Annotated in this window: 50 protein-coding genes; 25 read left to right on the forward strand and 25 right to left on the reverse strand. The window is 50.5% G+C overall.

Annotation, left to right across the window (positions count from 1 at the left end):
- The first annotated feature begins 486 nt into the window (after positions 1-486).
- Together NY07_RS08845 and NY07_RS08850 are read left to right on the forward strand one after the other, a co-directional pair.
- Positions 487-1,722: a M48 family metallopeptidase gene (locus NY07_RS08845; protein ID WP_081953801.1), complete on the forward strand. Its 1,236-nt coding sequence runs from the start codon at positions 487-489 to the stop codon at positions 1,720-1,722.
- Between the two features lie 9 nt (positions 1,723-1,731).
- On the forward strand, positions 1,732-2,571 hold the full coding sequence (locus NY07_RS08850) for a hypothetical protein (RefSeq protein WP_033538997.1): 840 nt from the start codon (positions 1,732-1,734) through the stop codon (positions 2,569-2,571).
- Between the two features lie 423 nt (positions 2,572-2,994).
- Here the strand turns inward: NY07_RS08850 and NY07_RS08855 are convergent, their stop codons facing one another.
- From NY07_RS08855 to NY07_RS08865, 3 genes are all read right to left on the reverse strand, one after another.
- Positions 2,995-4,173, reverse strand: coding sequence for an AAA family ATPase (locus NY07_RS08855; RefSeq protein WP_033538998.1), 1,179 nt, complete (start codon positions 4,171-4,173; stop codon positions 2,995-2,997).
- Positions 4,174-4,473: 300 nt separating this feature from the next.
- A complete protein-coding gene (locus NY07_RS08860) occupies positions 4,474-4,815 on the reverse strand; it encodes a hypothetical protein (protein WP_033538999.1) in 342 nt (113 codons plus the stop codon).
- A gap of 285 nt (positions 4,816-5,100) precedes the next feature.
- Positions 5,101-5,337 (reverse strand): helix-turn-helix domain-containing protein, encoded by a 237-nt coding sequence (locus tag NY07_RS08865; RefSeq protein ID WP_033539000.1) that lies wholly within the window; start codon positions 5,335-5,337, stop codon positions 5,101-5,103.
- Between the two features lie 1,257 nt (positions 5,338-6,594).
- Here NY07_RS08865 and NY07_RS08880 point away from each other — a divergent pair.
- The 3 genes from NY07_RS08880 (at position 6,595) to NY07_RS18885 (ending at position 10,178) form a co-directional block, all read left to right on the forward strand.
- Positions 6,595-7,392 carry an NYN domain-containing protein gene (locus tag NY07_RS08880; protein WP_033539003.1) on the forward strand — a complete coding sequence of 266 codons (798 nt, stop codon included), beginning with the start codon at positions 6,595-6,597 and terminating at the stop codon, positions 7,390-7,392.
- 161 nt (positions 7,393-7,553) lie between these two features.
- Positions 7,554-7,841 carry a hypothetical protein gene (locus NY07_RS19600; protein WP_200884299.1) on the forward strand — a complete coding sequence of 96 codons (288 nt, stop codon included), beginning with the start codon at positions 7,554-7,556 and terminating at the stop codon, positions 7,839-7,841.
- 12 nt (positions 7,842-7,853) lie between these two features.
- The gene (locus NY07_RS18885; RefSeq protein WP_200884300.1) at positions 7,854-10,178 is read left to right on the forward strand and encodes an AAA family ATPase; all 2,325 of its coding nucleotides are present in this window, start codon (positions 7,854-7,856) and stop codon (positions 10,176-10,178) included.
- Between the two features lie 293 nt (positions 10,179-10,471).
- On the opposite strand, the gene groL is transcribed toward NY07_RS18885, so the two are convergent.
- Positions 10,472-12,121 carry a chaperonin GroEL gene (gene groL, locus NY07_RS08890; protein ID WP_033539004.1) on the reverse strand — a complete coding sequence of 550 codons (1,650 nt, stop codon included), beginning with the start codon at positions 12,119-12,121 and terminating at the stop codon, positions 10,472-10,474.
- 57 nt (positions 12,122-12,178) lie between these two features.
- Entirely contained in the window at positions 12,179-12,469 is a 291-nt protein-coding gene (locus tag NY07_RS08895; RefSeq protein ID WP_033539005.1) for a co-chaperone GroES, read from the reverse strand.
- Positions 12,470-12,695: 226 nt separating this feature from the next.
- Between NY07_RS08895 and NY07_RS08900 the strand changes: the two genes are divergently transcribed.
- Positions 12,696-14,063 carry an MATE family efflux transporter gene (locus tag NY07_RS08900; protein ID WP_033539006.1) on the forward strand — a complete coding sequence of 456 codons (1,368 nt, stop codon included), beginning with the start codon at positions 12,696-12,698 and terminating at the stop codon, positions 14,061-14,063.
- Positions 14,064-14,088: 25 nt separating this feature from the next.
- Positions 14,089-14,739 carry a Qnr family pentapeptide repeat protein gene (locus tag NY07_RS08905; protein ID WP_033539120.1) on the forward strand — a complete coding sequence of 217 codons (651 nt, stop codon included), beginning with the start codon at positions 14,089-14,091 and terminating at the stop codon, positions 14,737-14,739.
- 2 nt (positions 14,740-14,741) lie between these two features.
- On the opposite strand, the gene NY07_RS08910 is transcribed toward NY07_RS08905, so the two are convergent.
- A complete protein-coding gene (locus NY07_RS08910) occupies positions 14,742-15,686 on the reverse strand; it encodes a LysR family transcriptional regulator (RefSeq protein WP_033539007.1) in 945 nt (314 codons plus the stop codon).
- Between the two features lie 200 nt (positions 15,687-15,886).
- Between NY07_RS08910 and NY07_RS08915 the strand changes: the two genes are divergently transcribed.
- From NY07_RS08915 to NY07_RS08935, 5 genes are all read left to right on the forward strand, one after another.
- A complete protein-coding gene (locus NY07_RS08915) occupies positions 15,887-16,969 on the forward strand; it encodes an efflux RND transporter periplasmic adaptor subunit (RefSeq protein WP_033539008.1) in 1,083 nt (360 codons plus the stop codon).
- 3 nt (positions 16,970-16,972) lie between these two features.
- Entirely contained in the window at positions 16,973-20,047 is a 3,075-nt protein-coding gene (locus NY07_RS08920) for an efflux RND transporter permease subunit (protein ID WP_033539009.1), read from the forward strand.
- Between the two features lie 449 nt (positions 20,048-20,496).
- Positions 20,497-20,907 carry a c-type cytochrome domain-containing protein gene (locus tag NY07_RS08925; RefSeq protein ID WP_033539010.1) on the forward strand — a complete coding sequence of 137 codons (411 nt, stop codon included), beginning with the start codon at positions 20,497-20,499 and terminating at the stop codon, positions 20,905-20,907.
- Positions 20,908-21,198: 291 nt separating this feature from the next.
- Entirely contained in the window at positions 21,199-21,585 is a 387-nt protein-coding gene (locus NY07_RS08930; RefSeq protein ID WP_033539011.1) for a hypothetical protein, read from the forward strand.
- 35 nt (positions 21,586-21,620) lie between these two features.
- Positions 21,621-21,989 (forward strand): DUF6677 family protein, encoded by a 369-nt coding sequence (locus NY07_RS08935; RefSeq protein ID WP_033539121.1) that lies wholly within the window; start codon positions 21,621-21,623, stop codon positions 21,987-21,989.
- A 74-nt stretch (positions 21,990-22,063) separates the two neighbouring features.
- On the opposite strand, the gene NY07_RS08940 is transcribed toward NY07_RS08935, so the two are convergent.
- The 4 genes from NY07_RS08940 to NY07_RS08955 all read right to left on the reverse strand — a co-directional run bounded on the left by NY07_RS08940 (position 22,064) and on the right by NY07_RS08955 (position 30,853).
- Positions 22,064-22,369, reverse strand: a complete 306-nt coding sequence (locus NY07_RS08940; protein WP_033539012.1) for a hypothetical protein — start codon at positions 22,367-22,369, stop codon at positions 22,064-22,066.
- A 542-nt stretch (positions 22,370-22,911) separates the two neighbouring features.
- Complete coding sequence (locus NY07_RS08945) at positions 22,912-25,311, reverse strand: zinc-dependent metalloprotease (RefSeq protein ID WP_033539013.1); 2,400 nt, start codon at positions 25,309-25,311, stop codon at positions 22,912-22,914.
- Positions 25,312-25,521: 210 nt separating this feature from the next.
- A complete protein-coding gene (locus NY07_RS08950; RefSeq protein ID WP_033539014.1) occupies positions 25,522-29,214 on the reverse strand; it encodes a response regulator in 3,693 nt (1,230 codons plus the stop codon).
- A gap of 244 nt (positions 29,215-29,458) precedes the next feature.
- The gene (locus NY07_RS08955; protein WP_033539015.1) at positions 29,459-30,853 is read right to left on the reverse strand and encodes a PhoH family protein; all 1,395 of its coding nucleotides are present in this window, start codon (positions 30,851-30,853) and stop codon (positions 29,459-29,461) included.
- Between the two features lie 353 nt (positions 30,854-31,206).
- On the opposite strand from NY07_RS08955, the gene rapA reads away from it, so the two are divergent.
- Together rapA and NY07_RS08965 are read left to right on the forward strand one after the other, a co-directional pair.
- Entirely contained in the window at positions 31,207-34,113 is a 2,907-nt protein-coding gene (gene rapA, locus NY07_RS08960; RefSeq protein ID WP_033539016.1) for an RNA polymerase-associated protein RapA, read from the forward strand.
- 150 nt (positions 34,114-34,263) lie between these two features.
- A complete protein-coding gene (locus NY07_RS08965) occupies positions 34,264-35,112 on the forward strand; it encodes a DUF3530 family protein (RefSeq protein ID WP_033539017.1) in 849 nt (282 codons plus the stop codon).
- A gap of 10 nt (positions 35,113-35,122) precedes the next feature.
- Here NY07_RS08965 and NY07_RS08970 read toward each other — a convergent pair whose 3' ends face one another.
- Both NY07_RS08970 and NY07_RS08975 read right to left on the reverse strand, forming a co-directional pair.
- A complete protein-coding gene (locus NY07_RS08970) occupies positions 35,123-35,620 on the reverse strand; it encodes a YqhA family protein (protein WP_033539018.1) in 498 nt (165 codons plus the stop codon).
- Between the two features lie 122 nt (positions 35,621-35,742).
- Positions 35,743-36,552: a crotonase/enoyl-CoA hydratase family protein gene (locus NY07_RS08975; protein ID WP_033539019.1), complete on the reverse strand. Its 810-nt coding sequence runs from the start codon at positions 36,550-36,552 to the stop codon at positions 35,743-35,745.
- Positions 36,553-36,931: 379 nt separating this feature from the next.
- Between NY07_RS08975 and NY07_RS08980 the strand changes: the two genes are divergently transcribed.
- Together NY07_RS08980 and NY07_RS08985 are read left to right on the forward strand one after the other, a co-directional pair.
- Positions 36,932-37,927, forward strand: coding sequence for a response regulator (locus NY07_RS08980; RefSeq protein ID WP_033539020.1), 996 nt, complete (start codon positions 36,932-36,934; stop codon positions 37,925-37,927).
- Positions 37,928-37,941: 14 nt separating this feature from the next.
- Positions 37,942-38,928 carry a GGDEF domain-containing protein gene (locus NY07_RS08985; RefSeq protein ID WP_033539021.1) on the forward strand — a complete coding sequence of 329 codons (987 nt, stop codon included), beginning with the start codon at positions 37,942-37,944 and terminating at the stop codon, positions 38,926-38,928.
- A gap of 57 nt (positions 38,929-38,985) precedes the next feature.
- Here NY07_RS08985 and rraB read toward each other — a convergent pair whose 3' ends face one another.
- The 6 genes from rraB to NY07_RS19195 all read right to left on the reverse strand — a co-directional run bounded on the left by rraB (position 38,986) and on the right by NY07_RS19195 (position 43,706).
- The gene (gene rraB, locus NY07_RS08990) at positions 38,986-39,396 is read right to left on the reverse strand and encodes a ribonuclease E inhibitor RraB (RefSeq protein ID WP_033539022.1); all 411 of its coding nucleotides are present in this window, start codon (positions 39,394-39,396) and stop codon (positions 38,986-38,988) included.
- 30 nt (positions 39,397-39,426) lie between these two features.
- Positions 39,427-40,158 (reverse strand): 1-acylglycerol-3-phosphate O-acyltransferase, encoded by a 732-nt coding sequence (locus NY07_RS08995; RefSeq protein WP_033539023.1) that lies wholly within the window; start codon positions 40,156-40,158, stop codon positions 39,427-39,429.
- A 247-nt stretch (positions 40,159-40,405) separates the two neighbouring features.
- On the reverse strand, positions 40,406-41,185 hold the full coding sequence (locus tag NY07_RS09000) for a metal ABC transporter permease (protein WP_033539024.1): 780 nt from the start codon (positions 41,183-41,185) through the stop codon (positions 40,406-40,408).
- A 61-nt stretch (positions 41,186-41,246) separates the two neighbouring features.
- Entirely contained in the window at positions 41,247-42,158 is a 912-nt protein-coding gene (locus tag NY07_RS09005; protein WP_033539025.1) for a metal ABC transporter solute-binding protein, Zn/Mn family, read from the reverse strand.
- On the reverse strand, positions 42,142-43,335 hold the full coding sequence (locus NY07_RS09010; protein ID WP_033539026.1) for a membrane protein: 1,194 nt from the start codon (positions 43,333-43,335) through the stop codon (positions 42,142-42,144). Before NY07_RS09010 ends, NY07_RS09005 begins: the two co-directional genes overlap by 17 nt.
- A 74-nt stretch (positions 43,336-43,409) precedes the next feature.
- Entirely contained in the window at positions 43,410-43,706 is a 297-nt protein-coding gene (locus tag NY07_RS19195) for an ABC-type zinc uptake system zinc chaperone (protein WP_140946856.1), read from the reverse strand.
- Positions 43,707-43,971: 265 nt separating this feature from the next.
- Here NY07_RS19195 and NY07_RS19810 point away from each other — a divergent pair, with 265 nt between their 5' ends.
- Positions 43,972-44,097, forward strand: coding sequence for a hypothetical protein (locus NY07_RS19810; protein ID WP_258311744.1), 126 nt, complete (start codon positions 43,972-43,974; stop codon positions 44,095-44,097).
- Positions 44,098-44,242: 145 nt separating this feature from the next.
- On the opposite strand, the gene NY07_RS09015 is transcribed toward NY07_RS19810, so the two are convergent.
- Positions 44,243-44,578 (reverse strand): hypothetical protein, encoded by a 336-nt coding sequence (locus NY07_RS09015; RefSeq protein WP_033539027.1) that lies wholly within the window; start codon positions 44,576-44,578, stop codon positions 44,243-44,245.
- 123 nt (positions 44,579-44,701) lie between these two features.
- On the opposite strand from NY07_RS09015, the gene NY07_RS09020 reads away from it, so the two are divergent.
- Positions 44,702-46,324, forward strand: coding sequence for a mechanosensitive ion channel family protein (locus NY07_RS09020; RefSeq protein WP_033539028.1), 1,623 nt, complete (start codon positions 44,702-44,704; stop codon positions 46,322-46,324).
- A gap of 50 nt (positions 46,325-46,374) precedes the next feature.
- Here NY07_RS09020 and NY07_RS09025 read toward each other — a convergent pair whose 3' ends face one another.
- The gene (locus NY07_RS09025; RefSeq protein ID WP_033539029.1) at positions 46,375-48,072 is read right to left on the reverse strand and encodes a formate--tetrahydrofolate ligase; all 1,698 of its coding nucleotides are present in this window, start codon (positions 48,070-48,072) and stop codon (positions 46,375-46,377) included.
- Positions 48,073-48,244: 172 nt separating this feature from the next.
- Here NY07_RS09025 and NY07_RS09030 point away from each other — a divergent pair, with 172 nt between their 5' ends.
- Positions 48,245-49,135 (forward strand): aldo/keto reductase, encoded by an 891-nt coding sequence (locus NY07_RS09030; protein WP_033539030.1) that lies wholly within the window; start codon positions 48,245-48,247, stop codon positions 49,133-49,135.
- Between the two features lie 53 nt (positions 49,136-49,188).
- Here the strand turns inward: NY07_RS09030 and NY07_RS09035 are convergent, their stop codons facing one another.
- Complete coding sequence (locus NY07_RS09035) at positions 49,189-50,028, reverse strand: MaoC/PaaZ C-terminal domain-containing protein (RefSeq protein ID WP_140946959.1); 840 nt, start codon at positions 50,026-50,028, stop codon at positions 49,189-49,191.
- A gap of 201 nt (positions 50,029-50,229) precedes the next feature.
- Here NY07_RS09035 and NY07_RS09040 point away from each other — a divergent pair, with 201 nt between their 5' ends.
- A complete protein-coding gene (locus NY07_RS09040) occupies positions 50,230-51,009 on the forward strand; it encodes a methyltransferase (RefSeq protein WP_033539123.1) in 780 nt (259 codons plus the stop codon).
- Here NY07_RS09040 and NY07_RS09045 read toward each other — a convergent pair.
- Together NY07_RS09045 and NY07_RS09050 are read right to left on the reverse strand one after the other, a co-directional pair.
- Positions 51,006-51,638: a chemotaxis protein CheD gene (locus tag NY07_RS09045; RefSeq protein ID WP_033539031.1), complete on the reverse strand. Its 633-nt coding sequence runs from the start codon at positions 51,636-51,638 to the stop codon at positions 51,006-51,008. The genes NY07_RS09040 and NY07_RS09045 overlap by 4 nt on opposite strands.
- Positions 51,639-51,756: 118 nt before the next feature.
- Positions 51,757-52,641, reverse strand: coding sequence for a TraB/GumN family protein (locus NY07_RS09050; protein WP_033539032.1), 885 nt, complete (start codon positions 52,639-52,641; stop codon positions 51,757-51,759).
- Between the two features lie 48 nt (positions 52,642-52,689).
- Here NY07_RS09050 and NY07_RS09055 point away from each other — a divergent pair, with 48 nt between their 5' ends.
- Both NY07_RS09055 and NY07_RS09060 read left to right on the forward strand, forming a co-directional pair.
- On the forward strand, positions 52,690-53,001 hold the full coding sequence (locus tag NY07_RS09055; RefSeq protein WP_033539033.1) for a hypothetical protein: 312 nt from the start codon (positions 52,690-52,692) through the stop codon (positions 52,999-53,001).
- Positions 53,002-53,077: 76 nt separating this feature from the next.
- Positions 53,078-54,850, forward strand: a complete 1,773-nt coding sequence (locus NY07_RS09060; protein WP_033539034.1) for a bifunctional diguanylate cyclase/phosphodiesterase — start codon at positions 53,078-53,080, stop codon at positions 54,848-54,850.
- Positions 54,851-54,866: 16 nt separating this feature from the next.
- Here the strand turns inward: NY07_RS09060 and NY07_RS09065 are convergent, their stop codons facing one another.
- Complete coding sequence (locus NY07_RS09065) at positions 54,867-55,388, reverse strand: DUF3016 domain-containing protein (RefSeq protein WP_033539035.1); 522 nt, start codon at positions 55,386-55,388, stop codon at positions 54,867-54,869.
- Positions 55,389-55,638: 250 nt separating this feature from the next.
- On the opposite strand from NY07_RS09065, the gene NY07_RS09070 reads away from it, so the two are divergent.
- Both NY07_RS09070 and NY07_RS09075 read left to right on the forward strand, forming a co-directional pair.
- Positions 55,639-55,944, forward strand: a complete 306-nt coding sequence (locus NY07_RS09070; RefSeq protein ID WP_033539036.1) for a periplasmic protein — start codon at positions 55,639-55,641, stop codon at positions 55,942-55,944.
- Positions 55,945-56,142: 198 nt separating this feature from the next.
- Positions 56,143-56,442 carry a hypothetical protein gene (locus tag NY07_RS09075; protein ID WP_033539037.1) on the forward strand — a complete coding sequence of 100 codons (300 nt, stop codon included), beginning with the start codon at positions 56,143-56,145 and terminating at the stop codon, positions 56,440-56,442.
- A gap of 21 nt (positions 56,443-56,463) precedes the next feature.
- Here the strand turns inward: NY07_RS09075 and NY07_RS09080 are convergent, their stop codons facing one another.
- The gene (locus NY07_RS09080; protein WP_033539124.1) at positions 56,464-56,973 is read right to left on the reverse strand and encodes a DUF4240 domain-containing protein; all 510 of its coding nucleotides are present in this window, start codon (positions 56,971-56,973) and stop codon (positions 56,464-56,466) included.
- A 166-nt stretch (positions 56,974-57,139) separates the two neighbouring features.
- Here NY07_RS09080 and NY07_RS09085 point away from each other — a divergent pair, with 166 nt between their 5' ends.
- Positions 57,140-57,568 (forward strand): hypothetical protein, encoded by a 429-nt coding sequence (locus tag NY07_RS09085; protein WP_235363910.1) that lies wholly within the window; start codon positions 57,140-57,142, stop codon positions 57,566-57,568.
- The last annotated feature ends 103 nt before the right edge of the window (positions 57,569-57,671 follow it).

The raw sequence follows: 57,671 nt of genomic DNA on the forward strand, positions 1-57,671 counted from the left end.
TTTTTAGTCCCCGCTTATCCGCGATGAACCAGAAATAAGCCCCCCAGAATGTATCAACCAGGCCCAGTTTTCCAGTAATCAACCTTTTTAGAATCCCGCCCTCTAGAGGCGTCTCTGAACTAAGCTCTTCCATGTTCTTATCCTTTAAAAAACGGTAAAAATTTTTACGCTATTACAAAACGATAACATAACACAAGGTTTGACTCAGAAAAGCAAGCTGAGTCAAAGATTACAATAGGTTCAATCATTAATGGAAGGCGTAGAGCGAGCGAAGGAGTTAGGGCTGACGTTGAGTCAGCATAACGGTGCTAACCTGTTCTATAACTTTGATTAATCGCGAAGAACCGAATAATAGATCAGACACCTCAAATATCGTCACTGCATGCGGTTAACCCTTGGACTCCAGGCACGCAACATGTTATAAAACACACCCACCTTTGTTAAAAGTTTGTGAAACACCCTTTCTACTCACAACAACTAGATTCTATGGATAGAAAACTCATAACAATAGCAAGCATCATAATGCTCGCAACGGCTTGCGCATCCACGACAAAATCCCGTGATGTAAAGCCTTTAACAGTAAATGCTGCCGTCTTACAGTCTCCCGAAGAAACTAAACTGTTGAAAAAGTCTCAGCAAGTTCATGATGAATTGGTTCGCAAGGGATTGATAGTAAGAGATAAGGAACTCAATCGTTATATTTCCGATCTGGCAGCTAAGGTCGCCCCTGAATTTAACCACCCGTCGATTAAGTTAAATTTTTATGTGCTGAAAGATGCCTCAGTCAACGCCACCGCCTTCCCTAACGGGAACATATACTTGAATGCGGGTTTAATCTCTAAACTCACTTCTGAAGAGCACTTGGCATTCGTCATTGCACACGAAATCGTGCACGTTATTAACAGACACAGCTTGCTAACGACCATCTCCAGCAAAAATACCATAGCCTCCTCACACATAGCTAACATGCTGCTGATGGGCACCAACCTAGTCTATTTTGCCACCTTGAGTGAATTGTCTTCCTTTAGCAGAGAAAAGGAGGACGAAGCAGACTATGGTGCCATGAAACTCCTGCATGCCTCCTCAATCAATTTATCTGAAGGCGCAAAAGCCATTGCGAATTTACGACTAGGCAAAAACAACAAAGAGAGTGCGTCGATTTGGAGCTCACATCCAGATATTGACGAAAGGCTTTCAAGGTTCGGCGACAGAGTAACAAGCAACCATTGGCAGAATGACATAGCTACCGTTGATGTTGCGCAATATCAAAGCATCAGAACAAAAGTGGCGGAGCAAGTCATTAAGATCAGATTGCTCAATAAACAATTTGAGCTGGCAGAAGAAGTGGTTACACAAGAGCTAACCATCACTCCGAATAACCCAAAGCTCCACTTTTACCTCGGCGAAATTCACAGGCTTAAAGTTCAACATCCCGATGCCACTGCAACTGAACACGCATGGCTTAACGGTATAAAAGATGACGAAAAACTCAGGGAACTTTTGAGCAAAAATCATGCTGACTATCTAGTGTCAGCAAAACAGAACTATGAAAAAGCACTGGCCATTGATGAGCATTTCACGCTCAGCTATCGAGGGCTAGCCATGCTCGCTTTACATAGAGGTGAAAAAGACCAAGCAAAAGCGCTTTTTGATAAGTACTTAGGCACGGAAAACATTAGCGATCGCCGCTACATTACATCGATTAGAGATAATATTCATTAAGGAATGAAAATGAGAAAATTGTCCATAAACCTGTTCTTTGCTTGTTTGGTCCTCTTTATCACTGGGTGTACAAACACCGCAGTAAGACACCACCAAGATTATCAAGAAGCAGCAAAAAATGTTGGTTCAGTCGTTATATTTCCAGCGGATGTTGAAGTAGAACTCATTGTGTTTGATGGAGACAACGAGAGGCTTACCGAAAAAGAAGACCTCATCAGGGCTGAACTTCACAGCATTGCCAAGACCAAGTTAGAACAAGAAAACCTAAAAGTCATTGAATTCAATTTCAAGCAAGAAGCTGAGAACGATGAAAACTTTGCCTATGCAGTCACTCAGGTAAAAGAAGCTTGGAATCTTGCTAAGCAAGAGATGTACAAAAAAGGTGTTGTCAGCGAAAAAAACAAGGCCGATTTTCAAACCAATCTAGGCAGCATTTTAAATTTCGTCGCAGAAAAAACCAATGCAGACTCAGCGCTATTGATACATTTCAACGCCTATGAAAAGTCTGATGGTGTTATCGCCAAGGATGTGACCACTAGTATTTTGGTGGGCCTGTTAACCGCAGGTGCCGTCGTACCAGTTCAGGCAACTCAGGGCTCTTTCATCGATGTTGCACTCATTGAAACAACCAGCGGCAAAATTCTCTGGGCCAACAGAAGAGTCGGCGCAGCTGCGAATTCAAGCGTAGCCGATGGGGTACTAAAAGAGCTACCTGACCTAGTTTGGAAAACTGAAGTCCCTATCACAGCAGAGGCGGCCCCTGAACAGATAGCTGTTGAACAGACGGCCCCTGAAAACGTTGCATCGGAACTGGCCACCAGTGAAGCCGGTGATACCTCAAAGCAATAGAGTAAACACGCTTTAAAGCCTATCGGGCAGTCAATAGCAGGTATAGACCCTAGCCATTGATTGCCCAATTTTATCCCTAGCATCCATCAACACAGCCAGCCGCCAAGTGCTCAGAGCCCCCACTCCTTTCATCATTTGTATAAGCAAGATGTTATGAGCAAACATAGTTAAAATAGCGGTGTTTACTTATGCCTGGTTATAGAGGGCATATTTACTGAAAATGGGTCGCCCCTGTAAGGCCACATAAAGTGTATTCTGACCCCGCTTACTCTGGCTCCGCTGATGATGACCCCGCTTATTATGAGCCCACTGATACAGCCGAAGGGTCTGAGGAGAACCTACTCAGACCCTAATAAGCGTTAATCGGTGAAGCGGTGGCCAGCTAAAGCTGACCACTCAATGAGTCTATTTAAGAGGAAGCGGTTACAAAGGCTTGCAACACACACTGTATCTTAAGTTTGCTCGACGATGCAGTTCATAAACCTCACACCCTAGCATTGGCTCAGTTCTGTTAAGTACTGCGCCATAACGCTCAAAGTAGTCTTCGTTGACTTGTTTTGCACTGATAAGCGGGACTTCAATGCTGACATCGACACGACCTTTACGTATCAGCGCTGGGTCGAGATTCTCAACATGGTTTGTGGTCATGACGACCAGGCAATCATCCAGTGGAATGACTCCATCTAAGGCGTTTAGCACGCCGCCTAAGGTTAATGGTGGATTATCGACATTACTTTCAGCAGCGCGTGATACCGTCGCTTTTACACAGTCACAGTCTTCTATCAACAGCATAGATCCTGGCGGTACCTTTCTGATGGCCTTATGAATCGTGGCATCATTGACAGTCGATAGGTTCAATATGTATAGATCGCGGCAATACTCAACCGCCAAGGCTCTGGCGATACCTGTCTTACCCGTCCCCGTTTTTCCGTGTAACAGTATGGTGAGCTTACTGGCAACCCCTTTACCGCTACTGGCGAAGTTATCAACTTCCCCCATAAACTCCTGCTTGAACCCAGCATCTAGCACTAATTCACTGAAACCCTCTGATTTCAATGTGCCATAGCGGCACCATTCGGTTTCCTCGAAAATACTCACTTTTGGCGCAGTCGATATGTCTCCACGCGTATCTTCTAAAAGACTATGTAGCTTATCTTTTGCCCACCATGGTGCGATAACAGTAATGGTGTCGTATGCCATAGTGCTAGCGACCTTAGATCGAGTCGCCAACATGTAGCAGCCTTGGTATTTAAACAGGTGCATACCATAGCCGATAGACTTAACACTGATACGGCCGTCGTAATTCACACTGTAGTCAAAGTAAACAGCCTCAGAGATAGAGCGCGAAAAAAGCGGAATGGTAGTATTACTGATCAAGAAGGACAGTTTATTGAATACTTCTGTGCGCGCATTATGGCTGTCATCGATTGTCAGCCGTATAAACAGCAGGCTACCGAGCCAACTAAACACCTTAGTGAAGATATCTTTTAGTATGTAGCCTGTGAGTCCAATTAACGCGAACGTTAATACTCCAACAATTACAGCCGTCAACAAAGGGTCGCCATTGGTTAGCGCCTTTATCTGTAGTAATACCTCGTTCATTTACGTACCTTTACTATAAATGCCTAACGGACATCGCCGAGCATACTACCGACAGAGTCGAGGATACCACCAAGGTGTCCTCAGTATGTGCGCTATAGCACGTGGATAAAGCGACTTGATTTAAGGAGCCTGACTAAGCCCCCACTTCTCATTCGTAAGGTAATAACTGCCCCATCTATTGGATAAACGCGCAAGAAAATGACGAGGGCAAATACTGCCGTATTTGCCCTCCCGAAAGTTACCTTATTAAAACTTACTGATTCAGCATGTTATGTGAGAAACAAGTTATCTTAGACTGATTCACATCTCTTTTTTGAGCGGTGTCAGGCCTTGTTCTCGACTCTTAATCGCGGTTTCTAAGTCGAAACCACCTGATTTCCAGTTACTTGCTTCTTCTGCATTAAAAGACTGCTTACTCCATGCAATTGCACTATTGAGATCGAATCCGGCTTTAGACCAAGTGTTAGACTGCTCGGGAGTGAATCCGTTTTGTCGCCAAGCTTGTGCCTGTTCAGCATTAAAGCCTATGTCTTTCCAAGCAACAATATCTCGTTCTGACATACCTTTCCAAGTTACAGGCTCTGGAGACGATGCGCAGGCGGCAAGTACCATGGTAATCAGGATAAAACTGAGCTTTTTCATTGTGTTATCCTTACTTTAAACAAGTATGCAATACACACCTTGATTGCATAAAATTTAACCAAGCAATATTTAAGATAGTTGCAAGTTTTTAAGATCACAAGTTGAATACGGGTGAGAAAAAGAACAGGCTACCTAGGCTAGGTTACGCTTGATATTGTCGTTCGAATGTAGCCATTGACGTGCTTAAAGAACTACCTGATAGAGTTTGATCTAGTGGAGTTCTCACCCCCAGAGTCTGCAACCAGAGAAGCATATCTAACACAAGGATTGGTGATTCAGCCATAGCTAGTACCACTCACTTGAGCCGGCATCCGACTTTGATTCAACAGAGAGCCGAATCCCCAGACCATCGAGTATCTTGAATAGGGTAGAGATGTAGACATCCTCCCCCTTCTCGACACGAATCAAGGTTTTCTTAGTGACACCGCACAACATTGCCGCCACCTCTTGAGTCAGCGCCGCTTCCTTCCTGCGGGTTTTAATCAGTAATCCCAACGAATCTTGGTTTAACGAGGAGCTCATAAGATCACCATAAAGTGTACTTTGCTACACTTTAGCCACGATAAAGGGATGATTCAACATAAAAGTGTAGCAACATACACTTTTTAAGTATTAACAAGACCAATGGAGCAAAAAGTGTAACATCATACACCTTCCATCTATTCAAGTTAGCAAATGGGCCAAAAGTGTCACTTGTTACACTATCAGAGTCTCTAACACCGCAAAACATCATCGACACTATTCTGACGGCTCCCGACCATTTCGAAGCAGTACCTTGCTAACTATTGCCTTACGCGGCGGCGATATTGTAGGATAAGTTAAGTTTTTGTTGATAAAACAAGATTTAAGCGTTCACTAAAGTACGCGAATGAATGTCAGGGATGGCGCCGCTCTTAAAAGAGCTGCATAAGGCAAGGACAGCTTTTCACACCTCACCTCAAACTCCCCTCTCTGGCTCATTGGCTCTGGCTCATTGCTCTGAATCTGACTCAGCCAACTTTAATGCAATAGCAAAGCACATTAAGCAAACTGCGCAGTTTGTGACCTTGGATAAGGTTTTGTCTACAGCAGCTTGATAGCTTTATGTTTTTATTAGATTAATCTGATTATTCTCGCTCTGGGATAGCTAGAATTCTCTGCGGTAGCTATCGCTGTCGAATATCGGATAGCCGCCAAGCTGCGCTTGGTTAAAGTCGTGGTGTTCCACACCACACCGGGGAAAGGGGCCGTTTCGACAGGAAATTGCGTCCATGCAAAAGAGCCTGCTCACCATCCATGGTTCGCGCTCATAAACGCTCTACGAGCAATCGCCCTTATCCAATCCCTCAACGCTCCAGCGCACCACTTGAAAGCATTTTCAAAGGAATGAGTTTGATGCAAGAAGTCAAAGTAAACCTGTATGACTGTCAACACTGCTCGGGTACAGGTACCTGCACTAACGGCAAAGATAATTGCTCATGTGAAGTTTGCGCCAAGAAGAATGAAATCCCATTCTGGCGTAGGCGAAACCAGTATGGACTAATTTGTGGATCATGTGGCGGCATAGGTAAAGCTGAGGCATTAACAGAGAGAATGAACAAACGAATCGCTCCTCTGCTAGCCATTTATTTGGTCGTATCCCTATTGGTCTTAATCAGTGTATTGGCGCTTATAGACAACAAATACTTCTCGGAAGTTCTAGCATTTTCAAGTGCGGTCATAGGCTCGGTATGCGGCTACTATTTCTCAGCAATTAAGAGTCAAAGCTAATTCTAATAAAGACTAATTCGGGGCTAACAGATGCAAGACGTAGCAAAAATAGCGGTGTTTATCGATGCCGATAATGCACCAGCAAGAAAGTTTGACGTGGTACTGGCTGAGCTAGCCAAGCATGGCGTGGTGAGTATTCGCAAGGCCTACGGCAACTGGAAAAGCCCAGGCCTGAAGCATTGGGAAGATATTCTGCACGAATATGCCATTCAACCTATTCAGCAGTTCGACCTGACCAAAGGAAAGAACGCCACAGATATCGCCCTGGTGATCGATGCGATGGACATCCTATACACCAAAGATATCGATATCATGTGCCTCATCTCCTCAGACTGCGACTTCACCCCCTTAGTCACAAGAGTGCTCTCAGACGGCAAAAAGGTATTCGGCTTTGGCGAACGTAAAGCCCCCACCGCATTCGTTAACAGCTGCTCCCGCTTCCTCTACCTAGACGCAGAACCCGAGGTCGAAACCGAAGTAGAACAGCAAGTCGAGAAAGCAATAGAGCCGACAACAGAGAAAGAAGCTAAAGCCGTCACGCCAACCACAAAAGCCAGTGCTCCCCGCAAACAAAACCTTAAAGGTGACACCAAATTAATTCACCTACTGCGACAGGCAATTGAGGCAACAGAAGAAGATGACGGCTGGTCACGCCTCGGCCCCATCGGCTCTCACATTTCGAACCACAGTTCATTCGACCAAAGAAACTATGGCTTCAAGAAACTCAGCGATCTCTTCGCCGCCATAGACCTATTCGAGATGCGAAAAACCAACGGTTCAGTTATGTGGATCAGAGAATGCAAACGAGCCAAGAAGAGTGGGAAATAAGCTCAGCACAAAGAAAGTGCGAGTGTAAAAAGACAAGAAAACTACACGTTACATTACCAAGAATTTGTTTTTGAAACTGAATTGGTTGACTAGCAGTAAAGGTGAATACGGACACAACTCTACTTATTACTATTAAAATGTAAATTAATATAAGGGAAGATATGATCCAATCTGAATTTCAGCGCTTTCTCCAAACTTTATTATTATCTCCATCCACTAAACCTGTTCATAAATTTGCAAATTTGGTGTTAAAACACCTAGATAAATTAGCTCCTCTAGGAACCCATCAAGGACAAAGAGTGAAGCATATCGCTAAGATTGCTTCACTAGAATGGGCTAGTTTAAGTGCAGATATCCCTACAGATCTAAAAGATGTCACATCTGATGTAGCATCTTTTACTCAACTAAAAGAATTGTCTGTCGATTCGTTTAGAGGTTTTAGTCGCTAAGAGGTATTCGATCTGAAGAGCCATTTAGTTCTAATCTTTGGGCCAAATGGAACTGGTAAATCAAGTTTCTGTGAAGCCCTAGAATATGGGCTATTAGGATCTGTAGCAGAAGCTGATAGTAAGCGCTTTAAAAATGTTGGAGCTTACCTGAGAAATGCACATACAAATAAATTTACACCCCCTAAATTATTAGGCACAGATTCCGATGGCAATGATATACACATCAAACCTAATGATGCGCTTTACCGGTTTTGCTTTGTTGAGAAAAATCGAATAGACAGCTTTTCGCGTATTGCGGCACAAGCTCCAGCTAAACAATCGGAGCTCATATCAACATTATTTGGTCTAGATGCATTTAATGAGTTTGTTAAAAATTTCTCACTTGAAATCGATGAAAGGTATATTGATATAGAAGGTGTAAAAGCTAAGCTACTTACTCAAAAACGGCAGCAACTTCAAGGAGCTATTCAGCAGATAAAGCTCAATCAAAGTATTGTTGAGCAAGCAATAAATGATGAAACAGCCTTAGCATCTCGCTATACAGAAGGTTTTAACTTACACAAAATGCAGTTCGAACTTGAAGGTACTGAAAATAAACCGGGAAGAGTACCTATACTCGAAGCTGAACTGCAAAAACCGATTCCACAGAAAAGTCACCTGACATCTGCACATCTAAAAACTGTAAAACAAACACTGATAAAAAGTATAAATGAATATAAGCAGAAAAGCAGTGAATTAGCAGAGGCTAGCCAACAAGTATCCTTCCAAAATTTATTTGAAGCAGTTAAACAAGTGCAGCCAATTAGTCCTGATAAATGCCCTGCTTGCTTAACACCATTAACAGAAGTAACCATTGACCCTTACAGCTATGCAAAAGATGAACTCGCTAAACTTCAGCATTTAGCTGAGTTGCAAAGGACTATAGCGCAGCTTGATAAAATGGTGCAGCAAAAGCTTCTTGAGCTTTATCAAATAGTATTAACTTGCTTAAATTTTTATCCAAGAGACAACAAGCTAACGCCATTTAAGTTATTGGATATGTCACGATTAAATCTGGCGTGGTGGGAAAGTTTACATGGTAATTTAGACGATAACACAACAGCCATACTGCATATTGACACACAAGTCAGTTGCCTAGAGAAGCAAGATGTTGAGATTGTTAATATTCAAAAAAATAAAGACTCTCTGCAAGAGGAGCTAAACCGATTAAAAGGTTTCCTTAAAGATGCACAGAAGATAGCAGCAACGAAAGGTGCAGCTATCAAAGCAATTGAAGGTGCTCAAAAGCTCATAAATGAATTTGATGAAGCTAACAAAGAGCTTATTTATGAAGTAAAAAAAGAAGAACCAATTGTTGCACAAAATATCGAAATTAAAAATTCTTACCAACAGTTTGTAACTCTGCTAAATGAGTATCGGAAAAAACTACCAGCACAATTAGTTGAAAATTTGGGTGATATGGTAGTACAGCTTTATAACGCATTTAACCGAAACGATGCACCGACAGAGCTAATGGCATCTATTCAATTACCATTAGAGCAAAATCAAAAACTGAAGATGTCTTATCAAAACGAGCCTAATAAATATTTCGATGCGCTTCACGTATTAAGTGAAGGTCACATTCGCTGTGTTGGCTTGGCGATACTATTGGCAAAAAACATCAAGGAAGGCTGTCCTCTTCTTATTTTTGACGATCCTGTTAATGCAATTGATGATGATCATCGCGAGTCTATCCGGCGTACACTTTTTGAAGATAATTACTTTGATGGTAAACAAATTATCCTCACCTGCCACGGAGAAGAGTTCTTTAAGGATATTCAAAACTTATTGTCGGCAGAGCAAGCTAAAAGTAGCCAGCGACTGGCGTTTTTGCCTCGTACTGATGAACCCCATATTCAAGTTGATTTCAACTGTGCTCCGAGAAATTATGTTGAAGGCGCACTAGAGCATTTTCGCAAAAATGAATTACGATTTGCACTAGGTAAATCACGTCAAGCGTTAGAGTCGTTAACTAAGAATAAAGTCTGGCGATATGTGAGCAGGTACGGTGACGGAAATTTAAGTATCAAACTTCGCGCAGCTAACGCACCTATTGAGTTACGTCAATTAACCGAGCAACTTAAAACCAAAATCAATAAAGGTGACTTTGCTGACCCAAACAAACAAAATATCCTATTACCTCTAACACAATTATTAGGTGTTAATGGCGACTCTCGAGAATGGCGATATTTGAATAAAGGTACTCACGAAGAAATAGACAGAGCGGAATTTGATAGAAATTCAGTTAATACTATTCTATTAGCGATAGAATCATTAGATCTAGCACTAATAGCTTAAGCCGAAGTTTACTCAATACTTATAGATTCAGGGGCTTTATTCGTAGTGTGATACCAATTCAAATAACTCGCTTTCCTACAACAAAATCTTTTTAGCAGATCCAAATAATAAAGCCCCGATGTCGTCAGACATCGGGGCTTTTTACTAACTTGGTTTCAGGCTGTTAAGCTTTAGACCAGCAGAGTATTTTACGTGGTATAAATCTTGTTAGAGCAAGGCGCTTTACCGCGACGTTTAGTACACTAAACGAGTGGTGAAGCAACGCAGCTATCACAGATTTAGGCCCGTAAAATTTACATCATGCCGCCCATACCGCCCATACCACCCATTCCACCCATGCCGCCCATATCGCCAGCACCAGCTTCTTGTGGAACTTCACCTACCATAGCTTCGGTAGTGATCATCAGACCTGCGATAGATGACGCGAACTGTAGAGCGCTACGAGTCACTTTAGTTGGGTCAAGGATACCCATCTCTAGCATGTCACCGTATACGTCGCTACCAGCGTTGTAACCATAGTTACCAGAGCCGTTCTTCACGTTGTTCGCTACCACTGAGGCTTCTTCACCCGCGTTGGTTGCGATTTGACGTAGAGGCGCTTCCATGGCGCGCAGTGCGATAGTCACACCGTGCTTCTGGTCTTCGTTAGCCACTTCAACTTCGCCGATCTTAGAGGCAACGCGGATCAGGGCAACACCACCACCAGCAACCACACCTTCTTCAACGGCGGCGCGAGTCGCGTGTAGCGCATCTTCGACGCGAGCCTTCTTCTCTTTCATTTCAACTTCGGTAGCCGCACCAACTTTGATCACTGCAACACCGCCGGCTAGCTTAGCCATACGCTCTTGTAGCTTCTCTCTGTCGTAGTCAGAAGTAGATTCTTCTGCCTGGATCTTGATCTGGGCAACACGGGCAGAGATCTGCTCTTGCTCACCATTACCGTCGATGATGGTAGTGTCATCTTTGGTGATCACAACGCGCTTAGCTGTACCTAGGTCTTCCAGAGTGGCTTTTTCAAGCTCTAGACCGATCTCTTCGGCAATCACAGTACCGCCAGTCAGGATAGCGATATCTTGTAGCATCGCCTTACGACGGTCACCGAAACCAGGTGCCTTAACCGCAGCAACCTTAACGATACCGCGCATGTTGTTCACAACCAGAGTCGCTAAGGCTTCGCCTTCAACGTCTTCGGCGATGATCATCAGTGGCTTACCAGTTTTCGCCAGACCTTCAAGGATTGGCAGTAGCTCACGGATGTTAGAAATTTTCTTGTCAACCAATAGGATGTATGGGTTTTCAAGTTCAACGCTGCCAGTTTCTGGCTTGTTGATGAAGTATGGAGACAGGTAACCACGGTCGAACTGCATACCTTCAACCACGTCCAGCTCGTTCTCTAGCGCCTGACCTTCTTCAACGGTGATCACGCCTTCTTTGCCCACGCGCTCCATCGCAGTTGCGATGATTTCACCGATTGACTCGTCAGAGTTAGCAGAGATAGTACCTACCTGAGCAATCGCCTTAGTGTCGCTACACTCTTGAGACAGGGTCTTCAGCTCGGCAACAGCAGCAACAACCGCCTTGTCGATACCACGCTTAAGATCCATTGGGTTCATGCCAGCGGCAACGGCTTTCAGACCTTCGGTCACGATAGCTTGCGCCAGTACGGTAGCGGTAGTAGTACCGTCACCAGCAGCGTCGTTGGCTTTAGAAGCAACTTCTTTCACCATTTGGGCGCCCATGTTTTCGAACTTGTCTTCTAGTTCGATCTCTTTAGCAACCGATACACCATCTTTGGTGATCAGTGGTGCGCCGAAGCTCTTGTCTAGCACTACGTTACGGCCTTTAGGGCCCAAGGTGACTTTAACTGCGTTAGCCAGTACGTTTACGCCCGCAAGCATTTTTACGCGAGCATCATTACCAAATAAAACTTCTTTAGCTGCCATGTTCTGTATCCTTTAATAAAATTCTGGTTTAAACGGGATAGTAAGTAACTTAGTGGTTTATTCCACTACAGCCATTAAATCTGATTCAGAAAGGATCAAGACCTCTTCACCGTCGATCTTCTCTTTCTTGACGCCATAACCTTCGTTGAAGATCACTATGTCACCCACTTTTACGTCGAGTGGCTGCACAGTGCCATTTTCAAGAATTCGGCCATTGCCTACAGCAAGAACTTCACCGCGAGTTGACTGCTCGGCTGCACTACCTGTAAGTACGATGCCACCGGCTGATTTTGATTCAACTTCAGAACGCTTAACAATGACGCGGTCATGTAATGGACGAATATTCATCTACGGACTCTCCTAATGATTTTTTTGCCCAACAAACGTTGGCGGTTTATCAAAATAAAGTGCGGCGACATACCTTTCGCCGCGGGATGTTCGATATATGGGGATGGGGTTGATGAGATCCAAGGGCTTTACAAAAAAAATCTGATTTTTTTTAACTGGGTTTTATAAAACATCAGCCATTCCTGATAGAATTGCCCTCCTTCTGTTACCAAGGCAATCCACTTAAATGAGAGACAGACACGGGCTGCTCAGCCAGCCAATCGGTCGTGTACTGCTAAATATGAGCCTCCCGAACCTGATTGGTATTCTCACCATTCTTGGGTTCAGCCTTATAGACACCTTTTTTATCAGTCAGCTAGGCACTGAAGCCCTGGCGGCTATTAGTTTTACCTTTCCGGTCACCCTGATTGTCTCCAGCATTGCCATCGGTATAGGCGCCGGAGTATCGACCAACTTGGGCCGCCTTATCGGCAGTGGTAACAGCCCCAAGGCCAGAGTCTTTTTGCACGATGCCTTACTGATCACCTTCTGGCTGATCGCCGCTATCTCCTTGCTGGGCAGCCTGTTTATCGACCCGCTATTTACTCTGCTGGGTGCCAACGACTTCAGCCTGCCGCTGATCCACGACTATATGTTTCTCTGGTATCTGGGGGCGCCGCTGCTGGTGCTGCTGATGGTGGGCAACCAGGGGCTACGCGCCACCGGCGATACCAAGTCACCGGCCAAGATCATGGCGCTGGCGTCTCTGATTAATCTGGTGCTCGACCCACTGCTGATCTTTGGTCTGGGCCCCTTCCCACGACTGGAGATTCAGGGCGCGGCCATTGCCACGCTGATCTCTTGGATAGTGGCGCTGTCATTGTCGAGTTACCTGTTGATCATCAAGCGTAACCTGGTGGATTTTGCCGAGTTTAATTTAGAGCGCATTCGTTGTAACTGGCGTCAACTGGCCCATATCGCCCAGCCTGCGGCGCTGATGAACCTGCTCAACCCTGTGGCCAATGCCATCATCATGGCCATGCTAGCCCGCATCGATCACAGTGCGGTGGCGGCCTTTGGTGCCGGTACCCGTCTGGAGTCTGTGCTGCTGATCGCCGTGATGGCGCTCTCCTCCAGTTTGGTGCCCTTTATCGCCCAAAATCTGGGTGCAGGACAGACACAACGCGCCCGCGAGGCCCTGATGCTGTCACTGCGTTTCGTGCTGATATTTCAGACACTCATCTACCTGCCGCTGGCACTCATGGCGACGCCTATCGCCCAGCTGTTCAGTAAAGATCCTCAGGTGATCGAGTGGCTCAGCTTCTACATCATCGCCCTGCCCGCCGCCTATGGGCCGCTGGGGATGGTGATCCTCACCGCCACCTCGCTCAACGCCTATCACAGGCCGATGAGTTCACTGGTGCTTAACCTCTGCCGCCTGTTTCTGCTCTTGCTGCCGCTGGCGGCGCTGGGCTCCTATCTAGGCGGGGTGAAGGGACTCTTGCTGGCACTGCCTATTACCAATGCCGTGATGGGTATCGCCTGTTATATCCTGGCCAGTCGCATCACAGAGCCCAACACCACGCCCAAGCATGTCGAGATCTACAAGCGTTAACAGAGGGGATGATGTGCAACACGAGATGCTTGAGCAAGACTTTTTTGAGCATGACTTTAGCGGTGAAGATCTGCAGGGGCTGCTGTTTCGTCGCTGCCGCTTCGTACGCTGCAGCTTTAACCGCGCGGATTTGACCGACTGCCATTTCGAGCAGTGTCAGTTTGTCGAGCCCGGCGATCTACTGGGGTGTGATTTTAGCTACGCCACCCTAATCAACGCCAAGTTCAGCGACTGTCGCCTCAACCTAGCACGCTTCACCGGTGCCCGCTGCTTCGGCGCCGAGTTTCGAGACTCTAACCTGCAGGGCGCCGACTTCTACCGCGCCAGCTTCACCAATCAGATAGGCATCAACCACTACTTCTGCAGCGCGGTGATCAGCGGTTGTAACCTCGCCTATGGCAACCTGTCGCAGGTAATAGTGGAAGAGTGTGAACTGACCGACAACCGCTGGCGCGGCGCCAACCTGACTGGCGCATCGCTAAGGGGAAGCAACCTCAGCGGCGGCGAGTTTAGCCCTGAGCTGTGGGGCGAGTTCGATCTCAGGGGCGCCAACCTGACAAGGGTGGATCTCGAGGGGCTGGATCCCCGTGAAGTGGCGCTGGAAGGGGTGATGATAGACGCCTGGCAGCAGAGTCAGCTGCTGGCGCCCTTTGGCTTAATCGTCTGCGGTGAATAGCGTTAAATTAACGGCTTGATCGCCCCCTTGGTTCTGGCTTCGCGATCGCAGGCGCCGTTTTGAATACACTCCTCTAAGGCCCTCATCATATGGTCGATAAAACGTTGGCTGGCGAGACTGATAAAACGCCGTGAGGGATAGACGAGGAAGCACTTGCCCTCATAGGGTTCTATCTCTTTGAATAACATCACCAACTTACCGTTTTCCACATATTCTTGCGCTATCGGCAGTGGCATCATGGCAATGCCGCGTCCCATCAGGGTCGCTTCTAAGCAGGTGCCCAGGCTATTGACACACAGGTTGCCTTTTACCGAGATAATTCTGTCCTTTCCAAAGGGCACTTCGTTGAAGATCCTGCCGTTGGGGTAACGAAACAAAATGGAGTTATGCCCGTCCAACTCTTCAGGCGTCGTAGGCGTACCTGCCCGCTCCAGATAGTCAGGACTGGCAAAGAAGTGCGCGGTTTCGCTAATGACATGCCGCGCCACCATCTCATTTTCGTTGAAGGCATCTTCGAGCATAAAGGCCAAGTCGATATTGTTGCGGATCATATCTTTAGGCTCTGAACTGACGATGATCTCCACCGTCAGCTCAGGATTGAGATCCATAAACTCAAATATCGCATGGGTGATATGCAATATTTCCGGAATGGGAAAGATCAAGATACGTAAATGGCCGGTGACCGCCGCTTCCTGCCCCGATAGCTCGGAGAAGGTTTGCTCCAGGGTGGCCAGCAAAGGGGTGGTTTTATTATAGAAATGACTGCCTGAGGCGGTAAGGGTCATGGCCCGACTCTGGCGGTGAAACAGCTTGACACTCAGCTCATCCTCCAGCGCCTGCAGCCGTCGACTCAGGGTCGATTTAGGCACATTGAGAATATCGGCTGCCTCAACCAGACTGCCGGTCTCAACGATGCGGTGGAACAAGGCAATATCTTCGGTTTTCATGGCTTTCTCACTCGCTTAACAATAAGGCTCACTCCCAGCTCACTATTACTTTGCCCACACTCATAGGCGTAAATCAAGCCAATTTAGTTTCATTTTTTGGAACCTAAGGTTCCATTTAATTCCATTTTACTAAGAGTAACCCACTGTTATCTTTATCCGCCTACGGGATACAACTTGTCACAAATAATGGAGTTTACGATATGAAACACCTGACAACCGCATCATCACTACTCGTATTAACTCTAGTTCTTGCCGGTTGCACTACAGAATCTGCCGAGATCACTCCAGAGAGTGTTCGCCCAGTTAAGCTGCTTGAGATCACCGAGTTAAACCAAAACTCATTACGCCGCTTTCCTGCAAAAGTGGCCGCCACTAAGCAGGCCGAACTGTCGTTTCGATTATCGGGTCAACTGGTAGAGTTCACTCTGGTAGAAGGTCAGCAGGTCACTCAAGGGCAAGTGCTAGCGCGTCTCGATGACAGAGATGCCCGCAACAACCTGCTCAATCGCGAAGCAGACCATGAGCTGGCCGTTGCCGACTTTAAACGTAAGGGCGAACTCCTGCGCCGTGAGTTGATCTCCCAGGCCGAATACGATCTGGCTAAAGCACAACTTAAATCTGCCGCCGCCAATCTGGCCAACGCCCAGGATCAGCTGAGTTACACTGTGATCAAGGCGCCCTACAACGGCACCATTGCCAAGACACAGATAGAGAATCATCAGATAGTGCAGGCCAATCAACCTATCCTGCTGCTGCAAAAAGATAGCTTTATCGACGTGGTGATTCAGGTACCAGAATCACTGGCCAGTCGCGTCACCTCATTTAACCCTAACTCACCGTCGCTGCCCATGGTGAGCTTTAGCAACCAGCCCGATAAAGCATATGCCGCCCGCCTGAAAGAGTTTGCCACTCAGGTCACCCCCGGCACGCAAAGTTATGAAGTGGTATTTACCTTGCCAGTCCCCAGCGACATCAAGGTGCTGCCAGGCATGAGCGCCCAACTCACATTAGATATCACCCAAGCGAATGAGCACAAGGCGAGCGCCGTGGTGCCTGCCAGCGCCGTGGTTAAGCGTGATCAGGATGGTAAGAGTATTGTGTGGACCTATGATCTGGGAACAGGCTCAGTATCATCTCGCGAAGTCAGCCTGGGTAAGGTGACCAGTGAAGGCATAGAGATCCTCCACGGTATAGGTCTTGGCGATCGCGTCGTGGTGGCCGGAGTGCAGCAACTTAAAGAGGCGCAGCAAGTGAAGCCACTTCGCTGGCAACGAGGTGTATAACCGATGAATTTTGCCGAGTACTCCATCACTCATAAAGTCGTTAGCTGGATGTTTGCCTTGCTATTGCTGATTGGCGGTAGCATCTCATTTTTTAGTCTGGGCCAACTCGAATTTCCCGAATTTACCATTAAGCAGGCGCTGGTCGTCACCGCCTACCCCGGCGCGTCACCTCAGCAGGTCGAAGAGGAGGTCACCCTGCCGCTGGAAGACGCCCTACAGCAACTCGATGGCGTAAAACATATCACCTCAATCAACAGCGCCGGCTTGTCGCAGATAGAGATCGAGATGAACGACAACTTCGATGCCACCGAACTACCACAGGTATGGGACGAGGTGAGACGCAAGGTTGGCGATATCACAGGGACACTGCCTCCCGGCGCCATGACGCCGTCGGTTATCGACGACTTTGGCGATGTCTATGGCATCTTGCTCAACCTCACGGGTGATGGCTACAGCGAGCGCGAGCTGCAAAACTACGCCGACTTCCTGCGTCGGGAGCTGGTGCTGGTCGACGGGATTAAACGCGTCAATATCGCCGGCACTGTCGAGGAGCAGGTCGTGGTTGAAATTTCGACCCAGAAGATCAACGCCCTGGGACTCAACCAAGATTATATTTACGGTTTAATCAGCAGCCGCAACGTGGTGTCGAACGCCGGCAGCATCAAGGTGGGCGACAATCGCATCCGTATTCATCCCACGGGAGAATTTGATGATGTCAGCCAGCTCAACCACCTAATTGTCAGCGCGCCTGGCGATACTAAGCTCATCTACCTGGGCGATATCGCCAAAGTGTATAAGGCGGTCACCGAGACGCCAGAGAACCTGTATCACAGCGGCGGCAAGCATGCGCTTTCTATCGGTATCGCCTTCTCCAGCGGCGTCAATGTGGTCAATGTGGGTGAAGCCGTCAACCTTAAAATAGCTGAACTCAACAGCGAACTGCCGGTCGGGATGACGCTGACGACGGTTTACGATCAGAGCAAGATGGTAGATCAGACCATACAGGGCTTTTTGATCAACCTGGCGGAATCGATTGCCATAGTGATAGGTGTGCTGCTGATCTTCATGGGGCTGCGCTCTGGTCTGCTGATGGGATTGGTGCTGCTACTGACCATTCTGGGTACCTTTATCATGATGAAGGTGCTCAATATCGAGCTGCAGATCATCTCACTGGGGGCGCTGATCATCGCCCTGGGGATGTTGGTGGATAATGCCATCGTGGTCACCGAGGGGATGTTGATCGGCCTGAAGCGGGGTCAATCTAGGTTAGAGACAGCTAAGCAGGTGATTCAGCAGACTCAGTGGCCACTGCTGGGCGCGACTGTGATTGCCATTATCGCCTTCGCCCCCATAGGCCTGTCTGACAATGCCACCGGCGAGTTTTGTATCTCGCTGTTTCTGGTGCTGTTGATCTCTCTGTTTATCAGCTGGATCACCGCCATGACACTCACCCCCTTCTTCTGCAACATCATGTTTAAAGATGGATCGCAGCCAGATGAGGCAGCGCAAGATCCCTACCAAGGTTGGCTGTTTCAGCTTTACCGCACCACGCTGAGTCTGGCGATGCGTTTTCGCGCCCTGACGCTACTCGTGGTGATCGCGGCACTGGTGAGCGCCGTGATGGGGTTTAGTCAGGTGAAAAACGTGTTTTTCCCCGCCTCAAACACGCCGATGTTTTTCGTTGATGTGTGGATGCCTGAAGGCTCTGACATCAAGGCTACCGAGGCACTGCTTGGACGTATCGAACAGGATCTGCTTGCTCAACAACAGCAGACTGACGCGGGTCTGGTGAATATCACCAGCGTGGTTGGCCAAGGGGCGCAGCGTTTCGTATTGCCCTATGTACCAGAGAAGGGTTACAAGTCTTACGGCCAGCTATTGATTGAGATGACAGATCTTGAATCATTGAACCTGTATATGCGCAAGCTGGAACAGGATCTGGTGCAGCACTACCCAGAGGCCGAGTACCGCTTTAAGTATATGGAGAACGGCCCTAGCCCTGCCGCCAAGATTGAGGCGCGTTTCTACGGTGAAGACCCGGCGGTATTAAGACAGCTGGCACAGCAGGCGAGCGATATCCTCAGGGAGGAACCTACGGCCACCAGCGTGCGTCATAACTGGCGCAATCAGGTGACCCTGATCCGCCCACAACTGGCGCTAGCCCAGGCGCGCGAAACCGGTATCAGCAAGCAAGACTTAGACAATGCACTGCTGACTAACTTCAGCGGTAAGCAAGTAGGTATCTATCGCGACAATAGTCATCTGCTGCCGATTATCGCCCGCGCCCCCGCCGATGAACGACTCAATGCCGACAGCATCTCTGCGCTGCAAATATGGAGCGCCGACAATCAGGTATTTGTGCCTATCACACAAGTGGTCAGCGACTTCGTCACCGAGTGGGAAGATCCATTGATCATCCGCCGCGATCGCAAACGTGTGGTGTCGGTACTGGCCGATCCCGTCAATGGCACGGACGAGACTGCCGATTCGGTATTTAGAAAGGTGCGGTCAAAAATCGAGGCTATCCCCTTACCCAGTGGCTACCAGTTGGAATGGGGCGGCGAATATGAAACCTCGCTAGAGGCGCAAGAGTCGGTATTCAGTTCGATTCCGCTGGGCTATCTGGCCATGTTCCTCATTACTGTGCTCTTGTTTAACTCGGTCAGACAGCCGCTGGTGATCTGGTTTACCGTGCCGCTGGCGCTGATAGGTGTGGTCTCTGGCCTATTGTTATTCGATGCACCCTTTAGCTTTATGGCATTGCTCGGGCTATTGAGCCTGACGGGGATGATCATCAAGAACGGCATAGTCCTGGTGGATCAGATAAACCTTGAGCTAAGCCAGGGCAAAGCGGAATACCAGGCGGTATTTGACTCGGCCGTGAGTCGCGTTCGGCCGGTATTGATGGCGGCAATCACCACCATGCTGGGGATGATCCCGCTATTGTCTGACGCTTTCTTTGGCTCAATGGCGATCACCATCATCTTCGGACTCGGCTTTGCATCTGTGCTCACCCTCTTGGTATTGCCGGTAACCTATACCTTAGTGTTCGGCATCAAGGTGCCTAAGCCAGCTTAAGTAGCCTCCCCCTAACGCTTCCCGGCGTGCCCGGCTCTTCGGAGCTGGGCTTTTTCTTTGCGGCGAGTCAGCTTTACAGACAAGCGAGCGCCAACCTAGTCCTAGGGAAGGTGCGAATAAGTCCCGTGCTTGCTCTGCGTGTGCTTAAAGTGGATAGATGCAAGGCACAGTTTGCAGCGAATGGCCCTAGTCCTTCGCAAGAGCTGTAACGCAGCAAATACCGCTGTAAGCCTCGCCCTGCGGGGCTTTGATAGCAACACCATTTCGGCGTTATTCAACTTCAGCAGGCCTCGGCATGCCCTCAGTTGAATGCCTTGAACTGTCGCTGCTATCAAAGCCAGAGCTGTGCGACGACTTGTTCTCACCTTCCCTAGCATTGGATCTGGGTGCTTTTGTGTTCACGGGACTATACTTAAACCGTACATAATACAAGGTTATTGGAGGATACTATGTATGCTCATCACTCCATCGACAGGCGCCTGTTGCTTGTAGCGGCATTGGCCGTAACGGCGCTGCCGGGCTGTGAGCGGCCGGTGAGCTTCTCATCTGAAGTACAGCCCATATTAACCGCCTCCTGTGTCAGCTGTCATTCAGGCTCAGGTGAAGGCATGTCACGCACTCATTTGGCACTGGATAGCTATCAAGGTGTCATGCGCGGAACTCAGCTGGGCGCAGTCGTGGTCCCCGGCAGTGCCGCATCCAGCACACTTTACTTAGCGATAGACCACAAGGTCGACAGCAAGATCCAGATGCCACCGCACCACAATGATAAATTTGCGCAAGGCGAAGGAAAGCCACTTAGCAGCGAGCAGATCGCCATTATCAAACGTTGGATAGATGAAGGCGCTAAACAGAACTAGCCTTTCTACCTGCTAACCACCGCCACAAGGCGGTGGCTTTTTATCTAGGGCCTGTTGGCCTTCCTTGTTTGTTTTTACAGCAACCTATCTCATTTAAACAATAAAGTGCCGAAGTGATCTGGTGATTCTACGCAGACTAACGGTAAGGGATGAGAGCAGGCCTTCAGGCTCTGTATTAAGAGGCCATCTAAATACCTTGAGATTGAACAAAAATTACCCCCGCAAGATAAACAGATACTAAAGACCTGTTATTATCAAACGCATCCTTAAGATATCTACTTGGAAACTCTGATGCGTTACCCGTTTAGTTTGGCCCTGTTGATTGCATTTCTGCTGACTGGCTGTGCCGATAGCCCTGCGCTATCCGAGAAAGAATCCCAGGCGCAAAGCCAAGTGCAAGTGCAAACCCAAGTGCAAGCGCAAACAGAGCAACAAGAATTAGGGGTCATGGTGCTGGCACTACAGCAGGCAATCGCTACGCCATCTGCCGAGCATCTTGAGGTGATCGCCCGCTACGGCACGGATTCACGCTACTATGTGATGATTCGCGGCTGGCTGGTGCAACAACTTAGCGGCCTAGAGAGTCAACTGGCAGCCCATGGCGACCAGGCCCCCGAGGCGCTGCGTGCTCAGGCCGAGCACCTTAAGGCGGCGATTAGGCGAATTGACTTGGAATAATGCAGAATATAACCACTTGGCCCAAAGCGAATATTATGAATAAAGCTATCACCGCCGCCCTTATGTCGGCCTTCATCTGCCCAGGTTCGGGCCACTTCTACCTTAAGCGTTACAACACGGGCACCCTGCTCTCCTGCATTAGCTTGGGCGGGCTGGTCTATCTCTTGTATCAGGCGGTTAATCGCGCGCAGGCGGTGTCAGATAAGATACTGTCGGGAGAGGTGCCACTGGAATTTAACGCCATCTATGCGGCGATAAGCCAGGTGCCCCAAGGCAGCGAGGCCTTTTGGGTCGATGTCGCCACCTGGGCCTTTATCTTAGGCTGGTTGGTGGGGATCATTGACGCCTACCGGCAGGGCAAAAAGCTGATGCTGCAAGAAGCGAGCACGACTGCACAAGAGTAGGCCGCATACTACCGCCCTGGTCAAACGCCCATAAAAAAAGGAGCCTGGTCGGCTCCTTCGCAAAAGGGTGATATTCAGCTCTGTTTTCTTGCCGCTTCTGTCTTAGAAAAATCATGCTGAGTCGATCTCGGCTCATCCATCACCAGATCGCTCGGTGGATTATCGGCAAAACGATACTCACTCTTGGCTGCGGTCGTCTTGGAAAAATCATGACGACTGCTCGAGTGCGGCAGATCTTTATGCTGAGCGACGGGATTGTTGGCAAAAACGTAATCGGCTCTTGCCGCAGCGGTCTTGGAGAAATCGGGTCTCTCGGCAAGCGCCTGGGTTGTAAACAGTAAAGAGGCTAAAGCTAAGGTCGTGCTGGCTAACAACTTCATTATGTACTCCAATCTTTTTATGACCACAATTAGCTAACAAAGATACTAACCCAAATGTCACATTTTTTGAACAAGATCACAGTAAAGCATGCAAATTGTTACACTTTTTGCATGGTAAGCATTTCGCTCCTAATTTTGTTATCAATTCGAATTGCCGGGTAATATCTGACTCTCGGCCGACTCTCGCTCATGGGTTGCGGACACCTTAGCCACAGGCTAGGCAGATAAGGAAATAGACCTGTCGCACCTGATCAAACTGGCGAGCCCGGTGGCTGCGATCGACTTTGGCTACCAACACGGGTTTGCCCCTATCCATTAGCAACCTAGCAGCTGAACTCAATGCCGTGAGCCTTTGCAAAGGCTGCATCAATCCAATCGCGAAGAGCAGACCACATTCCACTTTTTCGATTCACTACAGCGCCTCTCGAACAGCGCCTCTAGCACAGCGAGTTTTCAATACTCTCGCCCATATTTTTATACTCTCGCCCATATTTTTATACTCTCGCCCATAAAAAAGCCCCGCTTAGCGGGGCATTTTATGACTAGATAGGCGAGCCAGGCGGCATGGCCAGCGGCTTGTCGATCAGCTTAAACTTAGCGTCTTTAAGCCCCTTCTCTATCCCCTCAAGCAACCATTGATAATGGGCCGACTCATAATCGCTGCTGCGTTTCACCAGACGACTGAGCTGCTTCTCGGCAAAGGCCAAGCGGCCCGCCAGCTGCGCCTTCACCTCTGGCGAGCTTGCCTGGTCATGATAACTGGCCAGCAGGGTGTCGAGCACCACGGCATTCACCCGCATCCACACCCCTTGTGAGGCCCAAGTCGGCGCATCGGCAAACAGCGTCTTGCCCAGCAGCTTGTTCACCAGAGTCACCACTGACAACTGTTCCTTGTCGGCGAAATAGCCCTGATTGACACGATTCAGCCGGCTTGGGCGCAGCAGCTGCTGACAGGTGTGACGACTAAGCACCTCGGCCATACCGAGTGGATCTATGACTACGCCGGTGGCGCCATCGAAACTCTCTCGCGTGGCGCGGTAGTTACCCGATTTAGGCACTAAGGCATCGATCACCTTGGGCGGCAGCACCAAGGCTTCGGCGTCCAATCCTTGTAGCAGGGTTTCTAAGGCATTTTTTTGCAACTCGGGCGCCATATAGTGCCAGGTGCGTCCCCCTTCCTGCATGGAATAGCTGTAATCTGTGCCGCCGATAAACTTGGCGGCGGCGGTTATCTGATAGCGGGTCAACAGATAGATGGGCACCAAGGCATCGCGCAGTTCACCATAGGGCTGCTCGCTGAGCAGCGCCGAATCGCTAAAGTCATTGATAGCCAACTCGCGCACCTTAGCCAGACGACTCAGCTCGGCCACGGGATCCTTGCCATTGTCCCACAGGCTGGCGTAGGCCTGGCTGGCGTCTGCGCTACGTGAGTCGGCCTCGCCGATATAACGCAGCCCCTGACGCTCGACTGCCTGCATCAGCTCGGTGAGTTTCGCCTGTTGATCTGCCGCGCTAAACTGACCATAACCATAGGCAATGGTGAACTTATCCCAGGCACCAATGCCTTCATCGTAAGGCGCGGAGATATCTATCTTATCGCCCTTGAGTGTCGCCTTAGGGTGAGGGTAATCCATCACAGAGGCGTTATCGTTACTTGAGGCGGCAAAGTTATGATCCAGCCCCAGGGTATGACCCACTTCATGAGCCGACAACTGACGAATTCGCGCTAGGGCCAACTCGGTGACCGCCTGTTCTGCGGCGTCTCTGTCGTCCCATCCTGCGGTAAGGCCGCGGGCGATCAGATGATCTTGCCTAACACGCTGACTGCCCAGGGTTACATGTCCCTTGATGATCTCACCTGTGCGCGGATCGGCGATGGCGCTGCCGTAAGACCAACCACGTGTCGCCCTATGCACCCACTGGATCACGTTGTAGCGAATATCCTGGGGATCGGCATCTTCCGGTAATAGCTCCACCTTAAAGCCGTTGATAAAGCCTGCCTCGTTGAAGGCGGTTTCCCACCAGCGAGCCCCCTCTAACAGGGCGCTGCGAATAGGCTCAGGCACACCGGGATCCAGATAGTAGATGATGGGTTTAACGACTTCGCTGGGCGCATCCCCCGGGGTCACTTTTTGTAAGCGGTGACGCAATAGATGACGCTGCACTATGTCACGGTCGATCTCAGTCCCGTAATCCAGATACTCATCAGACAGGTAGCCGCTGTTGGGGTGATAGGCTCTGGGCTGATAGTTATCGTCTGGCAGCGCAACGAAGGAGTAGCGCATCCGCAGTGACAGCGCCTTACCGTCTGGGGTGACTTCTGCCACCTGAGGTCCGGCCTTGGCCCCCTTGAAGGTCAGCAGCACGTCGACATCGCTGTTACGCTCGAAGGACTTTACGCCCTGAGGCAAAATCAGCGAGCTTTCTTTATCCAACTGATAATGGCCCTGCTTGGTCTGCTCCAGGGTATCTTTGATGCCATGCAGATCATTGAGCACCAGCTCATTGATGGCCACCAGCGCTTGTTTACCGTCAAGCACCTTGCCGCGCCAGAGTACAGATTCGGCGAACGCCTCTTTTACCGCTCGCTGCTCGGCGCCGTTGTCTGTTGTCGCCCGGTAGCGGGTATTAAGCTGTTTGAGAATGAGATAGGGACCGTGGCGCTCAAACTGCACCAAGCGGGTCATCCCTAGTTGGCCGCGATCCAGGCCGATATCGTTAGACCCCACACCGTGTGGCAGACTGGTCACCAGCAGAAAAGGTTGATTGAGCCGCGTGGCTTCGAGGTAAAAGTCGCCCGAACTTTGCTGATAAAACAGGTTAATAAAGCCTTTCGCGGCCTGACTGCTCTTAAGCACCTGAGCACTGTTTTCCACCGCGAGTAGGGAAGCGGTCGGCATAAAGGTTAAGGCAAGGGCCAGCGCGAGTGTAGAGGGTCTCATGTTATCTCCTTGCTGAGACTTATGATGGGAGACTTAGTTGTTCAAATATTATGGGTCTCGTGAATATCAACCACTTAGCTTAACAGGTATCAATTCTCGCTCAAGTGCAAATAATTCAGGCACACATTTGCCCTGCCTAGGTTTTGCCTGCGTCAAAACCACCAGCCACAAAAAAGGGGCCTAAGCCCCTTCTCTTCTGTCGCCCTGTCGCTAGTGACGCACTATCCAGTGAGCCAAGGTATCGAACAATTCGTTGAGCACGATAGGCTTAGTGATATGGGCATTCATGCCCGCCGCCAGACTCTTTTCACGATCGCCCGACATGGCATGGGCCGTCATGGCGATCACCGGCAGCTCCTCCTTGGAGTAACGCTTACGCAGCTCTTTGGTTGCCGTCAGACCGTCCATCACAGGCATCTGGATATCCATCAGCACCGCGTCGTACTGCTTGGCATCCACCATATCCAGCGCAATCTGACCATTTTCAGCCACATCCACCTCATAACCCGCGCTCTTAAGCAGCTCGGTGGCCACCTGCTGGTTAATAAAGTTATCTTCCACCAACAATATCTGCCCCGAGCCCGTGGCATTACCCTCTGCGGGCAGCTCCACCGCCGGATTGATCTTCGGCTTGTCGATAAAGGCGGCGATGATCTCGTCAAACAGTGCCGAAGCCTTAAATGGCTTTTGCAGCATGGCGTAGATATCGAGATCGTCCAAGTCTTCCTTGAGCGGCTCGGAGGCGTAGGCGGTCATCATGATGATCACCGGGCGCTTCTCAAGGCGACCGTCGGCCACCATGGCATCGAGCGCTCGAATCACCTCTATGCCATCCATCTCAGGCATCATCCAGTCCAGCAGCAGGAGATCCACCGGCCTGTGTTCCAGTTTATACAGGGCCTCGGCGCCATTGGAGGCGGTATCCACGTCGAAGTGGAAGTCTCGCATGGCGGTCGAGTAGATCTGTAGCGCCGTCGGGTTATCGTCCACCACTAGGGTCTTCAGATTACCTATCACCTCGGGCACGATAAGCGGTTTCACTTCGGCCTCTTCGGCGATCTCGAAGCTGATGGTGAAGCTGAAGGTACTGCCGACTCCCAGCTCACTCTGCACCTGCATGGTGCCGCCCATCATGGACACCAGATGTTTACTGATAGAGAGCCCTAGTCCTGTGCCGCCATATTTACGGGTGGTCGAGCCATCGGCCTGGGCGAAGGCATCGAACAGGCTTTCCTGCTGCTCCTTGCTGATCCCTATGCCGGTATCACGCACCCAGAACTTGAGGGTAATGCGATGATCGCGCTCGCCCACATCTTCACAGCCCAGCTCTATTTCACCGCTCTGGGTAAACTTCACCGCATTGCTGAGCATGTTGATCAACACCTGCCCGAGACGCAGTGGATCCCCTTCGAGGATCAAGCCAGCAGTGACTGGGGCGTAAAGCAGTAATTCGACGCCCTTCTCCTGAGCCTTGAGGGCGTTGAGATCCAGCGCGTGATCCAGCACCTTATCCAGTGGGAAGGCGACTCGCTCAAGCTCCAGCTTACCGGCCTCAATCTTAGAGAAATCGAGAATATCGTTGATGATCCGCAGCAATGATTGCGCCGAGAAACCGGCCTTATCCAGATAATCCGCCTGCTGCGGCGTCAACTGAGTGCGGCTGGCCAGCTGCAACATACCGATAATGGCGTTCATCGGCGTGCGGATTTCGTGGCTCATATTGGCCAGGAACTCACTCTTATAGAGGTTGGCCGACTCGGCGTCCTGCTTAGCCTCCAGCAGCGCCACCTCGTTGCTCTTATGACGGGTAATATCCTTGTGAGTCCCCACCATACGCTTAGGTTGATTGTCAGCAGTAAACTCCACCACACGGCCACGGCTGAGAACCCAGTGATACATGCCGCTCTTACCGCGCATACGGAACTCAATATCATAAGCACCGATAGGATCGGCCAAATACTGCTCACGATACTCCTCGACGCGAATGCGATCATCGGGATGCACCAGATCGTCTATAGTCGACACCAGGGCCGGGAACTCATTGCTCTTATAGCCAAGCATGGTGTAGTAGGCAGGGTTACAGATGATCTGCTCGGAATCCAGATACCAGTCCCACAGACCATCTTCTACCGCGTCCATCGCCAGATGGTAACGCTCCTCCGACAGCCTGAGCTGCTCGGCGGATTCATATTCACGGGTGACATCACGCCACACGGCGATAAGGCCCAGCAGCTCACCGCGACGGTTGTAGAAAGGCAGCTTAAGGGTATCGAGTAATACTGGCTTACCGGCTAACTCGACCTTCTCCTGATACCTGAGTGGCGTGCGTTCGGACAAGACACGCTCATCTTCGGCGCGAATACGCATCGACTGCTCGTTGCTGGTCATCGCCAGTGTATCCTGACCTATCATCTCGCTCTCAGTAAAGCCCAGCATGCGCTCGGCCGACTTGTTACAGCCAAGACATTTACCCTCTTTATCCTTGAAGACAATCGCCTCAGGGATAGAGTCGAGCAGGGAGCGCAGCAAAGCGTATTCCCGCTCTCGTCGCTCTGTGGTCTCTCTCAGTCGTTCGGTGCGCCGCGCCACCAGATTATCCAGGCGGCGGTTCTGCTCGGCCAAGTGCCGTGTATACTGCTGGTTTTCTTCAAATATTCGACTCACCAGCTGGAACCAGGGTTCCCAGCCTTGGGTGATCTTGGCGGGTGGCTTGCGCGGCTCCTGAGAACACCCCTCGAGATGCGACAAGAGGCGAGAAGCTGGGTTAACGAAAGAGCGACGGGTCTGCCAGTGCACTATGGTCACCAAGACCGACAGGGCGATCACCACCAGCAGGAAGGTCAGCTCAAGCTTCTCCCAGGAATCTTTGAACAGCTCATTTTCATCTTGCAGATAGAGCAGACGCCAAGGGGCATTTTGCAGGGCCACAGAGTGAATATAGTAGCCGTTGCGCATGATCCCTTCGTGGGCATCGAACAGCTCAGACTCGGGCACAGAGTGAAGCGCCGAGGGGATCTTTTGGCTGATATGGAACACCCGATTGATGTCTGCGGCGTTGATATCGCTATGAGAAAGAATATTGTTTTGCTGATCCAGCAAGATAACTGTGCCCGGCATCTTGAAGTAGAGACGGATCTGCTTATCCAGGGAGGAGAGCGTCATATCCAGGTTAATAGAGCCGATAAACTCATCTTCCAGATAGATGGGCACACCAACTGTCGTCAACAATCCCTTACCGTTGGGCTCTACGTAGGCCGGACTCCAGGCCACACTGCGCTGAGGGTTCATGGCTGGGGTGACCAGCTGGAACTGCTGCTTCTTCAGCAGTTCATCGCGAAAGCGCTGCTCATCTGAGGGCCAGGGATAGTAAGACATCATCCTGTGCTTGGAGATGTAATAGATAGAGGAGGCCTTGGGGGCCGCTTGTCTGGCGACCGGGAAGGAGAGCGAGAGCTCGAACAGCATCTCCAACTCCTGATAGAACTTGTCGCTGCGACCATTGAGCGACCCCGCCCCAGTAATGCGTCCCATGTTGGTAAAGGGTTTACCGCTCTGGGCATAGCTGGGTTCTAAGGTAAAAAACTGACCGCTTTCATTAAATTTTTCATATTGAGGCAGGCGGTCGGTACGCACTAACTCACCCAGACGCAGGTGATCCACCGCCACATTGCGCAGGCTCTTTACCGCGCGAATACTGGACTCCAACAACAAGTCGATCTGCAATACATGACGCTCAACCAGCTCTTCGCGCTGATCCATCATCTGCGTCTTCTGACGCTCGAAGAAGATCCAGGCCGTCAGCAACGCCATGATGATCACGCCGATATAGGTATAAAAAACCGCGCGATTATAGTTTTTTTGAATCGGAGACTTAAGCTGTAAGTCCGGCTCTGTCGACTTCATTGATTACCTTTGAAAACAAGAGTCTGCCCCAGGACTTTACCTGAGCGGCGCATCATATTCTGCATATAGTATCAGGAAGCCAGCCCAATGGAATACAAAGGGCGACCGCTTTTGCCAGAATGATCTCAGTCCGCCAAAGAGTTAGCTGCAAACACCCCAAAGTATTTCAGCCTTAATCCGCTTGGAACGACTGCCTATATTTAGACAAAAGACTCCAAATAAGGAGTCTTTTAGTCTTCACCCACTAGAGGTTTTCCTCGGCAAATTCTGCCAAACGAGAACGCACCACGCCATTGAGGTAGACGTTGGCACTGCCATCGAAGTTTTTAAAACGCTCGACGATATAGGTGAGTCCTGAAGTCACCGCCGTCAAATAGTTAGAGTCGATCTGCGCCAGGTTACCGCTACAGATAAGCTTAGTCCCCTCGCCCATACGGGTGATCATGGTTTTGATCTGAGATGCCGTCAGGTTTTGACACTCATCCAGTAATACCACGGAATTTTGTATCGAGCGGCCACGCATGAAGTTAATCGATTTAAACTGAATGTTGGCCTTATCCATGATGTAGTTCATGCTGCCGCTTGGGTTAACATCATGTTTATGCAGTACCTCTAAGGTATCGGTAATGGCCGCGAGCCAAGGCGCCATCTTCTCCTCTTCGGTACCGGGCAGGAAGCCGATAGACTCGGCGATCTCAGGTGTATTACGGGTGACGATAACCTTTTCATAGAGACCGCGCTCTACTACCATCTCCAGTGCCGCCGCCATGGCCAGTAGCGTCTTACCACAACCTGCGGGACCCGTGAGGATCACCAGATCGATATCCGGATCCAGCAGTGCCTGCAACGCCATCCCCTGATAGATATTCTTAGGTTTAATTCCCCAGGCATCTAAGTTAAGCAGGCGATCTCGGCCGAGATCTAAAATCTCCAGCTCCTGGTCGTTATTGCTCAGCACTCTGCCGCAGAAGTTAGAGTCTTCGTCGATCAGATATTGGTTGGTATAGAAGTTCTCTTCACCCACCTCTTTAACAGGCACTCGGTGCACCGTATGACGGCCTTGTCCCTCGGTATTAACATGTTCTTTCCGCGCCCAGAAATCTCCCTCAAATTGATGGAAGCCCTTGGTAAGAAAACGGATATCATCGATCAGTTGGTCGGTACGATAGTCTTCGACCAGATTAATGCCGGCGCCTTTTGCCTTGAGGCGCATGTTGATGTCTTTAGTGACCAGCACCACGTGGCGCGGGGCAAACTGCTTTTGCAGATGCAGGGCGGTGTTAATGATGCGGTTATCGTTGTTGTCGCCAGGCAGGGATGCCTGTGTAAATTCGAGTTGATGGTCGGGGAAAATTGAGAGGGAACCTATGACGTCACCGTGTCCTTCACGTTTGGGCAGGGGCACCCCGCTAATAATCTCTTCGGGGGTGGTCTTTCCGCCGAGTATGTCTTCCAATGCTCGAATGGCGACTCGGGCATCTCGGCTAACATCTCGTTTTCTGTCTTTGATCTGATCCAACTCTTCAAGGACAGTCATGGGGACAACTACATCATGTTCCTTAAACGAATAAATGGCTAAGGGTTCATGCAGTAACACATTGGTATCCAGTACAAACAACTTCTTGTCGTTTTGTTCCATGGCGCCTCCACTTGTGCGTAGGGGATAATATTTTTAGTCGGGCAAACTCAGTGGGTCATTAGCCTCCTTTTCTATCAGTCTGGTGATGCGCAACAAAGCACATAGGGGTTAAATCCATACTGACACCAAAATCTCACGGCTTCAACGATAAAATTGCCCGACCCAATTCGAGACTGGTGGCCTAAAATGACAATAAGATGACAAGGCGGGCGCAGTGGTTCTGATTGGGTAATTTGTAATCTAATTAGAATTTTTAACGAGGCAATTACGGGGCAGATATGTTCGACATCATAGTCTCGATTGGATAACATACGCGCCCTTTCGTGATTCACCCTGTAGATGAGAATTTGTAAATGCCCTTTTCCTTAGGTCAACGTTGGATTAGTGATACCGAATCGGAACTCGGTTTAGGTACTGTCGTCGGATTAGAAGGCCGTATGGTTACCCTGATGTTTCCCGCCACCGATGATACCCGCATGTTCGCCCGCGACGATGCCCCGCTAACCCGAGTGATCTATAACCCTGGCGATACCGTTGAAAGCCACGAAGGCTGGAGCCTGACAGTCGAGCAGGTGGAAGAGAAAGACCAGCTGGTGATCTACCATGGTATTCACAGTGAAACTGGTGAACAGGTCAGCCTGAGAGAGACTCTGCTCAACCACAATATTCGTTTCAACAAGCCCCAGGACAGACTGTTTGCCGGCCAGATCGATCGTCTCGACCGGTTTGGTGTGCGCTACCAGAGCCAGCTGCTACGCCACAAGCTAGCCACCTCAGATCTACTGGGACTTCAAGGGCCGCGTGTTGGCCTTATCCCCCATCAGCAGTGGATCGCCCATGAAGTGGGCCAGCGTTTTGCGCCGCGCGTGCTTTTAGCCGACGAGGTGGGCCTAGGTAAGACCATCGAAGCGGGCCTCATCATACATCAGCAGCTGTTAACCGGCCGCGCCGAACGTATCTTGATCATAGTGCCAGACACATTGCGCCATCAGTGGTTAGTCGAAATGCTGCGCCGCTTTAACCTGCGCTTCTCGGTCTTCGACGAAGACAGATGCGTCGAGGCCTACGCCGACCATGACAACCCCTTCTACACAGAGCAGCTGGTGATCTGTTCACTCGAGCTACTGCGTAAGAAGAAGCGCCTGGATCAAGCCCTGGATGCCGACTGGGATCTTATGGTCGTCGACGAGGCGCACCACCTGGAGTGGACCGAAGAGGCACCGAGCCGCGCCTACCGCGTAGTCGAGGCCCTGAGTGAAGTGGTTCCCGGCGTACTGCTGCTGACCGCGACCCCAGATCAGCTGGGCCATCAGAGTCACTTCGCCCGTCTGCGCCTGCTGGATCCAGATCGTTTCTACGACTATCAGGCCTTCCTCAAAGAGGAGGAGAGCTATAAAGAGGTGGCCAGCGCCGCCGATGCACTCGCCAGCGGTAAGCGTCTGCCCGACGAAGCCGTTGCCAGCCTGACCGAACTGCTCAACGAGAAAGATATCACTCCGGCGCTGCGTCTGATTGAAGATGAGAGTGTCGATGACGAACTGCGCGAACAGGCACGTAGCGAGCTGTTACAGGAACTGTTAGACAGACACGGTACCGGCCGCGTGCTTTATCGCAACAGCCGCGCCTCGGTGAAGGGCTTCCCGACCCGACACTTCCATGCTCACCCACAGACCATGCCGACCCAATATGAGACGGCTGCCAGAGTCTCGGCCATGATGGGCGCAGACTCAGATCTCACCGCCAAGGTGAAACAGGCCCTGAGCCCAGAGAAGCTTTACCAGGCGTTCGAGAGCGACAGCGCCAGTTGGTGGAAGTTTGATCCTAGGGTCGATTGGTTAATTGACTTCCTTAAGAATCACCGCAGCAAGAAGGTGCTGATCATCGCCAGCCAGGCAGAAACCGCCCTGAGCCTGGAAGAAGCACTGCGTACCCGCGAAGGGATTCAAGCCACCGTATTCCACGAAGGCATGTCGATCATTGAACGCGACAAGGCAGGCGCCTACTTTGCTCAGGAAACTGGCGGCGCCCAGGCACTGATCTGTAGCGAGATCGGCTCAGAAGGCCGTAACTTCCAGTTTGCCAGCCATCTGGTGCTGTTCGATCTACCGCTTAACCCTGATCTGCTGGAGCAGCGCATCGGCCGTCTTGACCGTATCGGTCAGGCCAACGATGTCGAGATCCATCTGCCCTACCTGGCCAATACGGCGCAGGAAAACCTGATGAACTGGTATCACAAGGGGCTCAATGCCTTCGAGCAGACCTGCCCAACCGGCCACATACTGTTCAACGAGTTTTCCGAAGAGCTGTTGACCCAACTGGTCTACCGTGACGATGACCAGTTTACCCAGTTGCTTAACCACACTCAGACCCGTTACAAGGCGCTAAAAAAAGCGATGGAACAGGGCCGAGACAAGCTGCTGGAGATCAACTCTCACGGCGGCGACAAGGCGCTTAAGTTAGTGGAGAGCCTGGCGGCGCGGGATCAAGACACTGGGCTTATCGGCTCGGTGATCCGTCTGTGGGATATTATCGGCGTAGAGCAGGAAGATAGCGGTGAAAACGCAATAGTACTGCACCCGAGCGAGCATATGATGTTCCCTACCTATCCGGGTCTGCCCGAAGATGGCATTACCGTCACCTTCGATCGTGAGATGGCGCTGTCTCGGGACGATATTGCGCTGATCACTCAGGAACATCCTCTGGTACAGACGGGGCTGGATCTGATCACCTCTTCGGAAACCGGCACCACCAGCGTGGCGGTGCTCAAGAACAAGGCGCTACCTGCGGGCACCATCTTCCTGGAGCTGATCTATATGGCCGACGCCTCGGCGCCCAAGGCCAGCCAGCTTTACCGTTACATGCCACCGACTCCGGTGCGCGTGTTACTGGATAAGAATGGCAACAACCTGTCGGAGAATGTCAGCTATGAAAACTTCGACAAGCAGCTGAGCGCGGTCAATCGTCATATCGCCAGCAAGTTGGTGAATGCCTCACAAACCCTGCTGCACCCCTTATTTGCCAAAGGTGAAGAGTTTGCCCAGGCGGCGCTGCAACAACTGACCGACGAAGCCAGAAGTAAGATGACCCAGCAGCTCACTGGCGAGCTGGAACGTCTTGAGGCGCTAAAAGCGGTTAACCCCAACATTCGTGACGAGGAGCTTGAGCACCTGAGAAATCAGATGAGTGAGCTCAACAACTACCTGGATGGTTGTCTGCTACAACTGGACGCCGTGCGTCTGGTGCTGGTCAGCCACGCCTAACTGGGCCTCTAAGCCTCTCCTGATGGCACTGACCTTTCTGGTCGGTGCCCTCTTCTTTCTTCCTCATTTTATCGCCAACGGCAAGCACTTAGGCTTATACTGAGGCCATAGCCAACCCTATTTAACCCTAGCCATATTGCCTAATCGCCGATGAACCTACGCACCATACTCTTAAGCCTACTCCCCCTGTTCGTCCTTGCCCAAAGCAATGCCGCGTCCGATTATGATTATCTGCCACCCAAGGAGGTGACTAAGATTAAGCTGGGCGAGCAGGAGCAAGCGGTACTGATTCGTCCTTGGCTGGGCCGCCATCAACATGGCGCGGCAATATTGCTGGGTGACTTGGGGGAAGATGCCGATCCAGATGGGCTAGTGGCCTTTCTCAGGCGTCAACTCGCCCCCAAGGGCTGGGCGACCTTAAGCATTGAGGCGCCAGAGAATGCGGTGCAGCCTAACCATATTACCGATGCTGGTGAGATCCCCAAACCGGGTGAGCAGCAGCTCAGCGAGAAGGGCAATCAAAGCCTGCCTAAATACAGCCAGCAAGCCTGGGCAGCACTCAGAGAGAAGCAGAAACAACAGTTGAGTCAGACCCTGAACCAACTCGACAGCTTAGGTCAGGCCTATCCGGGGAAGCGAATCTTGATCGCTAATGGGCAGAGTGCAGGACTGGTTATCGAAATGCTGGCAGGCGCGGCGCTGCCTAGCCCAGATCTACTAGTAGTGATCAACCCCTACCTTGAGCTAGAGGCGGAAAATCGGGAATTACCCACAACCTTGGCCAAACTTGAGCTGCCTGTGTTGGACATTCAATCGCCCGATGCCTTTCCCGCCTCATTGACGACCCAGCAAGTGCGCAAAGCCCTCTCACCTTTGGGACAGCCTTTGCGCTATGAACAGCAACTGCTGGCGCTGAATCTCGATCAGCCCACCGCCTGGCAGGAGGTATTGACCTTAGTTCAGGGATTCGCCCAGCGTATCCAGCGAGCAAATCCCTAAAGGCTTAAAATTATTTCTTATCTTTACTCAGCATCAAGGCCAGCGCGATCAACACCACGATGACGCCCATATAGAGCAGTTCGAGCATTGAGGTGGGCTTCATCTCGCTAAAGTAAGAGAACACCTTAATGATCAACATCATAAGGATCACTTTACCCAGCTTACTCTTAAGCGAATCTATACTGCTAATCACTAAGATCTTGCCACCAGCGACACTATCTTCTGCCGCCTGCAGGTTACTGATAAACAGTTCATACAGACCGAAGGCAAAAATCAGCAACACAGAGCCCAGCAGGAAGGTATCTAAAATCTCCACCACCACCATCACGAGATCGTTGCGCACATCGTAGCTACCCGTCAGCACATATTCCCATAGCAGATCAATCATATGGACCGCATCCTTGATCCCCATGATAAACACCACAAAGGCCGCCAACACGCAGGCAAACACCCCTATCATCACAGAGAGGCGGCTACTCCAGAGAAATCGTTCAAACCCTTGTCGCATTATGCTTGTATCCTTTATCAAAATTTGGCAGCGGGATACTAGCGGCCCTCAGCAACTTCGTCTTGCCCGGCACAGCGTTGTGTGAAGCAGATCACAGTGAAATTAACTTATACATCACAGCCTTAACGCCACCAAGCTTGGCGAATGCGGTATGGACGGTCGGGATCTTTGGTCTGACGTAAGGCCGCGATAACCCGGTTCTTACCCAGCAATAGACGTACCTGACTCAAGGATTCCCGTGCCAACAGGCTACGCTCACCGGCGCGCCAGCTCTTATTGATGCTCAACTTAATCGCCGCAATGGCATCGGGAGAGGTCGTAGACAGTTGCAGGGCCAATGCCTTAGCGGCCTCTCGCGGCGACTCGCTCACCTGAGTCACCAGGCCAAAGGCCTTGGCCTGCTCGGCATCGATCACCTCGGCGCTCATGGTAAGTTGCATGGCGATATCCTTACCCACCAGCTCCCTAAGCCCCACCAATCCGGCCATATCGGGCACCAGACCCCATTTCGCTTCCATGATAGAGAGGCGGCAATCGGGCGCAGCGATACGCATATCTGCGCCTAAGGCTATCTGGGTTCCCCCGCCGTAACAGATCCCTTCGAGCACACAGATCACAGGTACAGGCAGTCGGCGCCAGCCAATAGAAACCCGCTGAGCCAGGTTGGCATTGCCCGGTAGCCATTTGAACAGGAGTTTAATGGCCTGCATAGGCGATTTCATTACACTGCCTACATCGAGCCCTGAGCAGAAATTACCGCCACTGCCAGTTAAGATCACCGCCCGCACATCACGGCGTTTCGCGATAATTTTCTGCACCTTAACGATAGACTCAAACAAAGCATAATTAAGTGCGTTGTATTTTTCTGGCCGTGACAGCTCTACCCAGGCGATGCCCTGTTCTATGGTCAGTGTGACATGGGGATGTTGCATTCCTTTACTCCTCAAAACCTGCTACTGGTCAGTCCAGAAGGAATGTAACACATTTGGCAAATATCCCTAAAAGTTATAACATGGCAACAATTTTTGACGATTGTCAAAAAAATGTCACCCCGCAGTTTACGTCAGTTAATCAAGCTGATAGATAATGACATTAGGACAGAAGGTGTCATTTCTGTTGCCACGGAAAGATTCAAATGGTCACAGCTCGGGTAGATCCTTCGGCTAAATATATCGGCAGAGCCTCCCAGTAAGCCCAATATTTACCTCAGACAAACCAATAAATACTGCCTCTGGATGAAGCTTTTAAATACCAAGTAAGCGATTTGGTGTTATCTTCAAGAGTAAAGGCAGATGAGGATGTTATAACTAGATGTCGATTCCCGTACTCATATGCGATGACTCAGCTCTCGCCCGCAAGCAGATGGCCAGAACCCTGCCAAAAGAGTGGGATGTCGAGATCACCTTCGCCAACAACGGTGCCGAAGGGATTGAGGCGATCAGGGCCGGCAAAGGCGAAGTCGTCTTTCTGGATCTCAACATGCCTGTCATGGATGGTTATGAGGTACTGGAAACCATTAAAAAAGAAGATCTCCCCGCCTTAGTGATCGTGGTGTCAGGCGACATACAGATCAAGGCCCATGAAAAGGTAAAAGCCCTAGGCGCGCTGGATTTTATCCAGAAGCCGGTCAGTGCCGACGCCATCAGCAACATACTGCAAGAATATGGCATTCTCACCATAGCCCTGGGCGATCTGGACAGCGACACCCCCATGATAGAAGTGGATCTGCGTGATGCCTGTCAGGAGGTGGCGAACGTCGCTATGGGCCGTGCCGCCGATCTACTGGCCAAGCTGCTGGATGTCTTTGTGCTCTTGCCTATCCCCAATGTCAATGTGCTGGAAGTCAGCGAGCTGACCATGACCCTCAAGGCCACTGAGCAGTACGGTACTGTCTCCGCCCTATGCCAAGGGTTTATTGGCGCTGGCGTCGCGGGGGAAGCACTGCTGCTGTTTCACGACTCCTCCTTCCAGGATATGGCCAAACTGATGGGACTGGCGAACCCGGAAGACACCAATACCGAAATCGAAGTAATGATAGACACAGGCAATGTGTTGATCGGCGCTTTTCTTAGCGGCATCTCAGAACAATTACACATGAAGTTTAGCCAGAGCCATCCTGTGGTGCTGGGCCGTCACTGCACGGTAAACGATCTTATTCACGACAATTCGGAAAAATGGGCACGGACCCTGGCGATGGAGATCAACTACCGTATCGAAGGCCATGATATTCAATGCGACCTTCTGCTGCTGTTTACCGAAGAGTCACTGCCAACGCTTAACTATAAGCTTGGCTATCTGCTGGATTAAGCTGGATTTTAAACATGGCATATGACCAAAGCGCGATGAACGAGCTCCACTGGCTAATCGATATGGTGCAAACCATAGAGGTTGGCTTGGTGGTGCTTGATCGCAACTACAACATCCAACTTTGGAATGGATTCATGGAGAACCACAGCGGTATCTCCCCCAACTCGATCAAAGGTAAAAACCTGTTTGATCAGTTCGATTACCTGCCCTCCACTTGGCTAAAGCAGAAGATGGAGTCGGTATTTCTTCTCAAAAACCGCGCCTTTATCAGCTGGGAGCAGCGCCCTTATGTGTTTCAGTTCGGTAACTACCGCCCCATCACTGGCCGCGCCGACTTTATGTACCAAAATGTCACCCTGCTGCCGCTCTCTTCGCTGACCGGCCAGATCACCCATATTAGTATGATCATCTATGATGTCACCGACGTGGCGATCAACAAGTTGCAGCTCAAGGCGGCCAACGAACGCTTGGAACACCTGAGCCAGACAGATGGCCTGACCCAGCTGCACAATCGCCGTCACTGGCAGCTCTGTATGCAGAAGGAGTTTGACCGCCATACCCGCTACGGTGACCCCACAACACTAGTGATGTTAGATATTGACCATTTCAAACGGATCAATGACACCTATGGTCACATTGCCGGTGACAAAGTTATCCAGCATGTGTCCCACATACTGCGTCAGTCACTGCGCGAAACCGATTGTGCCGGACGTTACGGTGGTGAAGAGTTTTCCGTGGTGCTGTCAAATACCAATGCCGACTCGGCACTCTACTTTGCCGATCGCCTGCGTGAGAAAATTGCCGCATCCGAACTCAGATTTGAAAGCGTCATCCTCAAGGTGACGGTAAGCATAGGGATTTGCGGTATAGATGATCAGCTGAGCAATAGTGCCCAGTGGCTCGCCCAGGCTGACAACGCCCTCTACCAGGCCAAGCAACAGGGACGTAACTGCAGCGTCATCTTCACCCCCGATAACCCAGTCGATAACCCAGCCAAATGATCCACAAAAAAGCCCATCAATGATGGGCTTTTTTGTGGCAGACGAGCAAGACTATGCTTAGTGGAAGCGAGAGTCTTCCTCTTCATACTCTTCATCGTCATCCAGCTCGGCGTCATCACCGATGAAGTAAGTACCCCAACCGTCATAATCGACTTTTAATTTGGCTGCCAGTTGGATCAAATCCTCACAGGCCTTATCCAATAAAGCGACATCCAACTTATGATGGGCGATAGCGTCGAAACAGAAGATCACAGAACCATCTTCAAGCTCCATCTCTTCGGCATCATTAACTTCAAACCCCATCTTAAAGGCCTCAACGGCAGCCTTCTCCAGTCTGTCGAAGTTAGACGCTGAAAAATGATGTTCTATGGTGTATTCAGCATCTGGCTCAGAACCATCGGCAAGAATCGCATCGACGATCTCCTGATTTTCCTGCTTCTGTTCCTGCAACTGACGTTCTGTAGACATGGATCTCTCCGAATAAAATAGTGTTCTAAATTAAATAGCTTTCTTGGCCATCAAGGCGCCAGCTTCCTGGTTAAGCTGAGCCAGTTTTTCCGACATCATGGCATGAATTCGAGTAGAAAGCTCCTTGACCTGTGACTTGGCAAGCCCCTTGGTCTCTATCGGGTCCATCACCTCGATGATCACTACGCCATTGTTCCAACGATTCAGCTTGATATGCTCTTGGTTAGAGGCCAGAACTGGCACCATAGCCACACCGGCTTCGATGGCGGTATGGAAAGCGCCCGACTTAAAAGGCAACAGCCCCTTACCACGAGATCGCGTTCCCTCAGGGAAGATCCAGATAGAAAGGCACTTTTCTTTAATCTTCTTCGCCGTCTGCGCCATGGTCTCGAAGGCGCGATTACGGTTATTACGATCGATCAAAATATTGCCCGACAGCCAATAGATCTGACCGAAAAACGGTATCCAGGCCAGACTCTTCTTGCCCAGACTGACTGTCCCCTTAGGGACAGCGGCCGTATGGGTAAACATATCGAAATTATTCTGGTGATTCGCCAGAAAGATACAGGGCTCGCTGGGCTCCACCTTAGGCTTACGCACTACCACTTTTACACCCAGTACCGGTGCGGCCCAGGAAAAAAGCTTGGCAAACAGGTGCACATTGTCTCTATGGCGCGGGCGCAACAGACAATAGAGACCACCAAAGACAAAAGCCAGCAACAACATGATGGCTAAGATCAGAGATCTGAAGATTAACAGCACAACTTACTCCTGTGATTTCAGTGGCGACATTATAGCAGCAGCTTTTTTGACTTACACCTGTAGTCTTAAGCTCACATTCACCCAGCGCCACACCCAGCGGTTATTGCTCAATTAAGCCTTGGAAATATCAGCGAAAAAGAAATTATCAGCGAATGTTTTCGAGGAAAAAAAGCGAGAATCACCCCATGGGCAACTCCCGCTGATTTCACAATAAGGGCTTTTTATATCGAATTTACTCGTTAGCCTTTTACTTTGTAATCGAGCTTTCTCGAAACAACTTAGGCTGCAGCAGACGAAATAGCACGGCACTCACCGCCAAGGTGGCAACAATCGCCGCGCCACTTGGCAGGTCAAAACTGGCCGATAAAAACAGACCGACCCCATAGCCTAATAGGCCAACCAGATAAGCCATCGGCCATCTGATTTTGCCCTGCATCTTGTTAACCGCCAGCGCCGGCAAGATCAGCGAGCTGAAGACCAGATAGACCCCTACCAACTCCACCGACAGGGTGATCACCAAAGCAAACAGGAGATAGAATCCACCACCATTGAGTATCGCAGGCCTGAAGGCAATTACGGCCAATACCAACGCCGACACCACGGCAGGTAATGCCAATTGCGACCAGGTAACCCAAAGGATCTGCCCCGACATCAACTGTTTTAACATCTCGGCCCCATGGGGGTCATTGGAGAGCAGCAGCATAGCCGCCACCGCCGACAACACATAGAAACAGCCGATAATCGCCTCCAGTTCATCGGCCATACGCTTTGCTAACCAGGCGATAAACCCCGCCCCAAGCAAGGCAAACAGTGCCGGCATCCAGACATTGGCGTAAGGCAGGTGCTCCAACTCATGATTAGTGTGGCCTATGATAGCCCCCAAAGCCGCCACCTGAGCAATCGCCAGATCGATAAAGATGATGCCACGTTTTAATACCTGACTGCCCAGCAGCACATGGGTGGAAAGCACCAAGATCCCCGCGGCCAGAGCGGGTAACAAAATAGACAAGATATCGAGATCAAACATGATTGGGTACCGATAAAAGCTGACAACGACGCCGATTGCTCGGCGCCGTCTTGGCTCTGGATTAGTGGTTCACACCGAGTAGCAAATGGATCACGCTCTCATACAGGCCAAATAGATCCTGAGCGTCATCGTTGCCGCCAACTGACATAGGCAAGGTTACCACAGGCAAGCCTGTACGCTCTCCTAACCAGTGTGCACCACGTTCATCCTGATAGGAGGCGACAATAATCGCCATCACATCTCCCTGCTGGGCTCGCCCCTGCAGGTGCGCCAGGTGTCCTGTGCTTGGCGGCAATCCAGGCTTAGGCTCGAGATCGCCCACCTGCTCCAAACCCAACCAATTGAACAAGTAGCGGAAGCTAGTGTGATAAGCGATCACCTTCTTGTCCTTAAGTGGTGCCGCCAGAGATTGCCAACGAGGAATAGCTTCCTGCCAACGCTGGCTAAAACCAGCCAAGGCCGACTCATAGGCCGCACGGTTGTCAGGGTCAAGCTGCACCATTTTAGACGACAGCGCGCTCGCCACTTCCAGCAGACGCTCAGGGTCAAAATGCAAATGAGGATTTCCCTGAGAATGCACATCCCCCATGCTGCGATCCACCTTATCGAGTTGATCTAAGGTCTGAGTATGCTCTGCAGCAAAGAAGAGTCCCTTATCGGTTGAGCGCACCTGGGCGTTGGCCGATTTCATCTGCAGCATAGGCAACCAACCGACTTCGAGATCGGCGCCGGCGCACACAGCAAGATCCGCCTGGCGCATCTTAGCAATCAAACTAGGCCTTGCCTGTACCTGATGAGGATCTTGCATCGCCGTCGTCGCGGCGTAGATCTTAGCATCTGGCGCCAACTCCTTGGCCAAAGCGGCATATTCAGGTTCGCAGGCAAAAATATTCAGTTTTGCCTGCGCACTGCAGGCAAAGCTCAGCGCCAGCGCCGCAGCGCCAGCCTTAAGATAGTTAGAATTGATGCGCACCGTGAGCCCCCAGAGTCATAACATATTGAAGCGTAATAATATTATCGTCTGAAATACCTTCAAAATTAGTGCCTTGCTGGTTGGTATATTGCAGGCGTACCGTTGAGAAATGACTGTGATGCCAGGCCAGGCTGACCTCAGTCTCTTTCAGTTTTTGGGCATCGAAGTGCTCATCATGCAGCAGGTGAGTATCGACCTGACCATAACGCAGACCCGCCGACCAGTTTGGCGAGAACTGGTAGACAGTACTGACATACCAACCTGTGTGTGCATCGGGCTTTGACGTATCGTGATCCTCGGCTATCTCTTGGTCATGGTCGTCCGCAGGGGCATAATCACTGACACGGAAATACTCGCCGCTCAGGGTCAGATGTTGATACTTATAGTTGCCTTGAGGTGCCCACTTATAAACAAAATCAGCGATATAGGTGTTCTCACCCGTATACTTGGCCACATGGCTATGATCATGGCCCTCCTCTTCGACCACCACCTCTTCATGCTCTTCCTCGGCGGTCAAACGGCCATTTTCATTGCGCAGGTAGCTCAGGCCCAGTAGCCATGAGCTGCTCACACCGATATCGCCACCGAGCTTAGTATAGGCCGTATACACACCCACATTCTTAAATTCGCGCTCACCATGCTCATCTTCGGCGCGCATACCATCACCTTTAAAGGCCTCGATACCCAAGGTCCAATAAAGATCTGTGGGTGCCACATAATCCAGGCGCACACCGTCATCAAAGTAATGGCTGCCTAAAAAGGCACGGTAAGCCGCAGGACGATCAGAGAAGGCATCTGTATGCACATGCTGGTTATTCAGGTAACCAATATCTGACAGGAAACGACCACCACGTATGGAGAAGCCACCAGGCATAGCTAGCGTCTGAATAAAGGCCTCTTCGAGCCCCAATTCAGTTTCACCTTCATGTATCTCGAGAATAGCCGTCAACTTGCCATAAAACATATCATCGATATTGGCACTCAGTGCTAACTCAGTATGGCCCAGGCCAAAGCCTTCGACACGTTCTGCCATAGGACGTTCGCCGCTCTGATAGTAGCCATCGAGCACGGCGCTGATCGCCGGATTAGTCAGAGTAGGATCGGCAGCAAAACTCAGGCTCGGGACCAGTGCACAGGCAAGCGCGATTGCTGAATAGCGAGCATTCAAATTCATCATAATATCTCCAAAAATACACAAACGACTCTGCTGCCAATTGGCGCAGAGTAATAAAATATTGATTTTTTTAGGTATTACGAATGCGCTGGCGGAGCGCGACTCTGGAAATAAACGACATGGACGCTAGCAGAACCTAACAGCTCACGCTGCGGCGCTTCCACCGAGAGACTAGGCAGACTAAAACTGAACTCACCTACAGGTAAGGCACTGTTTAACTGCAGTTTTTGGATACATAAGGTGCAGTGTGTCTTCGCACCATCATCATCTATATGTTCTAGGCTGTGAGCCGGAGCCAAGACAGACAAGCAGAACAATAGGGCACTAAGCCATATCGCTACTCCTCTTACTTTGCCTTTAACCGTCATTGCCATGTGCTCATGCTGTGAACATTGAAATTGCGACCAAGTTTAGGGATAAGAGAAATGAAGTCAAGCCAGAATTGGCAGCGCATCGGAGTGGAATGTAACAAAAGTTATTCTAATATTTTACTTACATGTAGCGCCAAAGCGTGTTCCCTGTCACAGTGGCCTGGCTAAAATTAAGTCTGACTTAAGTTACCCACACTAATATAAGTGTCATAAACTGAAGGGGGAATCTGCCCCCAGACAATATTGACGGCTAAAGGAAAATACCAGCATGAAAGAATTTTTTCGTGAGAATTTCAAACTCCTGTTTTGGACATCGATTTTCTTTATCGCCATCTTAGGTGGCATCTACTATGTCGAGTCAGCACTCGAAGCCCAAGTCCAGGTGATTGAATAAGCCGTCGAATAAATCGCTTTTCGCTGGTCCCGGCCAGCGATCCCACCCGTTCTGCTAAACCACTCAATGCGCGATGACACTTACCGTAACAGCACTTACGCCGTAACAGCACTTACATCATTGCACTCACGTTATTGTGCTGGGATTAACGATACTTCCGCCTGTGTTCACTGTCATCCACCACTTTTTGTGGCGGCGCCTGCATCACCTTGAGATGGTCCATCATATGACTTACCAAGAGTATCATTGCCGAAAAGATCGCTACCGCTGTCGTGAGGTTACGCCACTCGGGCATAAAGTAGCCCACGAGCAACATCGATAGGCCCAGATAAAACCCTAAGATCTTCAATCGCATCAAGATGGCACTCTTCCCTAGCCATGCATCACAATGAGGACATTGGATCTGAGACGCTAGCCCCTTGCCACGTTGGGCAGCAACACGATCGGCGCGAAAAGAGTGACTACAATGAGGACACAACACAACAAATTCTCGAATTAAGCTAAAGAGTGCTAGTCTACCAGATTGCGCCGCGCCGAGTTGTCAATTTACAGCGCAGGTAGAAGAGATTATGATCGCTGCACTAGCTAACACAGGACGGATATTATGTTACGCACCCTAGCCTTGGCTCTGATGGCGATAATGGCACTGGCAAACTTGCCCGCCAACGCCCAAGAGACTACCCAGCCCCCACAACCCTTTGTCGAACTGACCCAACTGCAACACACCATAGATTCAGATATCGCTAAACTTGCCAATACACATGGTGAGATGAAGCAGTTTATCGAGTACCGCATTAAGGAACATGCCCAGCAGCTGCACGACAAGCTCAAGTTATTGATGGCCCAAGAGCCACTGGATAAAGAGCAGCTGTTACCTTTAGTGCAAAAGCATCTGGCCTTTATCGACAAGGTGAGTCACTACTACGCCGATGATATCGCTCAATTTAAACAACAGCTTGGCAAAAATGATGATACCAACGTCATGTATAAATTGGCGATGCGTGACCGGGAGCGCGACGAGATCCTCAGTGTTAAGTATGAGACGCTCACCTGGTTAAGCACCCTAGGCGAAGATACCCAGGCAGCTAAGGCGAAACTGACCGAGCAGCTGTTAAAACGTTCAGACATGCTCAACAGCCTGGTTCATTTTACCCAGGACAAGCTCAAGCTAGCGGTGGACGAAGCCTCCAAGGCGGGTAAGGATGTCACCAGCGAACAAAAGGCACTGGTCACCAACCTCAATGAGCGCCTCAGCCTCACCAGCACCAGTCTGTCGATGGCAATCGAACTACTTGATGGCCTCAACCAGGATACGGCCAACCTAAAACAGACCCTGTTTAGCATCTCGGGAGATATCACCCAAGATGTACTCAATGTCGATGTCGCCAGCAACCTGCTGGATCAGTGGTGGAGCAAGGCTAAAAGTCAGGCACTGGACAATGGGCCAGGCCTGCTATTTAAGCTGTTTATCTTTCTGCTTATCCTCTTCCTCGCTCACCTAGCGGGCAAGGTGGTGCAGCGGATCGTTAAGAAGATGGTCAGCAACTCCAAGCTTAAATTTAGCAAGCTACTACAAGACTTCTTCATCTCGCTGTCGAGCAAGACGGTATTTGCTCTGGGACTGATGATCGCCCTGTCACAACTAGGCTTTGAGATTGGTCCACTACTGGCTGGTTTCGGGGTTGCCGGTGTCATCATAGGTTTTGCCCTGCAAGACACACTATCAAACTTCGCCTCGGGCATGATGATCCTCATCTATCGCCCCTATGACGTCGGTGATCTGATCAATGCCGCCGGCGTGACCGGCAGGGTAAGTCAGATGAGTCTGGTATCGACCACCATCAAGACCCTAGACAACCAGCGTTTAATCATCCCCAACAACAAGATCTGGGGTGACACCATCAACAATATTACCGTTGAGCATCAACGCCGTGTCGACATGACCTTCGGCATAGGTTACGGCGATAACATAGAGAAGACCGAAACTGTGCTGCGTGGCATAGTAGATAAGCATCCTAAGGTGCTTAAGCAGCCTGAGCCAACGGTGAAGTTACACCTGCTTGGCGAGTCCTCGGTGGACTTTGTGGTGCGCCCTTGGGTGAAACCGGAAGATTACTGGGATGTTTACTGGGATATTACCCGAGCGGTGAAGATGCGTTTCGACGAGGAGAAGATCTCGATTCCGTTCCCGCAGCGAGATGTCCATATCTATCAGACAGACAAATAAAACCAAAAGCGCCTGCAATGCAGGCGCTTTTTTTTACTCTATGGTCCTAATCAAGCCAGGCCGGTTATCTCACCGCGCTCATCGATATCGATATTCAAATAGCCGGGACGGATCCCCAAACCTGGCATAGTCATCACCTTACCCACTAACGCCGTGATAAACCCGGCGCCGGCATTCAACTTAAGTTCAGTGATCGGCAGCTCAAAGCCTTGCGGCGCGCCCTTAAGCTTAGGATCATGGCTAACCGACATAGGCGTCTTGGCGATACAAAGCGCCAGCTTGTCATAGCCCTGGAGCTGCAACTGAGCCAGCTGCGACTTGGCCTTATCGGATAAACTAATGCCACTGGCACCATAACCGGCCTCGGCAATGGTCAGCAGCTTAGCTTCAATGGACTGATCCGTATCATAGAGATGATGGAAATGATTGGGCTGCTCGGTAGCACGCACGACCGCATGGGCCAAGTCCACAGCGCCCTTGGCACCTTGAGCAAAGGCCTCACAGATCTCACAGGCAAACACACCCTCTTGCAGCGCGCGCTCCCTTAACCAGTTAAGCTCTTGCTCTGTATCGTCGGCAAATCGGTTGATCGCCACCACGACAGGTAAACCATACTTACCCACATTGGCGATATGCCAGCTGAGGTTGGCATAACCGGCAGCAAGCTTATCCATCTCGCTTAAGCCTTCATCACTGACGTGTGACTTTAGCGCCTTAATGGTCACCACCAATACGGCAGCATCAGGCGCCTTGCCCGACTGACGCGCCTTGATATTACAAAACTTCTCAAAGCCCATGTCGGAGCCAAAGCCCCCCTCGGTCACCACGATATCTGCCAGCTTCAAGGCGATATCATCGGCAATGATCGAGGAGTTACCGTGGGCGATATTAGCAAAAGGACCTGCATGGATAAGACAAGGGGCACCGCTTAGCGTTTGCATCAGGGTCGGTGAGATCGCCTGACTCATGATGGCTGTCATGGCACCTGCCACCCCAAGATCCTCGGCGCTGATATAGTCACCTTCGGTATTTTGCGCCAGCACAATGCGGCCGATTCGTTCACGCAGATCTTTGAGATCCCGGCTCAGTGCCAAGATGGCCATGAGCTCAGAGGCGGCGCTGATATCGAAGCCTCCCTGGTGTACAGGCCCATTGACCTCACCTAAACCCACAGTGATGGTACGCAGGCTACGTTCATTCTGGTCCACCACCCGGCGCCACAGGATCTGCTCGGGATCGATATTTAGCGGCTCGAGCCCCGATTGCTCACGAAAGGCTTCACAGCCCAAGCGCTGCTCATGATAGAGACGCGCATCAATGGCGGCAGCTGCCAGGTTATGGGCGCTGGTCACCGCATGAATGTCGCCGGTTAGGTGCAAGTTTAAGTCTTCCATCGGCACCACCTGAGCCATGCCACCACCGGCGGCACCGCCCTTAATGCCGAACACTGGGCCCATACTCGGCTGGCGAATACAGGCACAGCTTTTCTTACCTATGGCTTGGAGACCTTGGGTAAGGCCGATACTGGTTACGGTTTTACCTTCACCAAAAGGGGTCGGCGTCACCGCGGTGACTATCACTAACTTACCTTGTTTGTTATCTTTGATTCTGTCGGTGATGGTCAGATCGACCTTGGCCTTAGTCTTGCCGTAAGGGGTTAATTCATTGGGCAAGATCCCGAAAGCCTGGGCGATATTTTCTATGGGTTGTAAGCTGGCTTGGCGTGAGATTTCGATGTCAGTCAGCATATGGGCTCCTACGATAAATAAGAGAGGAAAAAAGCGAGCTGAAGCGAATATAGAGTAAATAGTGCTCGCAACAAACCTATTCATTGCCACTGTCAGCGTTAATTAAGGATTTATGAATCTAAATCAATAAAATGATTATTAGTGAAAAAAATTAATCCAAACGGAGCCTCAGATGAGTCAGCAAAGCTTTACACTTTCCCCCTTTATCGCCGGTTTTTGGCGTCTCGATAGCTGGCAGCAATCGCCACAACAGACCCTGGCACTGATTGAACACTACCTCAGCCTAGGCGTGACCTGCATGGATCACGCCGACATCTATGGCGAATACAGCTGTGAAAAGCTGTTTGGCCGCGCCCTGGCCCTCAAACCTTCACTAAGGCAACAGATGCAGATAGTCACCAAGTGCGGTATCAAGCCCGCCTTTGCCTCGACGCCCGATCGCTACGTCAATCACTATGACACCAGCTACCAGCATATCCTCTCGAGCGTCGACAACTCACTGCGCACCCTGCAGGTCGAGGAGATAGACCTGCTGCTGATCCACAGGCCCGATCCCCTGATGAATGCCGACGAGGTGGCACAAGCCTTCGAGCAGCTCTATCAAACCGGTAAGGTGCAACACTTTGGGGTATCCAATTTTACGCCATCCCAGTTCGATCTATTGCAGTCTAGGCTGGAGCGACCTCTGGTCACCAATCAGCTAGAGATCTCGCCGCTCGCGATGCACACACTAAGCGATGGCACCCTGGACCAATGCCAGCAGTACCGCTGCTCGCCTATGGCCTGGTCTTGTCTGGGGGGCGGTGAGATCTTCAATAGCCAGAGTGAACGTGCCCAAAGGCTGCGTCAGACCCTGAGTCAGATTGCAGCGAATCATGGCACCGATGATATCAGCCAGATCATCTATGCCTGGGTAATGGCCCTGCCCGCCAAACCTAAGCCCATTATTGGCAGTGGTAACTTAAGCCGCATCAGTGCTGCGGTCGCCGCTAGCGAGATAAGCCTGGACAGGCAGGAGTGGTTTAGCATCTGGCAAGCCTCCACCGGCCATAGCGTCCCCTAAGCAAGATCAAAAAAGCCAGCAAGATGCTGGCTTTTAACGATTCAGATACGAGCTTAGTCGTGAAACTTCACCTGACCTGTCAGGTGAGGTCTACGCCCCTTAGCGTCACGTAATTCAAACATCAAGCCGCCGGCTTCTTCGGTCTCAGAGTCGAAGCTCACCTTGGCTGGCATCAGCAAAGGCAACTTAAAGGCCACCTCGACGGTACAGGGCTTGTCACCTATCTTTGGCATCAGCAGGGCCACACTTCTTGCCTTGGACCACATGCCATGGGCCAGAACGCGATCGAAACCGAAACGCTTAGAAAGCACAGGGTGAAGGTGAATAAGGTTATAGTCGCCCGATGCCTTTGCATAACGGCGACCAAGATCTTCGCTCAGCTCCCAGTTGATCGGATTTTCCCAACTCATAGGGCTTGCCTTAGGCGGTCGGACACGCTTGCCATTACCCTCGATACGATAGAGATAGGTCGACAGCGACTCCCACACCAGTTCGCCAGCCACAAAGGCGCGCGATACCAGTTCAAACTCCAGACCTGAGTCTGTCATCTGACTACTGGTCAACTCACACTCGAGATCGAACTGTTCGTCCACGCGAGTGGTGCGGTACTGTGTGATGCTGTTCTTCAGGTGGATCATTCCCAGCAAGGGAAAGGTAATCGCATCTAAGGTAAAGATGCTGGCATGCAGACGAAACACCATGACGTAAAGATAGGTCAGAGGAAGCTGCTGGCCATCAAATTCGAAACCGCAGACCTTAGCGTATTGAGCGACCTTATCGGCACGCACAGCCACCTGTGGACAGGTCACTTTGACATGGGGTAGAGGTTGCTCATCCCAGCCTGGCTTTCGGCCAAAAAAGATCTTGCGATAAAGCGACAACAACGACGGCATCGCCTTTAGTTCAACACAAATTTCTTTATCCACGCTATCCAAACCCTTCAAACTTTACTCTGCCTAAAATTGCAAGCGCGCGATTATACCCCAAAATCACGCTTTTTACCTAAACCTTAAGTCTCTTTAATGCGCGTGGCACGGCGCTATGGCAAAATAGCCTCCCTGTTATCACTCAGCTTTCCCATGAGACGTCACCCAGTGCAAGACAAAAACTTCGATGCATTAGCCGGTAAATTTGCCAAAAATATCTATGGTACCCCAAAGGGCGAAGTGCGTGCCGCCGTGCTCTGGCGCGATCTATCCCAGGCAATGGCACAGCTGCCCAAGGGGCCATTGCGTATTTTGGACGCCGGCGGTGGTTTTGGCTTCTTCTGCCAGAAACTGGCCAAACTCGGCCATAGCGTTACCCTGTGCGATATCTCCAGTGAGATGTTGGCTCTGGGCAAGGCGCAGATTCAAGCCTATGAAGAGAGCAGTGGCGAGACCTTGGATATCAGCCTGATTCACGCGCCGATTCAATCCCTGACCCAAGAGACACTTGGCCAGTTCGATCTCATCCTCTGCCATGCGGTTGCCGAATGGCTCAGTGATGCCAAGCAGACCCTAGGCGATCTCACTGGGCTATTAAAACCTGATGGCCTGTTTTCGCTCATGTTCTACAACAAGGAAGCGATGCGTTTTCACAGCCTAATCTCGGGCAACTTTGATTATGTGGCCGCCGACTTTAAGGTAAAGAAGAAGGTTGGACTCACACCCAGTTACCCTCTTTATATCCAGGATGTCAGAAAATGGGTAGAGGATTGGCAGATGGAGCTGCTGTCAGAGTCAGGGGTAAGAGTGATCCATGATTATCTCAAAACCCACCAGCCCCCCAACAGCGACTTTAGCCAGCTGCTGGAGATGGAGCTGCAATACTCAACGCATCCAGCCTATGTAGGCCTGGGGCGCTACGTTCACTTCATCATGCGCAGGCTCTAGTCGAACAGCTCCACCTGGCTATCTTCTTGCGCGGTAACGATCTGCTTGAGATAACGCTGCTCCTCGGACATCATCTTGGTGATGCGATCTGGTGACAGACGCATCAACTTAACCTTGCCGCTGTTGGGGTGAAAAAGCACCTTACGCGGCCAAGGCCCACCGAGATCTTCACTCACTATCTCTATCGCCTCTGTCTTGAGGTAGTTTTTTACGAAGCTGATATTAGATTCACCGACGTTGAGCACGCTGGTCTGCGTCATCTGCGCACCGCCAAACACTTTGGCTTTCAGTCGATTACGCATTCCACCCAGACTCAATATGTTGTTGATCAACTGCTCCATTGCCCAGTTACCATAGCGGCAGCTATAACTGGTGAGCTGATGCCAATCTTCGTGCAGTTGACGCTCAGGCAACAGAAAGTGGTTTAAACCGCCAATCCCCAACAAAGGATCCCAGATACAGGCGGCCACACAGGACCCCAAGCGAGTAAAAATTAATTCATCGTGGGCGGTGACGTAGAAGCTACCGGGATCGACACGGGCCACCACGCCGTCATGGCGCGAATCCCATTGGCGGGGGATCGCCTGAAACTCCGGGCGTACTGGGAAAAGGGTCGCTTCAGCCTGCATCTTGCCTCCATGCATCCTTGAGTGTCAGCTAAAAGCGCTCAGCGACAACTCGGCTTAAGGTAATCTTGCTTAACAGTATAGCCAAACACAGACTAAGCGACTGAGTTTCCGCTGAGCCCTAATTACAGGCTTGCTGCCAACAGTTTTGTACCTTAACGCCCTCAATACGGGAAAATTTGGCAGGAATGCCCTTGTCACCCACCACATGGCCAGCCCCCACCACCACAAACAAGGGTGACGGCGTGGTCTGATTCGTCATCAGCGACAGGATCTTGGTCGTCATCTGCTCGTTACGTTGCCAGAGCATCTTATCGATAAGCGCTTGATCGCCATCGTGTAACATCTGTCCTTGCATCAAGTCATCCAAAGCGGCTTCATCACCACTGCGCCAAGCCTTAATCAACTGCTGCATCTCATCGTCCGGCGCATCGATCGCCTCAAGCACCATCTCCCACTGAGTATTGGCATTAAAAGATGCCATCAGCTGAAATTGAAACTCTGTACTTTCCAGCTCTATAACCGGGCGCGATCCATTCTTACCCTGTAACACCTGATCGACGCCCCACTGCGCCTGATATCCCAGCGCCGAAAAGCGCATCACGCTCAGCTGCATCGCCTGCATCCAGGGCGAATAGGGCTGCAGCTGATTGCAAAGCTCGGCGCGGTTTTGACAAAAGTGCTGCATCCGCGCTTGAGTCTTGGCATCGGCCGTCACCTGAGTCAGCCCATATTGGCGGATAAGCCCCATGATATCAGCCTTGCTGGTATCTGCCTCGACCGCCAAGGCACCCGCCTCGGCAAACGCCGCCTCAATCTGAGGCGCCATGGGGTAAAAGTCAGCCAGCCCAACATGGACAGAGCCCAACAAATAGGCCTGTTTGCCTTGATAACTGATTTTATAAAAAGGAGGTTTATCTTCAGGAGCTGCCAGCGCATTGAGTGACAATATCCCTGTCAGCAGTAACATCCCTATGGTTAATAATCGCGGTCGACTTGTTGCCATCAGGCTTGCCCCTTATAATTCGGCTAAATTTTTCAATACGAGGCTGTTATGCCACATAGTCACCTAATAGAGCAACTGAAAGAAAATCTGCAAGTCGCCTATCGCCAGGCGATCGACGCCGATGCCAAACTGGATGAATTAAAGAAGGCTGGCCACGGTAAATTCACCACCATCTTTACCCAAGATGAAGGCTTTAAGGCACGTAGCAACCGCTTCGGCCCCTATGTACAGGAGCTGGCTGACGAGATGACCCAGCTTCCCACCGATGCTGAAGCTCTGGCCCCAGCGCTGGAAAGCTTTGTGCGTAAACTCGGTGTACTGCTGCAGACCCTGCAAGCCTTTAAAAGTCAGGCCAAGTAAGCTCATTCTTTAGTGTCATATTGCTGTCATGGCATGGTCATAGAATCGCCGTAAGTTTAATATGAGGCGGCCCCACATGACAGCAATCGACCTGAGCAGTGAACTGGATAAGATCATCGAGAATGAGAAGATCCATGTACTGTTTCAGCCCATCTTCAATATCAATAGCCAGCGTCTGCACGGCTTCGAGGCCCTGAGCCGAGGCCCTGAACATAGCGCCCTCTTCTCCCCTGTGCCCCTGTTTCAAACTGCGGCCCACGAGGGGCGCCTGTCTGAGCTTGAAGAGATCTGCCGTCGTCACTCAATCAGGCAATTCGATGCCCGCGAGCTACCGGGCAAGCTGTTTATCAACATCTCCCCCAAGGCACTGCTGGAACCCAGTCACGCCAAAGGCCTAACCCTTAGCCTGGTGCAGGAGCTGGGACTATCGCCGGATCAGATAGTGATTGAGCTGTCGGAGCAGTATCCCGCCGATGATATCGACCTTTTAAAAGATTGCCTCAACCACTACCGTAGTCAGGGATTTCTTACCGCCATCGACGATCTCGGTACTGGCTACTCAGGGCTGAGACTCTGGTCTGAACTGGCACCAGATTATGTGAAAATCGATAGACACTTTATCCATCAAATCGATCAATCACCGGTCAAGCAAGAGTTTGTTCGCTCCATCATAGATCTCTGTCAAAGCCTGAGTTGTAAGGTGATCGCCGAAGGCATAGAGACACCTGCCGAGCTGGCACTGCTTACCCAGCTGGGCATAGTCTATTGTCAGGGATATCTGCTGGGCCGCCCACAAACCCAGCCAATTCAAGACTTGGCGGCGATCGCCCCTTTGGAGATCAAGCAGCGCCAAACGCGCTACGCCGAATCGGCTGAGAGCCTGGCAACCCGCACCATATCAGTCACGCCCGAGACTAAACTCAAGGCGCTGAGTAACCGCTTCACCCGCTCACCACATCTGCAGGTAGTGGCCATTATCGATGCGCAGCAGCAACCCCTTGGGGTCATCGACCGGGCGCAACTGATGGAGCTGTTCAGCACGCCCTATGGCAGGGCGTTGCACGAGAATTGTCCTGTAGTGAAAGTGATGAACGATAAAGTGCTCCGTGTAGCAGCCTGCACGCCGATCTCTGAAGTGAGTCAACGTCTGACCGCCGAGCACGGCACTGTGGCCCCGCATTTTATCGTGATGCGCGATCAACGCCTGTTAGGCATAGGACACACCAAAGATCTCCTACAACAGATCACGGAACAACGCATCAAGATGGCCAGACATGCCAACCCCTTGAGCGGCTTGCCGGGCAATATTCCCATCCAGGAGGAGTTACAACGCCTTCGTCTGCAGGATCGCGCCTTTTATCTCGCCTATTTCGACCTGTGTCACTTTAAACCCTATAACGATATCTATGGTTTCTGCCGTGGAGATGAGGTAATTCAATCTTTGGCCCTGTGCCTGCAACAAGTGCTGGGCGATGACCATTTTGTCGGACATGTTGGCGGCGATGATTTTGTGGTGATCAGCACAAGCGATGGCTTTGTCGAGCAATGCCGCGACCTGCTAAACCGCTTCAACGCTAATAAGCAGCAGTTTTATCATCAGGCCGACTGGCAACGTCAGCAGATGATGGCCGAAGACAGGCAGGGTCAATTAAAGGCTCATCCCTTAATCAGCCTTTGTGTCGGACTACTGCCGCCGGAAGTCACTCGTTTTTGCGACGAGCAGGGGCTGTCAGCCTACAGCGCAGCGGCAAAAAAACAGGCCAAAGCCACTATCACTGGCTTTAGCCTGTTTACACCTGCGCCCAACGACGCTGCGATCGCCATGTATCGACCGCTTAAGTTTGCTTAACCCATGGGTCAGCGCACTAAAGTTTGGGCTCCACCGACTTTTTCAGCCAGTTGCTCAGCATCTTAGACTCATATCTGAGGGGTCTATCGTTCATGGTGCCAACTGTGTGCATAAAACTCATGTCTCTGAGTTTCTCATCACCAGCGATAATGACTTGATCGCCCTCTAATACCTGATAACTAAAGGTCATTCGCGGCGGATAGATATCTTCAATAAGACGAATGTCGTTTGGTGTGGCGCCAAAGGTCGGCCTCACATCACCAGCCAAGTCGAGATCAGTCACCACCATTTCCAGTTTTTGGTTGGGCTTAAGTGTTTTTTCTGCCGACTTGTTGAGATTTTTGGTCAAGGTCTCAAACACGCGCAGCTCGTAGCGGGACTGAATATCTCCCACGGCTTTCACATCGCGATAGCTATCCACATCTTGCCAGGTGATCTTAACCACACCCGTCTCGGTAACTGGGTTCTCTTTGACTTCTTCGGCAGCAAGGTTCAGCGACACCAATGCCCCCACCAAGAGTAGAGATTGAAACTTCATAATTACGCCTCCTTAATCGCCCAAGCAAAGGGTCACAGATTAGGGTTTCCTATTCCCATCAGTGTACAAAAGCTAACCTGAATATAGGCTTAATACAAAATGCTCGCGAGTCTTTTCATCGCCTCGTTACCTTTTGGACAAGTGGGAGGGTCCCTTTTCTCCCGAGCAAACAGGTTTTAACCCAGTTTGTATCAATTTGCTGCGAGCCTGGGGTAAACTCATCAAGTGAATGCTTTACACAAGGTTAATCATGCAAAATCGTACTCCCATTCTCTTTGTCTTCATACTCTTCGCTCTGCTGGCAGGCGTCATCTACTGGATCACTGCAGAAGAAACCCAGCAACAACCCGAAACCTGGTCAGCCTTTGTCTATGCCCATGGCTATAACTCGGGTCGCTACAAAAAAACAGATGACTTTGACGACTATGAAAGTTGTAAGACCTTCGCCATAGAGCAATCTAAAACGCTGGGAGATGTCTTATGGGAATGTGGACTCAGATGCCGCTTCGACAACAGCCGTCAGGGCTTCCAGTGCGATGCCATGCAAAATCACTAACGCCCTCTAAATGGTTGACTGCATTTAGCTAATTGAATAAAAGCTAATCTGTTGCTTTTTTGTTCAGCTAAGGTTCAAGAAATCGCCGTTAAAATAGGCGCCACGCAAACGGCAGCGCCCACCACCAGTGCAACATGGCACAAGCAGGTGCTGATACCGGCAACCACTTAATTTAAGACACCGACTGGAACTAAAAGCATGAGCAAGCTAATCCGTCCAACATTCTCAGGTAGAATTGCCCTATTGGCCACCTTCATCCTGGGATTCGCCTTCATTTCAGGCACCAACGCCAATGAGTTAACCGACAGCGAACGCGCCGCGGTTGAGCAGCATTACCAGATCCTGGATCAGCATCAGGAAGAGAATGAAAATCAGGTATTAGATACCTTCCAGTCTGATCTCGACGCCCAGTTAGAACAGGCCGAAGAAAAGTTCATGGAAGGCGCCTGTGCCGAGCATGAATTGCAGTTCGACAGCAATACCCAGGTTTGCTTTTAAACCCAGGCTGCTACGCTGTCACTAAAAAGGAAACAACTGAAACAGCTGAGGGTAAGTCGCCTTCAGCTGTTTTTTCTTATGTGAGAATTTCTTGCCCTGAGGCGTTGCCTGACCCGAGGGCACAAAGGGTAGCTCCTGTCCTGTGCGATCCTCATAGATCTGACCAGCCATCAGGTCATATTCGTCCACAAAAGGATAGGCATAGCCATCTTTCTCCGGCCAAGCTGGTAGCTGCGCCAACTGATCAGGGTCGACCAACACTTTCTCAAACCACTCCTGACCCAGAGAGATCAGAAAACAGCGAAATTCGGCAAAGCCATACTCGCTGTCACAACCAGTCACGATATACGCCGCCCCCCAGAGCGACCACAAATAGGCTCGGCGCATCTGTTGGGAAAAGATCTTATCAAAAGCCGCAAGCTCTTCGTCACTCAGCAGCATAAGCTTCCCTTTCAGGTCTGCGGCCAGGCTCTCTTGATCTTGCTGCGGCTGACTGCGGGTGACTAACTGCCAAAATTCAATTTCTTTCATGCTCTTCTCATCATAAGGCGTGGCGCTCAGTGGATAACCGCTCACTGCCGTTACCCTATCAACTTGGGCGACATCTTACCTTAAGCAAGGCGCCTAGGCAGCATTAGCGGTTAAATTGGGTAAAGCATTGGACTAAGCTGCGCCATTTTTCTACACTGCGGTGCAAATGATTAACCGCACACTAATTAAGATGAATCGACCGACATCCAGCATATTGCTACTGATCGCCCTCTATATTGTCATCGCCATTCTCGCCGGTTGGCGCGCACTGCAAAGCCAGACCTTTGATCTCTTTACGCTAGGAGTAATTCCCGTGTTGATAGGTCTGATAGCCAGAACCGCCTGGGCCAGCCTGGTATTAAAAATCTATATCGGCATTCAGACGCTTGGGTTTACGGCACTGGGCGCCACGGCCATCATCGCCTATCAGATCACTCCAGAAGACGTTAAGGTCGTCGTTCGCGGCCAGGAACTTCCCATCTGGGCTATCGCCATGGTCGTGCTCATCCTGCTGAGTTTTCAGTGGTATATGGCCTTCTCTAAGGGGTTAAAGCACTACCTGGCCGCTCCTGTAGATACCGGTGAAAAGGCATAAATTTCAGTCCAACCTCTAAACCCCACCTAGTGGGCCTTACTCAATGGCCCACTTTATTTAAGTAGTTAAATCATCTAAGTCGTCTGACTGACAAAGCCGCTAC

This window comes from Shewanella sp. ECSMB14101, from assembly GCF_000773485.1.
Lineage (GTDB): Bacteria > Pseudomonadota > Gammaproteobacteria > Enterobacterales > Shewanellaceae > Shewanella > Shewanella marisflavi.

Coding starts and splice junctions, on each gene's coding strand:
- NY07_RS08845 (WP_081953801.1), top strand. CDS start 487: ATGGATAGAAAACTCATAACAATAGCAAGCATCATAATGCTCGCAACG.
- NY07_RS08850 (WP_033538997.1), top strand. CDS start 1,732: ATGAGAAAATTGTCCATAAACCTGTTCTTTGCTTGTTTGGTCCTCTTT.
- NY07_RS08855 (WP_033538998.1), bottom strand. CDS start 4,173: ATGAACGAGGTATTACTACAGATAAAGGCGCTAACCAATGGCGACCCT.
- NY07_RS08860 (WP_033538999.1), bottom strand. CDS start 4,815: ATGAAAAAGCTCAGTTTTATCCTGATTACCATGGTACTTGCCGCCTGC.
- NY07_RS08865 (WP_033539000.1), bottom strand. CDS start 5,337: ATGAGCTCCTCGTTAAACCAAGATTCGTTGGGATTACTGATTAAAACC.
- NY07_RS08880 (WP_033539003.1), top strand. CDS start 6,595: ATGCAAGACGTAGCAAAAATAGCGGTGTTTATCGATGCCGATAATGCA.
- NY07_RS19600 (WP_200884299.1), top strand. CDS start 7,554: ATGATCCAATCTGAATTTCAGCGCTTTCTCCAAACTTTATTATTATCT.
- groL (WP_033539004.1), bottom strand. CDS start 12,121: ATGGCAGCTAAAGAAGTTTTATTTGGTAATGATGCTCGCGTAAAAATG.
- NY07_RS08895 (WP_033539005.1), bottom strand. CDS start 12,469: ATGAATATTCGTCCATTACATGACCGCGTCATTGTTAAGCGTTCTGAA.
- NY07_RS08900 (WP_033539006.1), top strand. CDS start 12,696: ATGAGAGACAGACACGGGCTGCTCAGCCAGCCAATCGGTCGTGTACTG.
- NY07_RS08905 (WP_033539120.1), top strand. CDS start 14,089: ATGCTTGAGCAAGACTTTTTTGAGCATGACTTTAGCGGTGAAGATCTG.
- NY07_RS08910 (WP_033539007.1), bottom strand. CDS start 15,686: ATGAAAACCGAAGATATTGCCTTGTTCCACCGCATCGTTGAGACCGGC.
- NY07_RS08915 (WP_033539008.1), top strand. CDS start 15,887: ATGAAACACCTGACAACCGCATCATCACTACTCGTATTAACTCTAGTT.
- NY07_RS08920 (WP_033539009.1), top strand. CDS start 16,973: ATGAATTTTGCCGAGTACTCCATCACTCATAAAGTCGTTAGCTGGATG.
- NY07_RS08925 (WP_033539010.1), top strand. CDS start 20,497: ATGTATGCTCATCACTCCATCGACAGGCGCCTGTTGCTTGTAGCGGCA.
- NY07_RS08930 (WP_033539011.1), top strand. CDS start 21,199: ATGCGTTACCCGTTTAGTTTGGCCCTGTTGATTGCATTTCTGCTGACT.
- NY07_RS08935 (WP_033539121.1), top strand. CDS start 21,621: ATGAATAAAGCTATCACCGCCGCCCTTATGTCGGCCTTCATCTGCCCA.
- NY07_RS08940 (WP_033539012.1), bottom strand. CDS start 22,369: ATGAAGTTGTTAGCCAGCACGACCTTAGCTTTAGCCTCTTTACTGTTT.
- NY07_RS08945 (WP_033539013.1), bottom strand. CDS start 25,311: ATGAGACCCTCTACACTCGCGCTGGCCCTTGCCTTAACCTTTATGCCG.
- NY07_RS08950 (WP_033539014.1), bottom strand. CDS start 29,214: ATGAAGTCGACAGAGCCGGACTTACAGCTTAAGTCTCCGATTCAAAAA.
- NY07_RS08955 (WP_033539015.1), bottom strand. CDS start 30,853: ATGGAACAAAACGACAAGAAGTTGTTTGTACTGGATACCAATGTGTTA.
- rapA (WP_033539016.1), top strand. CDS start 31,207: ATGCCCTTTTCCTTAGGTCAACGTTGGATTAGTGATACCGAATCGGAA.
- NY07_RS08965 (WP_033539017.1), top strand. CDS start 34,264: ATGAACCTACGCACCATACTCTTAAGCCTACTCCCCCTGTTCGTCCTT.
- NY07_RS08970 (WP_033539018.1), bottom strand. CDS start 35,620: ATGCGACAAGGGTTTGAACGATTTCTCTGGAGTAGCCGCCTCTCTGTG.
- NY07_RS08975 (WP_033539019.1), bottom strand. CDS start 36,552: ATGCAACATCCCCATGTCACACTGACCATAGAACAGGGCATCGCCTGG.
- NY07_RS08980 (WP_033539020.1), top strand. CDS start 36,932: ATGTCGATTCCCGTACTCATATGCGATGACTCAGCTCTCGCCCGCAAG.
- NY07_RS08985 (WP_033539021.1), top strand. CDS start 37,942: ATGGCATATGACCAAAGCGCGATGAACGAGCTCCACTGGCTAATCGAT.
- rraB (WP_033539022.1), bottom strand. CDS start 39,396: ATGTCTACAGAACGTCAGTTGCAGGAACAGAAGCAGGAAAATCAGGAG.
- NY07_RS09000 (WP_033539024.1), bottom strand. CDS start 41,185: ATGTTTGATCTCGATATCTTGTCTATTTTGTTACCCGCTCTGGCCGCG.
- NY07_RS09010 (WP_033539026.1), bottom strand. CDS start 43,335: ATGATGAATTTGAATGCTCGCTATTCAGCAATCGCGCTTGCCTGTGCA.
- NY07_RS19195 (WP_140946856.1), bottom strand. CDS start 43,706: ATGGCAATGACGGTTAAAGGCAAAGTAAGAGGAGTAGCGATATGGCTT.
- NY07_RS19810 (WP_258311744.1), top strand. CDS start 43,972: ATGAAAGAATTTTTTCGTGAGAATTTCAAACTCCTGTTTTGGACATCG.
- NY07_RS09020 (WP_033539028.1), top strand. CDS start 44,702: ATGTTACGCACCCTAGCCTTGGCTCTGATGGCGATAATGGCACTGGCA.
- NY07_RS09025 (WP_033539029.1), bottom strand. CDS start 48,072: ATGCTGACTGACATCGAAATCTCACGCCAAGCCAGCTTACAACCCATA.
- NY07_RS09030 (WP_033539030.1), top strand. CDS start 48,245: ATGAGTCAGCAAAGCTTTACACTTTCCCCCTTTATCGCCGGTTTTTGG.
- NY07_RS09035 (WP_140946959.1), bottom strand. CDS start 50,028: ATGCCGTCGTTGTTGTCGCTTTATCGCAAGATCTTTTTTGGCCGAAAG.
- NY07_RS09045 (WP_033539031.1), bottom strand. CDS start 51,638: ATGCAGGCTGAAGCGACCCTTTTCCCAGTACGCCCGGAGTTTCAGGCG.
- NY07_RS09050 (WP_033539032.1), bottom strand. CDS start 52,641: ATGGCAACAAGTCGACCGCGATTATTAACCATAGGGATGTTACTGCTG.
- NY07_RS09055 (WP_033539033.1), top strand. CDS start 52,690: ATGCCACATAGTCACCTAATAGAGCAACTGAAAGAAAATCTGCAAGTC.
- NY07_RS09060 (WP_033539034.1), top strand. CDS start 53,078: ATGACAGCAATCGACCTGAGCAGTGAACTGGATAAGATCATCGAGAAT.
- NY07_RS09065 (WP_033539035.1), bottom strand. CDS start 55,388: ATGAAGTTTCAATCTCTACTCTTGGTGGGGGCATTGGTGTCGCTGAAC.
- NY07_RS09070 (WP_033539036.1), top strand. CDS start 55,639: ATGCAAAATCGTACTCCCATTCTCTTTGTCTTCATACTCTTCGCTCTG.
- NY07_RS09075 (WP_033539037.1), top strand. CDS start 56,143: ATGAGCAAGCTAATCCGTCCAACATTCTCAGGTAGAATTGCCCTATTG.
- NY07_RS09080 (WP_033539124.1), bottom strand. CDS start 56,973: ATGAAAGAAATTGAATTTTGGCAGTTAGTCACCCGCAGTCAGCCGCAG.
- NY07_RS09085 (WP_235363910.1), top strand. CDS start 57,140: ATGATTAACCGCACACTAATTAAGATGAATCGACCGACATCCAGCATA.